Here is a 52,148-nt window from a genome sequence, read left to right as displayed (position 1 = left end):
GGCCACACCGAACGAGGCGCCGATCGAGCGGAAGAAGGTGGCCCCGGAGGTCGCGACGCCCAGCTCCTCGTACGCGACCGAGTTCTGCACGATCAGCACCAGCACCTGCATGACCAGACCGAGGCCCAGACCGAAGACGAAGAAGTACGCGCTCATCTCCCAGGTGCCGCTGAACTCGTCGAGCTGGTGGAGCAGCAGCAGACCCAGCGCCATGACCCCCGTACCGGCGATGGGGAACACCTTCCAGCGGCCGGTGCGGCTGACGATCTGCCCGGCGCCGGTGGAGGCGATGAGCAGGCCGAACACCATCGGCAGCATGTGCACGCCGGACATCGTCGGCGTCACACCCTGGACGACCTGGAGGAACGTCGGCAGATAGGTCATCGCGCCGAACATCCCGAAGCCCACGATGAAGCTGATGACAGCGGCGAGGACGAAAGTGCGGATGCGGAAGAGCTTGAGCGGGAGGACCGGTTCGGCCGCCCGGCGTTCCACGGAGACGAAGACCACGGCCAGTACGACACCCAGCACCGCGAGGCCGATGATCTGCGGCGAGCCCCAGCCCCAGGTGCTGCCGCCGAGCGAGGCCACCATGATCAGGCAGGTGGCGACCGCGGCGATGAGCAAGGTGCCGAGGTAGTCGATGACGTGCTTCTTGGTGCGGACCGGGATGTGCAGGACGGTCGCGATCACGGTGAGCGCGATGATGCCGATGGGCAGGTTGATGTAGAAGACCCAGCGCCAGCTCAGATGTTCGGTGAAGAGCCCGCCGAGCAGCGGGCCGAGCACGCTCGACATACCGAAGACCGCGCCGAACAGGCCCTGGTACTTGCCGCGTTCGCGCGGCGAGACGATGTCCCCGACGATCGCCATCGACAGCACGATGAGTCCGCCGCCGCCCAGGCCCTGCACTGCCCGGAAGGCGATCAGCTGCGGCATGTTCTGCGCGAGGCCGCACAGCGCGGAGCCGAGCAGGAAGATCACGATCGCCGTCTGGAACAGCTTCTTGCGGCCGTACTGGTCACCGAGCTTGCCCCACAGAGGGGTCGCCGCGGTCGACGCGAGCAGGTACGCGGTGACGACCCACGACAGGTGCTCCATGCCGCCCAGGTCGCTGACGATGGTCGGCAGCGCGGTCGACACGATCGTCTGGTCGAGGGAGGCGATCAGCATGCCGAGCAGCAGTGCGCCGATCGAGACGATGACGCTGCCGTGCGCGATCTCGCCGGCGTCGGTGTTGGCCGCGTCGCGCCGCCTGTCGGCACTCTCGTTCACGCCCCGCGGGGCGTGGCTCCCACCCTGTCCCAGCGGTGCGGGGTTTCCTCCCTGTCCCAGCGGTGCGTGGCTCTCCCCCTGTCCCAGCGGTGCGGAGTTGCCACCCTGCGGCCCGGACTTCCCGCCGTCCGTGCCGTGCCCGTCCTCGGTCATGCGGACCTCCCGCCGGCCCCCGCGTCTCCGTCATCCCCCATCCTGATCGGTGTGACCGATTATGGCCTGTTGAATCCCGTACGCCCCCTGCGGAAGGCGGGATTCCGGGGGCTCCGGGGAGATTGCGGGGGACTTGCGGATAATCTCTGGAGTTCCTCAGGGGGAGGAGAGTGCCTCAGGAGGAGGAGAGGGGAGGGGAACCCAGGCGTGACTGAACCGAACAAGCATGTATGCCCCGAGTGCACGGCACCCCGCACGCAGCAGGGCACCCCGACGTGCGGCTGCACCCAGCGGGCGTCGGACGCGCTGCGGGATGCGCGTACGGCAGAGGCCGCTGCGGCGGAGGACTTCGACCCGCTCCGGATTCGGCCCTACGTGGAGTTGGAGACGGAGGAGGCGGGCGACGGCACGGGTACGAGCGCGGGCGACGGCACCGGTACGAGCACGAGTAACGGCACGAGCGCGGGCACGGGCGACAGCACCGGTACGAGCACAAGTAACGGCACGAGCGCGGGCACGGGCGACAGCACCGGTACGAGCGCAGGTACCGGCACGAGCGCGGGCACGCGTACCGCCGGTTTGGTGCCGATGTACGCGCCGGTGCCTGTCGCCGCGACGAAGCTGCCCGAGGAGGCCTCGGCGGCGACGGTACGGCTGGCCGCCGTGCCGGGCGAGGTCGGGGTCCACGTCGGCGGACAGCCGGATGAGCAGCCCCGGCGTCGGCGGCGGTTGGTGTTCCTGGGCGTCAGCGGGGCCGCGGTCACGGCGGTGGCCGCTGCGGGGTTCGCGAGCGGGCTCTTCACGTACGAGTCTCCCTCGCGGGACGAGGCCGCGCCGGACCCGGTACGGGCAAGCGTGCCGGATGCCTCGCCCTCGTCCGCCTCCGCGTCGCCGTCCGCGAGCGAGTCGTCGGCGCCGGTGCCGGCCGCACCGGCCCCGTCGCCCAGCACGAGCCGGTCACCTTCCGCGCCACCGCGGTCGAGCCCCGCCGCAACCCCGTCCTCACCGGCCACCCCGACGCGCACGCCCACGACCGAGAATGCCGACGACGCGGTGGAGGCCAGCGGCGTGGCCCCGGGCGACGAAACCGACACCGAGAGCCTGCGCCGCGGCGACAGCGGCACCGAGGTCACCGAACTCCAGCTGCGCCTGACCCAGTTGGCCCTGTACATCGGCGAAGCCGACGGCGACTACGACAGTCAGGTCGAGGACGCCGTAACCCGCTACCAGTGGGCCCGGGGACTCACGGCCGACGAGCTGGGCGTGTACGGCCGAACGACCCGCACGAGTCTGGAGGCGGAGACGGCGGAGCCGTGACGAGGCCGCGCCACCCGATCCCCCGTCCACCCGATCCCCACCCACCCGGGGGCGGTCTTTCCAGCCCGTCCGGCGTTTGAGGACGAGGCCGTTCAGGCCGAAGCGGGGGTCTGGGGGCGGCAGCCCCCAGGAACAAGGGACGGGCAGGGGCGGAGGGGGCGAAAAAACTCACGCCCCGCCCCGGCGCAGCCCCGCTCACCCAAGGTGCAGCCGAATCCCCCCACCCCACATGGCCTCCACCCGCACCTGGGCCAGGTCATGGACCAGGGCGTCGGGACGGTGGACGCCCGCCCGAGGGCCGACCCCGACGACGCGCATCCCGGCGGCACGCCCCGCCGCGATCCCGGCCCCGGAGTCCTCGAAGACGACACAGTCCTCAGGCGCGACGCCGAGTTCGGCGGCGCCCTTCAGAAACCCCTCGGGATCCGGCTTGCTCGCGCCGACGGACTCGGCGGTGACCCGCACGTCGGGCAGCGCAAGCCCGGCGGCAGCCATCCGCGCGGTGGACAGCCCCACGTCCGCGGAGGTGACGAGCGCGTGCGACAGCCCCCCGTCGACCAGGGAGGCCAGAAACTCCGAAGCGCCGGGTATCGCGAAGACGCCGTCCATGTCGGCGGTCTCCTCCGCGAGCATCCGCGCGTTGTCCACGTGGTTCTGCTCCATCGGCCGCTCCGGCAGCAGCACCGCCATGGAGGCGTACCCCTGCCTGCCGTGGACGACCTTCATGACCTCGGCCCCGTCCAGCCCGTGCCGGTCGGCCCAGCGGAGCCAGCAGCGCTCGACGACGGCGTCCGAGTTGACGAGGGTGCCGTCCATGTCGAGCAGGAGGGCGCGGGCGGTCAGAACGGTGGGAGCCGTCATCGGCATGCTCCAGAGCGCAAGAGACGTGGAAACGGAACGTGGAACGGACCGTGCAAAACGGGGAAACGAACCGTGGAGAACCGAACGTGGAGAACGGATCGTGGAAACCCGGAAAACCCAGTAAAGGGGACCGGCTACGGCCCCCAGGAACAAGAGGAACAAGGTGACCCCGCCCGCCGGTCAGGGAGTACGGGCGGGAATCACTTTGTTTCTCAACCATACAAAATGGAGGACTCCGGCGCCACCGCCCCCGACCAGGCACTCAGTCGACCTGCCCGCATACGGCCACCTCCCTGACAGCAGCCCGACACCAGCAGAACGTCACAGGGACACCTGGGAAGCCGGAAGCCGCAAGCCGCAAGCCGCAAGCCGGAAGTCGCAAGCCGCAAGCCCGGCGCCAGAAGGCGGGCCGCCCGCCTCACCCCGTCACCGCCTCGAACAGGCTCCACACCCCCAGCCCCAGCATCAGCACCGCCGCGACCTTGGTCACCAGACTCAGCGGCACCCGCTTCATCAGGGCCTTGCCCCCGACGATGCCGAGCCCGGCGACCGCCCACAGCGCGAGGACCGCACCGAGGCCGACGGAGAGCGGGTCGTCGTAGCGGGCCGCGAGGTTCGCCGTCATGATCTGGGTGAGGTCACCGAACTCGGCGACCAGGATGAGCATGAAACCCGCCCCGGAGACCTTCCAGAAGCCCTGGTTCTCGGGCTTGCGGATCTCCCCCTCGTCCTCGTCCTTTTTCAGCAGGAGCACCGCGGCACCCCCCAGGAAGAGCACGCCCGTGAGCGCGTGCAGGATCTGCTGCGGCAGCAGGGTCAGGACACTGCCCGCCGCCACGGCGAGCGCGACATGGAGGGCGAAGGCGGCGGCGACACCGGCGAAGACGTACGAGGCGCGGTAACGCGTGCCGAGGACGAGTCCGGCGAGGGCCGTCTTGTCGGGGAGTTCGGCAAGGAAGACGACGCCGAAGACGAGCGCCATCACGCTGAAGCTGATCAAAATTCCTCAATCGGTCGGGCTGCCCCACCGAGAGTGCTGTGCTGCACTGCGACACCTCGGCATGGCAGCACACAAGGAGCCCGGGCCGAAAGGCACAGGCGGTGCACTGCTTGCCGAAGGTCTCGCTGGCCGGCCCCGTGTGACGAGGTCTGCCTCCGGGCGCCGGCTCAGACGAGCTGAGCAGTATGTCGACGGTCCGGCGAAGAGCTACTCCCCTTCTGCGTCATCCATCGTACGGGATGGCCGCGCGGGCTCCGTAGGGCCCTTGGTCCCGCCGCAGGCGTAGGAGTTCTGGTGCGTCAGAAGTGTTGATGTGTCATGCGCACGTCATTAGCTTCTCACCTGGCACACACCTCGTGGAAACACGCCGCCGCAAGCATGTGCTCGCTCGCCCCCAACGTCCCCCGACTCCCATGGAGTTCGCATGCCCAAGGTCTACGCGCGTCGACGACTGAGCATACTCGCAGCCGTCACCGGTCTGATAGCCATGGTCGGGATTTTCAACGGCCCGACCGCCTCCGCCGCGCTGCCCACCCCGGTCAGTGCCGCCACCGCCCGCACCTACCTGGCCTCCCTCACCGTCGCCACCGAGGACCGCACCGGCTACGACCGCGACCTGTTCAACCACTGGATCACCATCTCCGGCACCTGCAACACCCGCGAGACCGTCCTCAAGCGGGACGGCTCGGGCGTCGTCACCGACTCCGCGTGTGCGTCCACCAGCGGCAGCTGGTACTCCGTCTACGACGGCGCCACCTGGACCGCCGCCGCCGACCTCGACATCGACCACCTCGTGCCGCTGGCCGAGGCCTGGGACTCCGGCGCCGACAGCTGGACCAGCACCCAGCGCCAGAACTTCGCCAACGACCTGACCCGCCCGCAGCTCATCGCGGTCACGGACAACGTGAACCAGGCCAAGGGCGACCAGGACCCGGCCACCTGGATGCCGTCGCGCACCGCCTACGCCTGCACGTACGTCCGCGCCTGGGTCCAGGTGAAGTACTACTACGACCTCTCGGTCGACACCGCGGAGAAGACCAAGCTGACCTCGGTCCTCAGCGGCTGCTGATCCGGCGCGATTGTCATCAACTCGGTTCCCGGAACCTCCCCGCCGACCCCCTTCGTTCCGTACCGTACGGGGCGACGGAGGAGGCTGATCAACTTGGCGGAACTGCGCCTGGGACCCCTGCTGAGGTACGTCGACGGCTCGTCCGCGACCTTCTGGGTCGAGACGAGCCGTCCGTGCACCGCCGAGGTGCGCTGCGCCGACGGGAGCAGCGGCGAGGCCCGGACCTTCCAGATCGCCGGACACCACTACGCGTTGGTGCCGGTGAGCGGACTGACCCCGGGCACGAGGACCGCGTACGAGGTGCGGCTGGACGACGTACCCGTCTGGCCACTGCCCGACTCCGCCTTCCCGCCCTCGGTCGTCAGAACCCCCGACGGGGAGGCCGTCCGGGTCACCTTCGGCTCCTGCCGCTGGGCCGCGCCGCCCGAGCACGAGCACGACCCGGTGGGCCCGGACGCGCTGGACACCCTGGCGGATCGCATCGCCGGCGCACCGGACGGCGAGCGTCCGGACGTTCTGCTGCTGCTGGGCGACCAGGTGTACGCGGACGAGCTCTCCAAGGCCACGCTCGCCTGGATCGCCGCCCGCCGCGGCCTCGACGACCCGCCGGGCCACCAGATCGCGGACTACGAGGAGTACACCCGCCTCTACTACGAGTCCTGGCTCGACCCCGAGATCCGCTGGCTGCTGTCCACCGTGCCCAGCTGCATGATCTTCGACGACCACGACGTCATAGACGACTGGAACACCAGCGCCGCCTGGGTCGCCGACATGCGCGAAACACCGTGGTGGCGTGAGCGGATCCTGAGCGGCCTGACCTCGTACTGGGTATACCAGCACCTCGGCAACCTCTCCCCGCACGAACTGTCCGAGGACCCCGTGTACGCCGCCGTCCGCGAGAGCCCCGACGGCACCGACGTCCTGCGCGCCTTCGCCGCACAGGCCGACGCCGACCCGGCCTCCGTCCGCTGGAGCTACCGCCGCGACTTCGGCCGGGTCCGCGTCGTCATGCTCGACACCCGCGCGGCCCGCGTCCTGGACGAACAGAACCGCCGGATGATCGACCCCGGCGAGGCGCAGTGGCTGCGCGAACAGGCACTGGAAGACCCCGGCTCGTACGACCATCTCCTCATCGGCACCTCTCTGCCCTGGCTGCTTCCGCCGCTCGTACACGACGCGGAGTCCTGGAACGCGGCGCTGTGCGTGGGTGAACGGGGCGATCGGTGGGCGCGGTTCGGGGAGAAGGTGCGCAGGGCGGCCGATCTGGAGCACTGGGCGGCGTTCCCGTCGTCGTTCACGGCGCTCACCGAGTTCATCGCGCAGGTGGGGTCGGGGGACGACGCCCCGGCCACCGTATGTGTGCTGTCCGGGGACGTGCACCATGCGTACGTCGCCGAGCCGTCCTGGGTCGACGGCGCGCAACCCGACGCCCGGGTCTTGCAGTTGACCTGTTCCCCCGTGCACAACTCCGTCCCCTTCTACATCAAGTTCGGCTTCCGTTTCGGCTGGAGCCGGCTGGGGCGCAGGATCGGACACCGGCTCCGCCGGCACGGCCGCTGCCCGCACCCGCCCGTCGACTGGGGCAGGAGCGGCGGACCCTGGTTCGGCAACCAGCTGATGACCCTGACCCTGCGCGGGCGTTCCGCCACCCTGCGCCTGGACCAGGCACGGGAGGTACGCGGCGGGGACGACGTCCGCCTGGAGACGGTGGACGAGTCGGTGCTCACACCCCGATAAGCGCCTTGTGTACGGTTGTTGTGCTCGTTGTCCCTGATGCTCGTGAGGCATCCCACATGCGGCGCCGAGGGTCTGCCCCGGGTCTCGGCTCCCGCACCGTACGACGGCATGATGAGGCGGACCGTCCGCTTCCGGTGGACGGTCCGCCGCCTTGCACCCCCACATGCCGGGAGTCACCTCTTTGTCCGCACCACCCGCCGCGCCCACCGGAACCCGCCATGTCTCCGTCGCCCTCGTCGGTGCCGGGCCGCGTGGCACCAGCGTCCTGGAGCGCCTCTGCGCCTCCGCGCCGGAACTCCTCGCACCCGGTGTACGGCTGACGGTTCACATCGTCGATCCCGCCCCACCGGGACCCGGCCGCGTCTGGCGCACCACGCAGTCGCCGCACCTGCTCATGAACACCGTGGCCTCGCAGGTGACCCTCTTCACCGACGAGAGCGTGGACTGCTCGGGGCCGATACGCCCGGGCCCGAGCCTGCACGCATGGGCGGACGGCGGGCTCGGCCCCGACGACTATCCGACCCGCGCCCAGTACGGCCACTATCTGGAGTGGGTCTTCGGCGAGGTGGTGCGGGAGGCGCCGCCCGAGGTACGGGTCGAGGTGCACACCGCCCGTGCGACCCGGCTCGACGACGCGCGCGACGGCCGTCAGACACTCACCCTCTCCACCGGCCGCACGCTGTCGGGACTCGCCGCCGTGATCCTCACCCAGGGCCATCTTCCGGTCCTCGCCGACCCCGCGGAGCAGCACCTCACCGCGTACGCCGAACGGCACGGCCTGCGCCGTGTCCCGCCCGCCAATCCGGCCGACGTCGACCTCTCCTCACTGGCCCCCGGCGAGCCGGTCCTGCTGCGCGGCCTCGGCCTCAACTTCTTCGACCACATGGCCCTGTTGAGCACGGGCCGCGGCGGCCGCTTCACCCGCACCCACCAGGGCCACCTGCGTTACCTCCCCTCGGGCGACGAGCCCCGTCTGTACGCCGGCTCCCGGCGCGGCATCCCGCACCAGGCCCGCGGCGACAACGCGAAGGGCCCGTACGGCCGGCATCTGCCCGTCGTCCTCACCGACGACGTGATCGCCTCCTTCCGCAAACGCGCGGACAACGGTGACGCACCGGACTTTCTGCGCGAGATATGGCCGTTGGTGGCGAAGGAGGTGGAAACGGTCTATTACGAGGGGCTGTTGGGGGGTCCTGGGGCCGGGGAGTTCAGGGACCGCTTCCGCTCCGCCCCGCACCGCAGCACCCAAGAGGGTCTGATTCTGGCCGAGTTCGGCATTCCAGCCGACAACCACTGGTCCTGGGACCGCATTTCGCGCCCCTATGCCGGACAGGTCTTCACCGGTCCCTGCGCCTGGCGGAACTGGCTGCTCGGACATCTCCGCACGGACGCCGAGGAGGCGGCGCTCGGCAATGTCGAGGGCCCGCTCAAGGCCGCCCTGGACGTGCTGCGCGACCTGCGCAACGAACTGCGCCGGATAGTGGACCACGGAGGGCTCTCGGGCGCTTCACGCCGGGAACACCTGGACCGTTGGTATACGCCGCTCAACGCGTTCCTCTCCATCGGGCCGCCGCGCCGGCGCGTCGAGGAGATGGCGGCACTGATCGAGGCGGGTGCGCTGACCGTTCTCGGGCCCCGGCTCGGGGTGCGGGCCGAGGGCGGGGCCTGGGTCGCGCACTCCCCCGACGTGCCGGGTTCGGCCGTACGCACGACGACGCTCATCGAGGCGCGGCTGCCGGAAGCGGACGTGCGGCGGACCGCCGACGAGTTGCTCGGGCGGCTGATGAAGACGGGGCGGTGCCGTCCGCACACCGTCGACGGTTACGAAACCGGAGGCTTGGACGTAACACCGCGCCCTTACCGTCTGATCGATCGTCAGGGCCGGTCGCACCCACGGCGGTTCGCGTTCGGCGTGCCCACGGAAGGGGTGCACTGGGTAACCGCGGCCGGGGCCAGGCCGGGCGTGGATTCGGTCATGCTCGCCGACGCCGACGCGGTGGCGCGGGAGGCACTACGAGTCGCACTGCGTGCGGCGACGACCGACACGGAAACGCGAACGGAAGCGAAGGCGGAAGCAGAGGCGGAAGCAGATCCGTGGCCGAATGTTGAACTTGCAAGCATAGATTAGGTACACCTACCGTAAAGGGCTCACTCGGTTCCGTCCCCACGACCGGTCCGTCCCACCGGACCGGCTCCGACCGAAGGAGACACCCCATGAGACCCGGCCTGTCCGGACGCCTCAACAGCGCCCAGCCCTATGCCATCGCCCTGTTCCGCATCGTCGTCGGCCTCCTCTTCGCCTGCCACGGCGCCGCCTCACTCTTCGGAGTCCTCGGTGGCGCGAGGGGCGGCGGCACCATCGACGCCGGCACCTGGCCCGGCTGGTACGCGGCCGTCATCCAGTTCGTCGGCGGCGTCCTGGTACTGCTCGGCCTCGGCACCCGCGCCGCCGCGTTCATCGCCTCGGGCTCGATGGCGTACGCGTACTTCGACGTGCACCAGTCGGGTGCCCTGTGGCCGATCCAGAACGGCGGCGAGGCCGCGGCGATGTTCAGCTGGGCCTTCTTGCTGCTGGTCTTCACCGGCTCCGGCGCTTTCGGCCTCGACCGCTTCCTCGCCTCCCGCACGTCCGCGTCCACGGGCTCGGAGTCGGCGGAGTCGGCGGAGTCGGCGGACAAGCAGACCTCGGAGCCCGTCACGGCCTGACGGCTCGCGCGACGGCGCCCGTCCCCTCGTACGCGAGGAAGGGCGCCGGCGTCCGCCCACGCGTACGAGCCGGACGTCGTACCCGCTCAGCCCGTCCCGGCCGCCCACCCGAACGGGACCGTGAAGCAGGCCACCCTGGAGCCGGCCATGCCCGGGGCGCTGTGCAGCACCACGGAGGACGCCTCGCCGCGTCTGAAGTTCCAGTCGTGCCGGGCGCTTGCCCCGCCGTCGCCGCGGCCGTCGGCCGTGAAGTCCAGCCAGACCTCGTTGTCGGCGTTGGCGTAGGCCGGATCGGTCGGCGGCTGCACGGGGTCCTTGCGGTGCTGGTAGTGCCCGCCCGCGGCGGCCGGATCGGCGCCGCACGGCTTCTGGTGCACATGCACGCCGTACGCGTGCCCCGGCGTCAGGCCCTCCACCTTCAGCCGTACGGTCGTGGCGCCACGCGCCTCCGTGCGCTGGCTCACCTCGATCCGGGCGGCCGCGGGCACGAGCTCGGTGTCGTACGTCAGTGCCGCCGACGGGACGAAGGCGGTGGGCGGCGCGAACCGCGCGTCCGTCTTCATCCAGTAGCCGTCGGGCGCGGCCGTACCGCTGCCGCCCGTCGCCAGTACGGCCGACGCCAGAGCGCCGACGAATATCCCTGCCACCATCGCTGTCCAACTCCTCTTGGGCTTGTGCGCACCCCCGCCGAATCGATCCCCCTTTCGTTGGTACGGGAAGTCGGCCCGGTACGCCGTGCGGAGGCGGCAGCCGGGTGAACGTGGCGTGAGAGACCCACGAGCCCCCCGTGGAACTCCTGTCACACCCGCCGCGTACGCTGTATGGCTGTCACAGGCCGCCCTGCCGCTCCCCGCTACGCCGCGGCGTGGTTGTGCCTACGGGGGGAGTACAGGGGAGTGTTTCGGGTGCTGGAGAGTGTGGGGTTGCTGACGGGCAGCCCATGGATCTACGTGGCGGTGGCCACCTCGGTCCTGCTCGACGTCTTCCTGCCGGTGCTGCCGAGCGGCGTGCTGGTGATCATGGCCGCGACCGCCGCGGCGGCGGGCTCCGCGACCGGCGAGGTCCCGCAGGCGGTGCCCGACATCCTGTTCCTCACCCTGTCCGCGGCCACCGCCTCCGTCCTGGGCGACCTGGTGGCGTACCGACTGGCCTGGCGCGGTGGCGAACGTCTGGACCGTGCCATCGCCCGCTCCCGCCGCCTGACCAGCGCGCAGGAACGTCTCGGCGCCGCCCTCGCACGAGGCGGCGGCCCGCTGGTCGTGGTCGCCCGCTTCGCCCCGGCCGGCCGCTCGGTCGTCTCACTCGGCGCCGGCGCCGCCCACCGCCGCGTCCGCGAGTTCCTGCCCTGGTCGATCCTCGCGGGCCTGTCCTGGGCCGTGTACAGCGTCGCCCTCGGCTATTTCGGCGGCCAGTGGCTGGGCGCGACGTGGCTCGCCACCGGGGTTTCGCTCGTGGCGCTGTTCGGCGCGGGCGCGGGCGCGGCGTTCCTGATGCGGCGGCCCGCGCGCGCGGAGCCGGTCCGCGCCTAGAGGGCGGCGTTCGGATCGCCCCGGGGGATCCGAACGACGCCCCCTGGCTAGGCGCGTTGGGCTGCTGCCCCGCGTACTTCCAGGCCGTCCAGGAGTTCGGCCGTGGCCGCCGCGATCGCCTCGACCGCCTGGTCGAAGACCTCACGGTTGTGTGCGGCGGGGGCCCGGAAGCCGGACACCTTGCGGACGTACTGGAGGGCGGCGGCGCGGATCTCCTCCTCGGTGGCCTCTTCGGGGATCACGGGCGGACGGAGTGTCTTGATGCTGCGGCACATACGTCCAGTGTCGCGCGTACGCCGCCGTCCGGTGTCGCGTACCCCGACGTCCGGTCTCGCGTACCCCGACGTCCGGTCTCGCGTACCCCGACGTCCGGTCTCGCGTACCCCGACGTCCGGTCTTGCGTACGCCGCCGTCTGGTGTTGCGTACCCCGACGTCCGGTCTCGCGCCTGCGCCGGGCCGCGGCTGTCGTCCCCGGGGTATCGACCCGTCCGTACCGGCTGCGATGATCCGCTCCGAGGCGGCCACCCTTCCCGGGGGCCGACCGGCGAGAGGAACGAAGGACCATGAAGACAGCGCAAGTCACGCGTATGACCGTCGCGGTACTGGGCCCCGGCGGCGTGGGGGGCCTGCTCGCCGCGCTGCTGGCCCGCGCCGGGCACCGGGTGATCTGCCTGGCGGGCGCCGAGACCGCGCGGACGCTGGGCGCGGACGGCATCCGCGTACGCAGCGGGCACTTCGGCGACTTCACGGCGCGGGTCGAGGCGGACACCGAGCTGCGTGAGCCCGTCGACGCGTGTCTGATCGCGGTCAAGGCCACGGCGCTGGACGCGGCCCTGGAGCGCGTCCCGGCGAAGGCGCCGGGCGACGGCCTCCTCGTACCGTTCCTGAACGGCGTCGAGCACCCGGCGGTCCTGCGCGAGCTCTACGGCCGCGACCGGGTTGCCCCCGCGGTGATCCGCGTGGAGTCGGCTCGCGTCGCCCCGGGGCTGATCGAACACGGCAGCCCGTTCGCGGAGGCCGACCTGACCGGCGAGACAGTGGACCGCGAACGGCTGGACGCTCTCGCCGAAGCCCTGGCGGGGGCCGGGGTGGGCACCCGCGTCCAGGAGGGCGAGGTTGCGACGCTGTGGGCGAAGATGTCCTTCCTCGCACCGTTCGCCCTGCTGACCACCCAGTACAGGCTTCCCCTGGGCGACGTGCGCACCCTCCACCGCGAGGAGTTGGCGGCGCTGGTCGCGGAGACGGCGGCCGTCAGCTCGGCGTGCGGCGCTCCGGCCGACCCGGCGGCCGCTCTCGCCCGCTACGACTCCTTCCCGCCCGCCACCAAGTCCTCCATGCAGCGCGACGCCGAGGCAGGCCGCCCGCTCGAACTGGACGCGATCGGCGGGGCGTTGCTGCGGGCGGCCGACCGGTACGGAGTGCCTGTGCCGGTGGCGAGCGGGCTGGTGCGGGAGTTGGCGGCGCCGGGTCACTGACCCGCGGGCCTCCGGGGACGCCGGTCGCCGACCCGCGTCCCCGGAAGTGCAGGCCGACCCTTCGGCGACGTATCGTCACCGATGTCTCAGACATGGAGCCCAATATGACCACACCGCGGGACCTGTTGATCATCACCATGGACGTCTCGTCCAGCCGTCCCGTCGAGCAGGGCGATCTGTCACTGGCCCTCGCGGGAGCCGAACTGGTCGACCTCCTCGGCTCCCAGGCCCTCACCCTGGACGACGACCGCATCGTGCCCGGCCCGCAGGGGGCCGTGGGCGATCGTCTGCTGCACGAGGCCGCGTCCTCGCTCGTCCGGGAGCAGCCGTACGAGTCGGTCGAGGACCTGCTGTGGCGCCGGGGCCGTGACCTGTCCGCGGCCTATCTGACCGACCTGGGAGCGGGGGCCCAGCTCAACCCGCGACGCCACCGGTGGATTCCCGGCCGGACCGACCGGGCCGAACCGGCCGACTCCCCGGCCCGACGCCGGGCGACCGACCGCCTCGCCTCCGGCGAACCCGTCCTCGCCGCCCTCGCGGCCGCCGTGGGCGTCCAGGACGAGCGGCCCGAAGAGGCCACGAGCATCACCGACGACGCAGTCGCGACCGTACTGGCCGCCGTGAACGACGCCATCACGGAATTGGAAACCGTACGGCAACGCAAACGGGTCGAGGACGCGGCCTTCGACAACATCTGGCGAGGCATGTAAAGCGGCGGGACTGCTCGACGACGACTGTCTCCTCGTAAACCTTTCCGACAACCTTTCCGACGACCTTTCTCGACGACCTTTCTCGACGACCTGCCCGCTGCTCCCCCGGCGAAGGCGTCTCCCGATCGCGTGGCGTGGCAGCACCCGAGCCCCCGGCATAGCCTGAGGAGAAGTGCCGGGGAGCGCCTCACGCCCGGCCGGTGAGAGGGTGAAGTCTTGGCTGCCTCCCATGCCTCGCGTGACGACCAGGCGGGACCGAAGTCCCAGGACGCGCTGGGACCCCGAGTGGGACCCGACGCCGAGGGCGATCCGTCCTCCCACCCCTACCATCACCCTGCCGCGGGCTGGGGTGCGGCCAAGAGCGTGGCCAAGGTTCTGGCGCACGAGCGTGCCCTCGTGGACGGGCCGCGGGCGATCATGCGCATGAACCACGAGAACCGGGGCTTCGACTGTCCCGGCTGCGCCTGGCCCGACGACACCAAGGGCCTGCACCTGGACATCTGCGAGAACGGCATCAAGCACGTCACCTGGGAGATGACCCACAAACGGGTCGGCCGGGAGTTCTTCACCGCCCATTCCGTCACGGAGCTGTCCGGCTGGAGCGACTTCGCCCTGGAGGACGCGGGCCGGCTGACCGAGCCGATGGTCTACGACCCGGAGTCGGACCACTACGTCCCGATCGGCTGGGCCGACGCGTTCGAGCTGGTCGGCGGCGCCCTGCGCGCACTCGACAGCCCTGATCAGGCGTCGTTCTACACCTCCGGCCGCCTCGGCAACGAAGCCACCTTCCTCTACCAGTTGATGGCCCGCGAACTGGGCACGAACAACCTCCCGGACTGTTCCAACATGTGCCACGAGGCGAGCGGCCGCGCACTGCGGGCGTCCCTGGGGACCGGCAAGGGGACCGTCGACCTGAAGGACTGGGAGGCCACCGACGCCCTGTTCATCATGGGCGTCAACGCGGCCTCCAACGCGCCCAGGATGCTGACGGCCCTGGCCGAGGCATACCGCCGCGGCGCCCAGATCGTGCACATCAATCCCCTGGTCGAGGCAGCCGCCACGCGAACGATCGTGCCGCACGACTTCACGGCCATGGCGCTGAACAAGTCGACACGGACCAGCACCCTGAACCTGCAACCGCGGATCGGCGGCGACATGGCGCTCATGCGCGGTATCGCCAAGGCGGTCCTGGAGCAGGCCAAGACCGATCCCAAGGCGCTGGACCGGGAGTTCATCGAGCGCCACACCACGGGCTTCGACGAGTACCGGGCGCTGTGCGAGGAGACCTCCTGGGAGGAGATCGAGCGCCAGTCCGGGGTCGGGCGTGACGACATCCTGAAGACGGCGCGCGTCTACCGTGACGCCGACCGGAGCATCTTCAGCTGGTGCCTGGGGATCAGCCAGCACGAACACGGCGTCGACACCGTGCGGGAGATCGTCAACGTCCTTCTACTGCGCGGCAATCTGGGCCGCGAGGGAGCGGGACCCTCCCCCGTACGCGGGCACAGCAACGTCCAGGGCAACCGCACCTGCGGCATCGACCACCGGCCCACCGGGGAGTTCCTGGCGCGACTCGCCGAGGTCTGCGACATCGACCCGCCGGCCGCGCACGGTCTGGACACCGTAGGCACCATCCAGGCGATGCACCGCGGGGACGTGAAGGTGTTCGTCGGCATGGGCGGCAACTTCGCCCTCGCCGCGCCGGACACCCCGTACACCCACGAGGCACTGCGCAAGTGCGAGCTCACCGTCCAGGTGAGCACCAAGCTCAACCGCAGCCATCTCGTCCACGGCACCCGGGCGCTCATCCTGCCGTGCCTGGGCCGTACCGAGAAGGACCAGCAGCGCCAAGGCATCCAGAGCACCTCGGTCGAGGACTCGATGAGCATGGTCCACCTGTCCGTCGGCATGAGGCGTCCGGCCTCGCGGCAACTCCTGTCCGAACCCGCCATCATCGCCGGGATGGCCCGCGCCGCCCTGCCGGACGGCAACACCCCGTGGCAGTGGTACGTCGAGGACTACGACCGGATCCGCGACACCATGGCCCAAGTCCTGGACGGATTCGAGGACTTCAACCGCCGGGTACGCCTGCCGCTCGGCTTCCGGATCAAGCAGCCCGCCCGCGAACTGGTCTTCCTCACCCCGTCGGGCCGCGCCGAGTTCTCCACCGCGCCGCTGCCCGACGTGATCCCGGCCTCCGGCACCCTGGCACTGGCCACCGTGCGCTCCCACGACCAGTGGAACACGACGATCTACTCCGACAACGACCGCTACCGCGGCATCAAGAACCTGCGCACGCTCGTCTTCATGAACAAGGACGACATGCGCGAGCGCGGCCTCTCCGAGCTCGACCCGGTCGACATCACCAGCACCGCCAAGGACGGCACCCACCGCCACCTCGACGGCTACCTCGCCATCCCGTACGACATCCCCCGCGGCTGCGCGGCCGGCTACATGCCGGAGATGAACGCCCTGTGCGCGATCGGCGACTACAGCACCCAGAGCGCCCAGCCCCTCATGAAACATGTCAAGGTCACCATCACCCCGGCGGGCTGAGCGGCGGGGTGGGCCGCGAAGCCGCACTCGTCATCGCTTCGGCGCGAGCGATGGGCTTCGCGTCTTACGTGTTATGGCGTCTTACGCGTCCTCCGCCGAGGCGCTGTAGCGGTCACGCATGGCGCTGCTGCCGGGCGGGCCCGCCGTAAGGACGAAGGCGTCACTGTCGTCGAGCCGACCAAATTTGATCCGATCATTCGAGACCGGGACCAGATCGGCCATCGAAGCGTTGCCGATTGCTGAGCCTCGGTCAGCGACTGTGGTTCAACCGATGACGAAGGCCGGTAGACGCAGTGTCTCCACTTCGTCGCGAGGAAGGGAGAGACCGAATCGCGCCTCGATGAGCGACAAGGTGTGGCGGTCCCGGTCGCGGTAGGGCTCGTTCTCCGATCGTGCGTACTCGCCGTCGGGGTGCAGCACGCCGGCCGCGATCAACTCCGGCAGCAGCAGGTCTGGCTGGTCCCCCCAACGCCATACTTCTTCGCCGATTCCGAACCCGCAGAGGTCCTCCCCGTCCCTCGCGTAGGAGAACATCGCCGGCGGGTGGTCCAGGGCGGGTTCCAGATGGATCGCCTCCACACCGCTTCGGGAGATCTCGGCCAGCCTGCGACCCCCGTCACCCAGACCGTACTCAACGGCGAACGACCAACCACCGCACGCACCGACCCGCACAACGTCATCGTCATCCGTCGCCAGGTCCAGGATCATGTGCCATGCCTCTGTGTCAGTGATCGGTGCCACGACAGATCCCGGCACGCCGCCCATCCGCACGCCCAGTTCCTCCGGCGCGAGGCCGCGCGCGAACACCACGCCGTACCGCCAGTCGTCCTGGTCCACAAGCCACTGAATGCCGCCACCCATCACGCCTCCTCACAGGCACAGGTGGTCCCTCCGTCCGTGCCCGCCCAAGCGATCACCCTAACCACGGGAACCGACAACCCCAGGACAGTCAGTCGAGCCACAGCTTCCAGCGGGCGCGGGGCGGATCGCAGTGGCCTGAGTCAACGGCCTGTTGGTAGGCACGATCGGCGAGTTCCTTGTCCGACCACACTCGGCCGTTCACGTGCGGGAGATCGCTCCCGTGGCCGTAGGTGAGTTCGGAGAACGCGACGACGCAGTCGGGGCGCCCGGTTCGTCATCAGGGGCGTCGTGCGAGGAAAACGAACTCCTTGCCTGGTCGGTCAGGCGCGTCGCGCACGTCCTCTATCACGTAGCCGTGCGTGACCAGGTCCCTCTCGACCTCCTCCCGCTCGCGGAAGCGCAACGTCGAATCCGACGTCAGCACTTGTCCGTCTGTATCGAACACATAGGTCCACCGGAATGTCACCAGCGGCCAGTTCACCTCGATCAGCCGGACCCAGCTCTCGACGGCGCCGACGCCTGGAATCTCCGTCACGCTTTAGGAGCTCCCACGGCTCCACTCCTCCCAAGCGCGCCTCGCCGGATCCCGGGTCTCGAACACCAGGTGCCCGCCGGGCCGCAGTGCTTTGTAGGCTCCCCGTAGCGTCCCCTGCCATGTCTGGGGCTCGACGATGGCCTGGGCGACGTTCGCTGTCATCGTCGTAAGGTCAACCCGCAGATGCGGTAGGGCTGCTGCGTCACCGCAGATCCAGCGCACTCGCTCACTGCCCGGCTTGCTCCGGGCCACTTCGACGGACGCCTGGGCGGGATCGACGCCGACGACCTCGATCCCGCGATCAGCCAGGAGGAGAGCGAACACCCCTGTCCCGCAGCCGATGTCCAGCACTCGATGCGCCCTGAGCTCCTCGGCGATCTGGAGGTATGCATCGAGATCGCTGCGATCAGGGTCGAGCGGGTCGTATATCGCGGCGAGCCGTGGATGCCCGAAGCACTCGTCAGCCATGCTGCCGAACGTATGCAGAGCGGCCCCGGATCACCACTGAGTTCCGTCGGCTGTCAGCGACGGTCAGTAGCCCCGCCGCTGACGTCACAGGGACAACAGCCACACCCGTTCGCGTGAAGTGCCCCAAGGAACTCGCATCCCAAAATCGAACAGGCGTACCATTGCCGCGTGGCTGCGACCTATGACTTTCCGAGTGACCTCCTGGCTGGTCAGGAGGAGCTGCATCAGGTCCGGGCCGAGCTACTGGCCCTGCTGAAGCGGCTCCCCTGGTCGGTCGAACCGCTGGACGGCTTCAGCGACGCCAACGGCTGGCGCAGGGTGGAACGCCCCGCCTCCCCCGGCTGGACCGCAGACGAACAGGCCGAAGTCGAGAAGCTCCGCCGACGAGAGCGCGAGCTCGCCGTGTTCGTGACCTGCCACCGCTTCTGGTCGGAGGTCATCCCCGCGGAAACGGTCGACGCCCGCGCGCGCCTGAAGCACGCCCACGAGGACCCAGCCTGAACGCGCCGGCTCAGTCCGCCTGCGGCAAGGTCCGAAGAGCAAGAGCCTGAGGCGTACGAAGTGTCCGCCGGAGCGTCTCGAAGGCGGTGGGGCGCGGGCGGTCCGCCAGGAAGTCCCGCACGCGAAGAGCGCACTCCCGCGGGCTGAGGAGACTGGTGTCAACGTCGAGATCGTGCAGTTCGTGGGAGTGCACCTCGCCGTACTGCATGGCGGCCAGCCCCCGCTGCCGGTCCCCGCGCTCGCTCTCCCGGCGCTCCAGCTCGGGCAGCGGGCACCTGACCCCCACCAGCACCGTGTCCTGCGGCACGAGCAGACCGAGAAGGTCGAGCAGCCGCCAACGACGGCTCAGCGGATGATCGACGACGAGGTTGTTGCCACCGGCCGCCATGCCCGCGACAGCACGGTGGAATCCCTTGGCCGTACGGTCGATCTCCGCCTGAAGATCCTCGTCGGCTATCTCGCTACCGCCGCGCATCGAGTGAAAGGCGTCCACCGGCATGTGGAACCACGTCCCGTCGAGGACTTCGAGGAGTTCCCGGGCGATGCTGCTCTTCCCCGAACTGGACGTGCCGTTGAGCAGAATGACGGTGCCCCCGGCCACGGTCTCGGGGATACGGGCGGGGTCCGGGTCGAGGTCCGCCATCCCCGGAGCCGCCTCGGTGGCCCGGGTGGACTTGGTCGCCTCGGTCGCCTCGGTCGCCATGATGGTGCCCTTCTCTCCGCCGTACAGCCATGATCCCGAACCGGGCGGGCCGGAGAACACCGGTTTTCAACGGGGCCGCCCGACCGGGTAGGCCGCCTGGAAGGCCAGCCGCCGATCCGCTCCCTCACCGACAGCCCCGAGGAGATCATCGAGGGCCAGGAACTCCTCCCAGCGCGTCCTTCCACTCGCCTCGCTCAGCCGCCCGACCACGAGATCTTCCAGCTCAGGAACCCGCTTGTTCTTCCAGACCTTGTCAGCCACGCTCACCAGCAGATCGTCGATCCCGATGTCCGGTCCGGTCCACGCCGCGTGCGTCCCCGCGAACCGGGCCAGTTCCACACCGAAGCCGTGGGTCAGCAGCAGTTCACGCCCGGTCTCTTCGTGCGCGGAGCCGGGCCCTGACAGTTCACCGACGTGCACCGTCTTCCCTATGTCATGCGTGGCCGCCCCGAAGAGCACGGCCTCACGGTCGAACCGCAGCGCCGGCTGCCGCTCCTCCGCCCAGTCGACGAGTTGGTGCGCGACATCGTGAACGGCTCGCAGGTGGGCCGCGAGGCGCGGAGGGACGTCGAGACTCCGCAGGAGCTCCGCCACTTTGTCCGGCAGCGGGCGCAAGGACGGGTCGCCACTGTCGTGGAGAGCTCGCAGCAGAAGATGTCCGGAAGTCGTCACCGCGCCAGGCTAGCTAGGCGGGAAAAGACCCAAGGCCCAGATCTACGGGTCCGTACCCAGCCGACCTGGGCCTCGCATGCCCCGAACCTGGTGGGCGCGGACGGTTTCGAACCGCCGACATCCGCATTGCAGGGCGGGCGTGGTCTGCAGCGCAGTGAGGACATCGAGCCCGATCGCGGTGAGCAGAACACTGAGGTCGGCGGAGTCTTAATAGAGGAGTCAAGGGGTCTGGTGCCGGCCTGTTGAAGTCTCCGTGTCGTATTGGCGCTGGTAGGCGGCGACGGTGTCGCCGAACTGGGGGCCTCCGAGTTGGTGCAGGCTGCCGTCGCGCCGGTCCACAACGATGGGGCCGGTGCCCACCCACAGGTCGCAGGTCTGGCGGGTCCTGGCCCAAGTGGAGCTCTGGTAGTGGAACTCCCAGCCGAAGCGGTGCTCGGTGATGCTGATGATGACGGCGGCGATGCCGTCTTCGGCGGGCATCCTCGCGAGATGTATCTCGACGATTCTGCGTGCTTGCTCGGCTGTGATCACGGGGTGAGGTTACTGGCGGCGGCTGTAGCGCTTGGGCCGGTGGAGATTGCCGGTGCAGCGGCCGGAGTCTTTCGCGACAGGAGGCCGCGCCGCCGAGGCGGCGCGCGCCCGCGCCGTGCGCGGGCTTGATGAATGTCGGGAAAGTTTGGCCGCTTGGCGCCCTTGATCACCTGCTGATCGGTCCCGGCGGGGTGTTCGGCTCCTTCAACACAGAGATGTTCGGCTTCTTCAACCCGAAGTGGCAACGTGGTGCTTCGGTCTGGGTCGGTGACGAACGTCTACGCCCACGCGGTCCAGGACAGCCAGCACGAGGCGGTCAGGCACATGGACCGACTGCTCCCGCGTCGCCTACCGCACTATCAACGCCATCACTGATGGCAGATCGGGATGTCAAAGACCCCCAGCCATGATCAGCTGGGGGCCTCTGGCCTGGTGGGCGCGGACGGTTTCGAACCGCCGACATCCGCCTTGTAAGGGCGGCGCTAATTCTCTTCTGACCTGCCGTGACGCCTGCCGTGTAGATCATTTAGGAGATATTCGGGAGATCAACTCTGCCAGACGGTTTCCCATCCGAGGTTGGTCATGGCCCGCTCGTAGATCTCCTGTAGCCCGTCCAGCCTATCGCGCCGCATGTCCGGTGTGGGGTGCTGGTAAACGGCCTTGATGCCGGGCCGCTTGTGCCCGGCCTGCTCGAAGGCGAGCGCCGGCTTCACCCCGATCTGGTCCTGGTAGGTGTCGTGCGTGTGCCGCAGCGCGCGCATCGTCAGCCCCGGCATGAGCGGCTCCCAGGTCGCCCGCGGCGCATACCCCTTGCTCTTCAGCCGCGCGTCCCGCCCGTCCGCGCACCGCCGCATCACCTGGTGCCCGAAGTTGCTGCGCCGCCAGTGCTTGCCGCCCACCGTGCAGAACAGGAACTCGCGCACGTGCGCGGATGCGTGCTCTGCGAGGAGCACCGCGAGGAACGGCGGCAGGTCGATTTCCCGCTTCGACTCCGCGGTCTTCACCGGCTCAAGCCCGAGGACGAGCGGGAGCTTCTTCCCGTCGGCATCGCGCGGCTGATACTCCGCCACCTCCTCGACGACGGACAGCGTCGGACACACGAACTCCCCGCCATCGAAGGCCTGCCGCCGCTCGGTCAGCGACGTCTTCCGCAGGGCGAGGCCCTCACCCCAGCGGATTCCCGCGAAGGCCGTGACAAGCATGTGCAGCCCGTCCCGGGGACCTGCCCGCCGCGCCACCTGCAACACGATCTCGGGCGGCGCCCAGAGTTCGGTGTGGTCCTTCTTCTGGATCTCTGCCTTCGCCGCGGCGGTGCGGCTGCGGCGCCGGCCGAAGAGCGGATTCACCAGGAGGTGCTTGGCGTCCACGGCACCCGTGAGGATCGAGGACATGACGCTGAGACACTGCGTCGCCGTCGAGTCGTCGCAGTCGAGCCCGTTCGCCCAGTTCTCCGCGTCGAACCACGAGATGCCGATCAGCGGCGTGTGCTCCCACCGCGGAAGGATGTGCCGCTCAAGGCGCTCCCACCGGGTGGTGGTCGTCCGGCCGCGCGGCGCCTTCTCCTTCATCCACTCCCTCGCCCACACACCGAAGTGCTTGTGCTTCAGCTCCGGGTCGATCCAGCGGCCGGCCCGGATGTCCGACTCCTGCTCCTCGCCCCACGCCTCGGCGAGCTTCTTCGTCTCGAAACCGGGCTCGCTCCCCCACGTGCCGTCGGGCTTCTTGTACCGCGCGCGCCAGGTGAACTGCTTCGTCTGGCGGCCGTTCCTGACCTTGTAGACCTTCTCCGCGTAGGCCATGCCCTTCCCCCTGTCTGCGACCGGTCCGCTACACGGTCTGCCCGTGGATCACGTAGCAGGCCGGTTGCCGCTCCCACCACGGAGACCGCTCCGACTGGTGGCGCGTGAGGTGGCCTGCGGCGCGCTCGCTGATGAGATCGGCGCGAACCGTGTAGGCGATGTATTCCGGGTGGTCGTCGACCGCGACGGCGGCGTCGTTGTCCATGATGGCCCGCCGCTCCATCGTGATGGGAATGCGCGGGCCGAGAGGCGCCCCAGCGGGGCGCGGGTGCCAGCGGCGCGCCTGCTGCGTGAACAGCTCGGCGAACACCACGGTGCCTTCGTCGCTGATGTCGTCGTAGTGAAAGTGGAACAGACAGCCGGAGCCGTCCTTGTAGTCCTCGATCCAGGGCTCGAAGTAGTCCTCGCCCTGGGCGTGTCGCTTCACCTCAATCGTGAGCATTGCTGCCCCCGTTCCGCCGAGCGGTGCCCCCCTCTCGTGACGGTCCGTGCATGCAACCACACCGAATGGCGTAATGCACGTACCTGGTGCGGATCAATCAGGACTCTGCAACCTCATCAGGCTCAGTGGCGAGCCCTTGGAGGAGTCTGCGCGGCTTGCGGTAACGCGCCGCGATCCGCTCCAGTTCCTCCGGTGACGCGCCCTTGCGGCCTTGCAAGACCACGATGATGTGCCCGTCGTCTTCGTGCGGACCGAGCGGGATCACCCCGGCCTCGAGCGTCTCGCCTGTCCGCAGCTCGTACTCCACCGCCGGCGGAAGCGGCAGCCTGCTCGACTCGGCAGCCTGCTCACTGCCTGCCGCTGGCTCACCCCGGGCGATGCGCTCGGCCTCCCCGTCCGGGAATCCGAGTAGCTCGGCGTATCTGCGCACGGTCTTGCCGACCCTGACGAAGTCTCCGCTCTCGATGTTCTGGATGGTCGTGCGGCTCACCCCGAGGGTCTCCGCTGCGGCTGGCTGGGTGAGCCGAGGGCGCAGCGCTTCGCGTGCCACTTGAAGCCGGGTGCCCAGCTCCTTGGTTCCGTCATCCATGGGCAACCATCTTGGCACATCTCGTTGCACGCCAACAGCTCAGTTTCGGCGCTTTGACCTGGGCAGTATTCGGCATTTTGCGCCCCGGCGGTTGCACTGAATCCCGTGCGCTCCCGGCGCACCACCAGTACGGCGGCTCACCACCTCGATGGAAAAAGTAGGCAGCCTGCTTGCTTTGCGTAGGCAGAGTGTGGTGAGAATGTGGGCGTGAAGCCCAATGGATCGATGATCAGAGGCGTGCGAGTGGGTCGAGGGCTCAGTCTTCCTGAGCTTGAAGCCAAGACCGGCCTGAACCGCGGCTACCTCTCCCGGATGGAGCGGGGCCACATCCAGGAGGTCGGCTCTGAGCAGGTCCGCCGGGTTGCCAAGGCCCTCCGCGTGTCGGAGGACCTGCTGACTGAAACAGAGGAGTCGACGCCGTGACCGCTCAGGCCACGAGGACGCGCCGGGCCCCCGCAAAGGCCCCCAAGGCGCCCAAGTCCCTTATCCCGCAGGACAGTTCGGCCGAGGCTGAATTCCGCCGGTGGACACCGGACGAGGTCGCCGCCCTGAGGCTGCTGCCGTACACCGCCCGGGTGATCCGCGAGAAGTGCTACCGGCGAGAGCTGCACTTCCACAACGACGGCGGCCGCATCACCTTCACCGCCGAGGACCTGCGCCTCAACAACCAGCTCGGCGCGCAGGCGCCGGCCGCCTGACCTACCCCTGAACGCGCCGAAGGGCCGCCCGCTTTGACCGGCCTGGCGACCCCCGACCGGCGACCCCACCACACAGAAAGCAGAGGTCACCGTGACCACTGAGAATAGCTCCCAACTCACCGTGCAACGCTCCGCGATCCAGGTGCTCGCCGACCTGACCGTCGAGCATCCCGAACTGCCCGCCGCGTACATCACCATCCGCGCGCCGTGGCAGGGGGAACCGTCCAGGCTCGACCTTCAGCTGGACACGCCCACCGAATTCGAGCAGTGGCGCACCGCCCTCGGCATCCCGTCCGCCGACGTGGTTCTGGAGCCCTACGGCCGTGGGTCGTGGGTCACCGTCCACACGGTCCACGAGGGCATCAGCGTGACCCTCTCCGCGCACGGCATCCTCATCACCCAAGACATGCTCACCGCCCCGCGCACCGTCGACGCCGTCGAGGTGTCGGCATGAAGTGCGGTGAGCCGAAGCCCGGCGGCAGTTACGAAGACTGTGACCTGGAGCTGAAGCACCAGGGCGACCACGGCTATTTGGGTCGGCGCTGGCCCCGTGTCGAGCCGAACGAGCCCGACTGGAACGTGCAGGAACTGCTGGATGACCAGACGCCCCGCAACGCCTACGGCGTGATGGAGCGCAGCTTCCCGATCATCGTCACGGAGACCGTCACCCGGGTCCTGTGGGTGGACGCCGAGTCCGAGGACCAGGCCCTCGCCTACTGGGGCGCCGGCGGCGACTACCCGTCGCTGGACGGAACCGAAGTACTGGACGGCTGCCTGGACTTCGAGCGGCCGGACCAGTGGCAGCGACAGGCCGCGTTCGAGGCACAGGGCTACGGGGCGAAGATCGGCCCGAAGGTGCAGTGCCCCGGCTGCAACGCGGAAGCCTTCCGCCGCGAGTGGATGCACGACCCGATGCGGAAGTGCCACGGACCCATCGAGTGGCGCGAGAACCCGTCGGCGAAGCCCAAGTATCGGTGGCGCCGTGAGTACAGGACGACGCCCGTGTACTCCGCCACTTCCGAGGCGGTGGCGGCATGACGCTCTCCCCGTTGGCCCGTACCGCGGCGGGTGTGATCCGTGCGCAGTGGAGTCAGGGTCGTATCGCGGCGCTCGCTGACCAGGCTGCGGAGGCTCTGGAGTCGGCGCAGTTGCTGATGTCGCCGGACGTTGCGGCCGAGCTGGAGCAACTGCGGGCTCAGGTTGCGGAGTTGGAGGCGCAGCGTGACCGGCGCCGTGGCCGTCTTGTGGCACTCCAGAACGACGCGCTGAACATGCGCGGCGCGCTCTCTCCGAACGGGGAGGACCGGAAGGTCCCGATGCCGCTCGGAGAATCGCTGACCCCAGCTGTGGAGTGGCTCATCAGCCGGGTTGCCGAGTTGGAGGAGGCGGCCGTCGAGGGGCGGGCCGCTCTCGCTTCCCTCTGCTACGACCACGACGACCCCGGTAGCGCTGCGCTCGGTGCGCTCTACCTGCTCCAGCAGGCGACCTTCGGGACACCTATGGAACCGGGCGAGGCCGTCCCGAAGGTCTACCGGGCGTCGCACGACTCGATCGTGATGGGCCTCTACACCACGGCCGCTGCCGCCCGCGAGCACTGCGAGGCGGAGGAGCGCCGCTCGTGGCTGACGGGGACCAACCTCGCCTTCGACTGGATCGAGGACGAGGAAGACGGCATCGCCGAACTGGTGGTCGTCGCGGGGCAGAACGAGGAGTCCATCACCGGCTACGTGGTGGACGCCCTGGACATCGCCTTCGAGTACGACGAGGAGGCGGACGAATGACGGCCCTCGCGCCCAAGCCGAATCCGCTCGCAGACCTTCCGGCGATGCCCGACACCGCAGCGCCGGTGCTCATGCCCGGCCTGCTGCGTGCCCTTGGCCTCGCCCCGCGCCCGGTCCCTGCGTGGATCACCGACCCGGACCTCATCGCCTCCATCGAGGCGGGCCTCATCGACATTCCCGACGACCTGTACCCGATCACGTCCAAGGGGGATCGATGAGGAACCCGCTCGCCGGTACCGGCCTCCGCCGCTACACCCGCTCCCGCCTCATCCACGACCGCGACGCAGCCCGCGCCGAAGTCCTCCGCCTCGAAGGCGTCATCCGCGGACTCGACGCCACCGCCATCGAGCAGGGCGAGCGCATCGTCCAGCTGGCGGCGGACGCCGTAGACGTCAGCGTCGAGCGGCAGCTGCGCGCGGCAGCCGAGGAGAAGGCCGGCGCTCTTGAGGGCCAGCTCCTCGCTCTCAGGTCGCAGCGCGACAACGAGTACGCCGTCACCGTGCCGCCCATGCACCGCGACATCGACGACGACGAGGCATCCACCCACCCTCACGGGTTCGACGTCCGCACCCTGCGCGAGGCCCTCGACCCGCGCGCTGCCTGACCACCTGACGGGCCGCGAGCCTCCCCATCCAAGGCTCGGCGGCCAGCCGTGGCCCGCCCGCAACTTCCCCCCGGCGGGTGGGCCACGGCAACCACACCTCTTGGAGCACCCATGAAGACCCGTCGCCCCTATCGGTACGTGACCGTCACCACCGACGTCGAGGTGGACATCGGCGACTACCTCGCTGAGTCCGACGACAACGAGCTGAGCGACCTCGGCCTGCACCGCGAAGACAGCTGCGCGGGGGACCCGCACGGCGCCGCCGGTGAACTCCACAGCGCCCTCAACGCGCTGCACCAGCAGGCCCATCCGGACCAGCCGCTCTTCGTCGACATGTGCCTGCGCGAACCGTGCCGCTCGCTCTCCGTCCAGAAGTTCCCCCAGCTCGGCAGCCGCTGACCGACCTCGAAAGCGAGCATCATGCGCACCACCAAGAAGCCTGAGCTGACGGCATTTGTCGACGTCGAGACGATCGGCCTGGATCCGTTCCTGCACGACGCGTGGGAGATCGCTGTCATCCTGCGCTGCGACGGCCAGGACGAAGAGCACGTGTTCCGGATCAAGCCGGACCTGTTGAACGCAGACCCGGAAGCCCTGAAGATCAACCGCTACTACGAGCGGACCAACGCCCCGGACTGGGTGTGGGACGACCCGCACATCGCGGCCACGCAGGTGCGCGCGCTGCTGGATGGAGCCGTCCTGGTCGGCTCGAACGTGCCGTTCGACGCGGAGATGCTGACGCACCTGCTCGGGCGCTACTTCGACCAGCCGCGGCCCTGGCACTACCGCACCGTCGACGTGGTCACCCTCGCCGTCGGCTCCCTGTACGGACGGGCCAGCGAGTGGACGGTCCGGGACTGCGACGCCACTTGGTACGGCAAGGTCGCCAAGGCGATCGGCTGGCCGTGGAAGACGCACGACGTCTCCCGCCACGTCGAGATCGAGCCGCCCACCGCCGACGTCGCGCACACCGCGCTCGGTGACGCCCGCTGGGCGCGCGACGTGTACGACGCGGTCACCGTCCCGGACGCCATCTTCGCCGCCTCCGACGAGCAGCTGGCACAGATGGCCGGCGACGCCCTGGCCCGGCTGCGCGGGGGGCAGTGATGACGATCGCCCTCTTGCCACCCACCACGTACAGCTCCGTCAGCCTGGACATCGAGGCACTGACCGACGGACCGCGCTTCGTCCGCACGCGCGGCATGAGCCGCTGGCACCGGCCCCGTTCCGGCACCCGCTACCCCAACGACCGCGTCGTCTACGGGGCGTGGTGCGGGTATGGCATCGGCGGCAGCGAGCACGCGGGCGCGTTCCTCGCCGCCGACGAACCGCCCGCCGGTGAACCGGTGTGCGGCACCTGCGAGGGCCGCGCCGCCGGAGCCGGGCAGGACGACAGCCCAACCGGCCGGCTCCTGCTCTTCTCCCCGCGCGACATCGACCCGCCGAAGACCTGCCCCGCTTCCCGTACCTCCGTGTACGAAGAGCTGCCTGGCGGTCGCGTCGGACGCTGCCTCGCCTGCGGCGACATGCAGCCGCTGCGCGCCATGGGCGGCCCGTACAACCCCCGCTACGCCATCGTCCAGCACCCCACTGGCCAGGCCCTCGTGGAGCCCTGCCCGTTCCACCGCTGGCGCCAACTCACCGCGCGCGACGGCCGCGTCCTGTGCGACTGCGGAAGGGAGATCACCCAGTGACCGAGCAACTCCAGTTCTCCGAGCCCGTGGAGGGTACCGTCAGCCCGGCCGCCGGGGAGACGGCGAAGGCCGACGGCATGGCGCTCGCGGCGGCCAACACGTCGGTCGAGTGGGCCGACGCCTGCGCCGCAGCAATCGAGCTGATGGCCCGTCGAGGCGTCGAGTTCCAGGCCGCGGACCTCATCGCCGAGGGCCTGGTCGACGAGCCCGACAGCCCCAACCGGTGGGGGCCCGCGTTCCTGCGCGCCGCCGCGGCCGGGGTCATCGAGGCGCGGGGCTACGCCAAGTCGAAGCGGGCCACCGTCCACAGCAGCATCTGCCGCACCTGGCAGGGCACTGCGGCCTACCGCAACGGGGCCGCAGCGTGAGCGCCGCGACCGTCATCAACCTCGGAATCGCTGTCTTCCTGCTGGTCTGCACTCTCGTTCTCTTCCGCCTGTGCCGCACACCCCGCCCGCGAACGCAATGGCGGTACGAGGGCCCGGACTCGCTGCGCCTCATGGAAGACCTCGACGCGCACCTTGACCGGCACTTCGCCGAACTCTCGGGCCTCTACGAGCGGCTCGGACCTCCCGACCTCGACCCGGAGGTGCAGGCAGGCCTCGCCCGCCTGCATGACGCCGTCCGCCCCGAGCAGCAGGACGGGGGCACGTCATGACGGAGCGTCCGCACGGATACGCCCGCTACCAGCTCGACGGCTGCCGCTGCTACGTGTGCGCCTACGCCCGCTCCCGGTATGACGAGAACCGCACGAAGGCGATCACGGCTGGCACCTGGCAGCCGTGGGTCGACGCCGAGCCCGTCCGCATCCACATCGAATCCCTGCAGACCTGCCTCATGGGCCTGCGCTCCATCGCGGCCGTAGCGAACGTCGACCGCAAGCGGCTGCAGGCCATCATCACCGGCCGTCCCGAGCGGGGCACCGGACCGCAGGAGAAGGTCCGGCCTGCTCTCGCCGCCGCCGTCCTGGCCGTCGAGCCCACCCTCGGCAATCTCGGGCCGAACACCGTCATCAACGCCACCGGCACCACGCGCCGGCTGCGGGCGCTGGTAGCGGGCGGATGGCCGCAACAGCACCTGGCCGACGAGATGGGCTGGACGCCGGGCAACTTCAGCACGCTCATCGCCGCCTCGTCGGTGACCGTGAGGACGGCCCGCCTGGTCCGCGTCGTCTACGACCGGCTGTGGAACGTCGACCCTGCCACCCGCGGTGCCACAGACCGCGGCATCCGCGACGCCAAGGCCCGTGCGGCGGACGCCCGGTGGGCTCCGGTCGGCGCGTGGGACGACGACACCATCGACGTCCCCGCCACCTTCCCCGACTGGACCGGACGCTGCGGCACGCCATTCGGCGACGGGGAACACCGCAGGCACGACACCCCCGTGTGCGACCCGTGCCGCGAGGCCAGGTCCCTGTACCGCCACGAACTCCGTCAGCGCCGCACCCAGACCACTGCCGCCTGAGAGAGGCCCGCGGATCCAGCCGGATCGGTTCCGCAAGATCACGAAGAGAGACCCGAGTTGAGCACTGACGACCGCGTGCAGAGCGCCCGCAACGCGTGGACCAACGCCCTCCGGGCCGAGGTCCTGCGCGTGGGCCGCCGCATCCCCGAGGTGGCGCGCGTCGCGACCGTGGGCATGTGGATCGCCACCTACGCGGACGCTGACGGCTCGAACGCATTCCCCGGCAGGGACACCCTCGCCACCCTGGCCGGCTGCTCGGAGGAGACCGTCACCAACGCCGTGAAGGTGCTCATGGGCGTCGGTCTCCTCACGCGGAAGCGCCGGCCGAACGCGTCCTCGATGTACCAGCTGCTGCTGCCGCTCGGTGGCGGCCTCGACTGGGCGCCGCACATGCACCACATGACCGACACCCGGCAGCGCAGGGCCTACGCGAAGAAGAAGGCCGCGGACATCGCGAAGGCTGTGGATAACTCCCGGACAGCGTCCATGGACGCTGTGGAAAACCCTTCGGACAGCGTCCGTGGACGCGGTCCGGACAGCGTCCGTAGCGGGGGTTCCGAACCCTCCGGAACGGATCCGGACAGCGTCCATGGACGCCCCCGGACAGCGTCCGTGGACGCGTTCCGGACAGCGTCCGTAGCGGGGGTCGACCAGTACCTCTCTACCTCCGGTAGAGACCCCTTCCCCGACCACAACTTGGCTGGCCTTTCACCTCAGCCACAGCTGCGCGCGGGCGAGGCCGCGAAAGACGAGTCATCGACGGGTCAGGCAGGCAGGGCGAGCGCGCCCCGGGACACGGCACTTGCCGCCGTCCGCGCCCGCCCTGCGCTCGCCCGCTGTACCGAACCCGACTGCGGCATCCCGCTGCCCTACGGCTCCGCCGGCCTCTGCTCCGGCTGCGCCGACTACCACCACGCGACCGAAAGGCACAGCGCATGACCACCACACCCGAACCCACCGACCTGCTGCGCCGTAGCGAGTCCTACCTGTCCGCCATGCACGGCAGCGTGGCCCGGCACGACAACCTCGCCGCGAACCTGGCGTGTGCCGGCTGCGAGCTGCGGGACCAGATCCGTGCCGCACTCGCCGAGCCCGCCGCCGAGCAGCCCGCGCCTGCCGACCGGGCCGCGCTGCGCGAGCAGATCGCCGAGGCGCTCGAACAGGCCGACTACCGGATGGACATGCGCCGTGGCGACCTCGCCGACGCGGTGCTGGCTGTCCTCCCCGCGGCCACCGACCGCAGCGCCGTGCTGCGGGAAGCCGCAGAGGAGTTGGAGGTGTACGTCGGCCGCCAGTCCAGCGATGCCGCCCCGGAAGTCGAGGGTGCGCGCCTCGCCATCCGGGAACTGCGACGGATCGCTGGCCAGCCCAAGCCCGTCGACGCGGGCAAGTGTGGCTGCTACAGCCCGAGCGGCGCCTACCGCTGCACCCAACCCGAGGGTCACCTCGGGTATCACCGACACGTCCGACCGGACAGCGACGAGTGGTCATCGTGGGTCACCGGCACGGCCGCGCCCGTCCCGAGCCGTGTGGCCGACGAGGCGCAGCAGGACCAGACACAGGCCACGCCCTGCGACCAACCGAACCCCTGCGAGGACGGCGAACTCTGCGCCACCCACGAAGAGGCACAGGCCCACGCGGAAGGCGAGCACTCGTTCTGCGGCGTCACCTGCGAGGTGGCCATGCCGACCGAGCCGATGCGCAACTTCATCGTCGCCAAGGGCTACCCCGGCACGGCCGGAGCGCTCGCCGAGCTGCTGCGCCGGGCCGCTGCCGGACTACTACCCGCCAGCCCCGCGCCCGCTGTTGTGTCCCAGCCCGACGAGGAGGTGTGAGCCGTGGGCCGTCATCAAGGGGCGCCGATGCCCGCGAATCTGCGCCACGCCTTCCGCGCCCGCGCACACCCCGCCCGCTCCGTGCCCTGCCCGCACGAGCACTGCCACGCCCGCGCCCACCAGTCGTGCATCGTCCGCGTCAACGGACGCGTGCTCCCGCGCCTCCACCCCTCGCGCATCACCCTCTGGGCGGTCACCTTCGCCTGCTGCCCCGAGTGCCAGGTCTTGCAGGGCACCCCGTGCCACGACAACGGCCAGCAGCTGGCCGACGCCCACCCCCGCCGCATCCAGGAAGCAAAGGAGACCCTCGCGTGACACCCCTTGAGCGCCTCCTCCTCGAGGAGATCCCGGTCCGCCCCGAATCCGCCTCCGGTGGCCACGGCCTGTGGACGAAGCAGGAGCAGGACCGGCACTGGGACGACCTGGCCGCCGCCATCGGCGCGGCCGGCACCAAGCGGCCCGCCCCGCCAAGCGAGGCAGCAGCGTGACGGGCGGGGACGGAGCGACCGGAGAGGCAGTGCCGTGCATGGCGTGCGGGCGCCTCCTGCGCGACGAGGAGTCCAAGCGGCTCCGCCTCGGACCGCACTGCCTCAAGCGCCTACAGGGCCTCCTGGCGCCTCGCCCCCGCCGACGGCTCCGCTACACGCCCAACCACCCCAAGGCCACGCCCGCGCCCACGACCACCGCTCCCATCGCCCTCGAACTCTGGGGAGACGAGGACGAAGACGACGACCAGGCCGACGGCCACCCGATCAACGACGTACCCCTCACCGGGAGTTACCTGTGACCCTCTGCGGACTCTGCGGCAGCGAGGCCGGCGACCGCTACCTGTGCGACCGCGACACCACCAATCTCGCCGAGCGCCTGGCCGACCTGCCCACGCTCCACGACGAACTGGTCCAATGCCTCGTGCCGCGCCGCGGCGGCTGGGGCGAGATCGTCTCGACGAAGAACGCGGCCGGCCCCCGGTCGCCGCTCGACGAGAACGTGCTGGACGAGATGAACAGCGGGAACATGGCGAAGGTCGTGCACTCCTGGCGCGTCGACGTACAGCGCGTCCGCTGGCCGCAGCACTCGGCACCGCCCCCGTCCGGCCTGGCCGCCGACTGCCGGTGGCTGGCCATGGAACTCGACTGGATCGGCGCGCACTACCCGGCCGCCGGCGACCTTGCCCGCGAGGTCCGCACGCTGGAGGCTCAGGCCCGGTCGGTCGTGGGCGACCCGGTGCCCCGGCGCAAGGTGGTGGGCCAGTGCATCGCCGTCGTCGACGCCCAAGGCGCCGTGTGCGGAGCCGACATCACACACCAGGCGAGCGAGTCCCGGCTGACATGCCGGACCTGCCACTGCGTGTACGAGGGCCAGCAGGACCTGCTGCTGCTCCTGCACTATCAGCCGGACGGAGTAGTGTGATCCTCTTGCGTCTAACCCCCGGGTTGGATACGGTCATGGGGATGGAACCGAAGCCCTGGCGGGACCGGATCCGCGACGAGGACGAGCTGTTGACGCAGCTCAACCGACTCGCCTCCAAAGCCGCCGACCGACGCGCCGAAGCGCTACTCGAAGGAGTGGCCGACCTCGGCACAGTCGCCGACGTCGCTCGCGACCTCGGAGTCAGCTGGAACGCCGTCGACAAGGCGATCAAGAAGTACCAGCGCAAGAAGGCCACCGACACCGGGGCCACAACCGAATAGACAGCGAGGGCCGGACAGCAGCTCCCGGATGTTGACGCACCCGAGGCGATCGCACCGTCCGACCCTCCACCGAACTACCTGACCTAACCAGGAGTCGGCATGACCGATCTTTCCATGCCTGCAACCGCAGGCACCACCAACGCGACCAGGCGCCCCGTCGCCGCCAGCGGGATCCCCAAGAGCGAGCGCCTCGCCGAGCTGCACCGCCTCTGCGCCACGGACTACGCCAGCAACGCGTTCCGCCGCACCGACGCCAGCCAGCTGCTCGCCGCCGAGCCGTCCGGCCAGCACTGCCCCGCCGCGTACCCCACGGACCCCACCCCGTGCCGTGGCCCGGTCGCTGTCACCGTCCTCGACCAGAACAACCACGGCGCCGACGGCTGCGAGTACCACGCCACCCGCCTCCTCGCCGCCCTCGACGGCGCCCGCGTCTACGCCCTGCCCGACGCCCCGGCCGGCGCCGCCCTGCGCGTCTTCCGCGCCACCGCGGGCGGTGCGCGATGAAGCACAATCCCAAGACCTGCCAGCTCTGCGCCAGCCTCCGGCACCCCGGCGTGGCCCGCGACGGACGCGCCCTCACCAAGCACCTCGCCGCCAACCCGTTCCCCAAGCAGCACCTCAACGTCCAGCGAGGTGAGGGCCAGTGAAGTGGCTCGGTCTCATCTGCATCGTGGCGCAGGTCGCCGTGATCGCCTACGCGATCGGGAGGGCAATCGGATGACCGCCCGCCGCCTCACCACCGGGCAGGGCGTCGTCCTCGGCGCCGCCGCCATCGTCATGACCGCCGTCGGCGCCCTCGGCGCCTGGGGCACCTACAGCAACGTCGTCGCCGAGTTCGGCCGTGCCGCCACCGCAGCCGGCGTGGTCGCTGCGGGCGAAGGCCTCACCCTCATCCTCGCCCTGACCATGCTCGGCCTGACGATGCTCAACCAGTCGGCGCCCTCAGTCATCCGCGCCGGCTTGTGGCTCGCCCCGGTCTCCGCATGCCTCACCGGCCTCTCCCTCGCCGACACCGTCACCGAGGCCGTCGTGTACGCAGTGACCCCACTCGCCATGAGCGGCTCCGCCGAAGGCCTCGGCCTCATCGCCCGCCGTATCGTCGTCCACACCACCGGCGTCGACGCGGAAGCCCAGCGCCGCAACGCGGACGCCGTGCAGCAGCTCGCCTACCACCAGGCCGTAGCCGACCGGCACCCCGACAAGGAGGACCGCGAGTCCTCGCTGCGGAAGTCGTGGAAGCTGGCCAAGAAGGTCGGCGTCGGCGACCAGGTCCTCGGCGCCGCCCTCGTCGAAGTGCAGCGCGAGCGCATCACCGGTGGGGCCGATGCAGCCCTCGGCAGCATGTACGGCGCGGCCCCCGCCATCGAGGCGCCCGCACGGCCCCGCGGCGCGAGCGCGACCGAGGTACTGCGCGAGCGGTTCGCCACCATGGACCCCGCGGATGCGATCCGCCTCGCACACGATGCGCGACCTGATGCGCGCCCCGCCGAACTCGCCTCCCTGCTCGGCACCTACGGGGTCCCCATCGACGCCGTCGCCGTCGCCCTGGTCCTCGGCCAGAAGGCCCCCGAGTACGAGGTGCATCGACCTGATGCGGCTGATGCGCCCCAGGTCAACGCGCTGGAGGCACTGAACGTCGAGGGCGTCGTCATCGAGGCCGCATCCCTCCTCGGCCCGGACGCATCCGCCCGCGCGATCGCCGAGCACATCGCCGCTCGCCGCCGTCTCATCGTCGGCGAGCCGTACATCCGCACCGCCCTCTCACGGGCCGCAAGGAAGCCCCAGCCCGAGACCCCGGCCAAGCCGATGGAAGGTGGATACGCGTGATGCGCCTCGCCTTCGGAGCCGTCCTCGGCCTCCTCATCGCCTACCCGGCCCTCCTCGCCATCGTCCTGGCCGTCGTCACCGCGGCCCTCTCGCAGCCCGCCGTCATCGCGGTCGCCGCCGGCATCTGGCTGTGGCCGCGCATCACCCGCACCGCCCGAAGGTGGTGGACGGCGTGAGCAACCTGCCGGAGAACTACCAGCGCTACGCCGCACCCGACCAGGTGGCCGCCCACCACCGCCCACCGAACGTCCTCTACGACCAGCAGGGCCGCCCCGTCCACTTCACGATCGGGCAGCCCCCGCCACCGGTCATCGTGCAGGCGCCCGTCCAGCAGGGCATGGACCCGGCCCTACAACGGCTGATCATCATCACGTTCCTGATCCTCGCCGTGGTCGTCGTCTGCACCGCGGCGGTGTGCGCGGTCGTCGTCCTGGTCGGCGGAACGCTGATCGGAATCATCGGCACCGTCTCCGCGAACCTCCCGATGATCGGCCTATCCCTGGTGGGCGTGATCCTCGCCGCCGGATGGGCCGCCTCGAAGATCCGGCCCGCCGGTAAGCGCAAGGGCCGCTGACGACCCCTCCGTCCTGCACGGTCGTAACGGCCGTGCAGGTGCGGTGGGACCGGACAGCTCGGCCCACGACCAGGGAGAACACCCATGCGCAAACCCCGCATCATCCTCGCCACCGTTGTAGCCGCCACGGCCACCGCCGTACTCGCCCTGACCGCCTGCGGGCCGACGCTCCCCGCCGGCCCCGCAGGCCGGGTCATCGACAAGGACCGGGACTACAGGGCGTCGACGAAGACGTACTGGAACTACCTGACCGTGCGGACGGCCGGCGGCAGCGAGCAGGAGTTCCGAGTCAGCAAGAGCAACTACGACTCCTGCAAGCGCGGTTCCTCGTACCCGAAGTGCACGGAGGGAAGCTGACCATGGCCAAGGAACCGAAGCTCACTGCCTGGGAGAAGGCCCGCATCGTCGCCATCGAGGCGCACGGCATCAAGCGCGCCATCGCTGGCATCACCGACCAGCCGGACATCGACCGCCGCATCAAGCGCGTCAAGGACAGGGCCCGGCGCAGGGCCAACGGCAGCAAATAGCTACACCCTGGGGACGGCGTCCTGCCGCCAAGTAGTCCGCCGTCCCCGGGCGTCCGTACCCCAGCAAGAGGCAGGAAGCCCCAGCATGACGAACAACGTCGTCCAACTCCACAAGGACGCACCCCCGCCCGTCCAGGACGCCCCGCAGGACGCCCAGGACGCCGACCTCACCCAGACCGTCATCGACGTCATCCAGAACGCCGAGCCGCGTCCCGTCGACCGTCCCGACCCAACCCCCGACGGCACATGGATCGCCGAACGACAGGCCTACCTCGCCGACGCCCCGCCCGTCGTCCCCCCTGCCTTCCGCCGCTGGGACGCCTTCAAGGACACCGTCCGCTGGACCGCGTCCTACTACGGACACGTCACCGCCTTCCACACCCTCCGTACCCCCGTCTACCTCGCCCGCCTCCTGCTCCGCTCCCCGCGCGGTACCGGCCGCCTCGTCATCCGCTGGGGCAAGTGGGTCGCCGACACCGAAGCCCGCCCGGTCGAGGCCAAAGCCGCCGCCAACGCCGACATCGAGGCGTGGCTGTCGCTGTCGCGCGAGAAGTCCCGCCGCGTCCGGCCCCGCCGTATCGCGTCCCTCGCCGTCGCCACCGTCACCGGGATCACCACCCTCGTCAGCACCTTCCTGGTGCCCGGCTGGACGCTCACCGCGGTCGTCGCGGGCGCCGCACTCGCCGGCCTCAACGGCAAGAAGGGCGACAAGCCCCTCATCACCCGCTACGTCGCCACCAACATCCTGCGGAGGCTGGACAGCACCGAGGTGTTCGAAGCCCTCGCCGCGATCGGCATCGAAGGACGCAAGGGCCGCAAGGGTGTCGAGTTCGCTGCCGAGGTCATGCGCGACGGGCCCGGATGGCGTGCCGAAGTCGACCTCCCGCCCGGTATCGAGGCCACCGCCGTCCTGGAGAAGCGGTCCGCGCTCGCCGCCGCCATGCGCCGCCCCATCAGCACCGTGTGGCCCGAGGGCGACCGCACAGCCCACCCCGGCCGCCTCGTCCTGTGGGTCGCCCAGCGCGACCCCGCGAAGGCCGCCCGCAAGCTGTGGCCTCTCATGAAGGACGGCCAGGCCGACGTGTACGAGCCGCTGCCCTACGGCTTCGACCCGCGCGGCAACCTCGTCGAGATCACCCTCATGTACTCCAACCTGCTGGTCGGAGGCATCCCCGGCTCCGGCAAGACGTCCTGCGCGCTCGCGATCGTCCTCGGCGTCGCCCTCGACCCCACCGCCGAACTGTGGATCTTCGAGCTCAAGGGGTCCGGCGACCTCGACGCGGTCAAACCCGTCTGCCACCGGTACGTCAGTGGTGACGAAGACGAGGACCTGGAGGCCGCCCTCGGCGGCATGCGCTCCGGAATCGCCGAGTACCAGCGCCGCGCCAAGTTCATCAAATCCCTGCCCGCCTCAGAGGTGCCCGAAGGCCGCAAGGTCACCCGCGCGATCGCCGAGAAGTACCCCGAGCAGCAGCTCGGCCCCCGCGTCATCGTCATCGACGAGGTCCAAGAGCTGTTCACCCACGCCGAATACAAAGAAGAGGCCGCCGCCCTCGCCACCCGCCTCATCAAAAAGGGCCGCGCCTACGGCATCATCCTCATCCTCCTCACCCAGAACCCCGACGCCCCGTCCCTGCCCACCGGCGTCTCCTCGTCCGTCGGCACCCGCCTCTGCCTCGCCGTCATGGACTGGCGCGCCAACAACAACGTGCTCGGCACCGGCGCCTACGACCGCGGCATGCGCGCCACCGACATCAGCGTCGACGAGCAGGGAACCGGCATCCTCGCCCGCGGCCGCGAAGGCATCACCGTGCGCGCCGCGTTCATCAAGCAGACCGAAGCCGAGACCATCGGCAAGCGCGCCCTCGCGCTCCGCACCGCCGCCGGCACCCTCACCGGACAGGCCGTCGGCGCCCAGGTGGCCGAGCAGGACGTAGAGACGATCCTCGACCACCTGCGCGCCATCTGGCCCGACGGCATCGAGACCGTCCACTCCCACCGGCTCGTGGAAGCCCTCGCCGCCTACCGGGCGGACCTCTACCGGCCATGGACCGACATGGACGCCGCCGGAGCGTCCACCGCACTCAGCGCCGCCCTGAAGCCGTTCAAGGTCGCCACCCGGCAGCTCACCATCCGCGAGTGCTGCGGCGGCGCCAAGGGCCTCCGATACGTCGATCTGCCCGCCGCCGAGGACGGCGAATAGACCCCCGGGAGCCGGTTTCGGATCAAGCAGTGGTTTCACCTTGATCCGAAACCGGTTTCGACCCCGATATCGGGCCCCACCTGCAAAGTTTCGAGTTTCGGGCCCTCGCTCCAGACCCCCGAATCTGCCCCGCCCGAACTTCCCGGAACCCGCCCGGAGCCGACACCGCCACGAGAGAGTGGACCTTATGGCCGAGACCGAACGAACAGCCGTCCTGCTGGTCGACAGCTACACCACGAAGTGCAGCCGCTGCCGCCTGGGTGCGTTCACCGCAGACACCAGCCACGACCGCATCGCAACTGGCTGGGACACCCCCGACCCGCGCGACCGACCGTGCGGCGCCCGCTTCGTCGCCATCTCCACCGTGCGCCTGGAGTACAAGGTGGACCGGCTGAACGAGATCCGCCCCGATCTCCCCGCCTACGAGGCGGGCAAGACTCCGCGCGGCCTCACCACCTGATCCCCCTCCAGTCGGGCCCCGCCGCACTACGCGGTGGGGCCGGCTGCCGCATCATGGGCGCCATGGAGCCGCAGATCATCCGGCCCGGCCACCTCACCGCCGAGCAGACCCGCGAGGCCCTCGGCATCAGCGCCGGCGCCCTCCGCAACCTCGTCTACCGAGGCCACATCAAGCGCTCATGCGGCACCGAACGGCACCCCTACTTCGCCGTCGACGACGTCACCGCCCTCGTCCTCACCCGCCGCGCCCGCGCCGCCGCTTGACCGCAGGTCAGGCAGCGTGTGACGATCTGCGCGTAGAACCATGCCCGCACACGGGCACCACAGGCGCACACGAAGCCCCGGAGAGGCCCCGAGCCCCCGGGGCTTCGTCGTGTCACGGGACAGTCACAGCAGCCACAAGGCGTTGCAAGGCGGTGCATGATGCCCACTCAGTGACAGAACGTCCTTGGGGGGACCATGCGCACCCGCGTCGCCATCGCCGCCTGTACCACCGCACTCGCCATCACCCTCGTCGCCTGTAGCAGCGAAAACAGCGAGTCAGCGGCCACCGCACCCAGCTACAAAATCACCAAGCAGGACAACAGCGGGAACAGCCGCAACGTCGAAGTCAGCGTCAACAGCGCCCATGACCTGAAAGCCGTCTTCGACGACGTCACGAAGAACCTCACGGACGAGGCCGGCTACCACGTCTACATCAACTGCTCGACCGGCGGCACCGCCGCGGTCGACAACCGCCTCGCCAACGGCAGGCTGGCCAGAGGCAACATGGGCCAGGCCGCCACCGGACTCAACGACGGCGAAACCGAGTTCGAGACCGTCGAGGGGCATACCTGCCCCTGACCCACAGAGGTCCCGCACGGAGCTGCCGCTCTCCCGCCGCAACACAGGTGCATCCGGCGCAGACCCCGGGATGCGGTATCCGAGAGGACCGTGCCGGCGCCCAGTCCTAGGCAACTGGGCGCCGATCAGCTGCCGGAGGGAAATGCCAGAGCGGCCTAACGGTGATACCGGATAGATGTGTCGGGTGTGGCTCCGGACAGCCCGCGCGCCAGACGGCGCGCACCCCGGCTCACCGTGGGTTCGAATCCCACTTCCCCACCGGGCTGGAGGCAGGCGTGGCCACTGACCGCAGCGAGCTCACCTCCTACGAATTCCGGCAGATGCGCGCCCGCCTGCTCGCCGAATCCGACGTCTGCATCGTCTGCGGCCACGGCGCATCCGACACCGCCGACCACGTCATCCCCGTCAGCAAGGGCGGCGCACGCCTCGACCCCGACAACCTCGCGCCCATCCACGGCGTCGACGGCTGCCCCATCTGCCTCCGTAAGTGCAACAGCGAGAAGGGCGACCGGCCCCTCGCCGACGTCACCCAACTGGTCACCTCGGTCGACTGGTTCGCCGGACCGTAGAGAGGACGACCATGATCTCGTTCCTGCTCCGACGCCTACGCGTCCACCACCGGTCCGACCGGACCAGGCGTAGGCGCCCTGTGTGTCGGTGCGGCCGGTTCCACCCTGGCCCGCGCTGACCGCATGCCCAGGAGCGGACGACCACATAGGAGGGACGCCATGCCCGCGACCACCGTGCACGCTGGACCACCAGTAGGAAGTGGGCTCACTCCCTGCTGTGGACGGACTCCCTTCGAGCTCCCGCGCACCGACCAGATGACGAACGACCTTGAGACCGTCACGTGCCCGAGTGCCGCCCCGGGCAACTGGACCCTCGATCACCAAGTGCACGCCTTCGCCCAAACCGAGTCACGGCCTGGCCCGCTCACCGACGAGGGCGAGCAGTGGATGGAGCGGCAGCAGACCGGCAAGGTCATGGTCGTCTGCACCTGCGGCTACAGCAGCGGGCTCATCGACCACACCGAGATGGAGGCCACCGTGGCAGGGCTGGCCCCCGAGCACGCACCCACCCCCGTGGGCGGCTGACCCATGGCTTGGTGGGAGGGCGAGACAGCCTACGGTCCGATCGCAGCCGTAGCCGAGTGGCTGCGCGCCAACGACATCGACCCGAGCGACGTGCCGATCGACGGGTCCATCTCGATCGAGCCCGGGGCCTACAGCGGCGAGCGCCGCATCAGGTACAGCGCCGTGCTCCGCAATGCGCAGGGCTACTGCTACCGCGATCCGGCGACGGATCAGGCTGCGCGCGAGGAACGGACCGCGTCACTCAAGGCTGAGCCACCTGCAAACGTGCAGGTCGCAGGCTCGAAGTGACCGTGCATAACCGCAGGTCAGAGGCCTGATCCGGCTGAGACCGTCCGGGTTTTTTAGGAAAGATCATCTTCTCAACCCCGCGCCCAGCTTTTATTTTTCTCCCCCCGGGCCGATGAGCCGGGGATGATCTTGGAGGGGGGCGGCATGGGCCCCGTCGAGGAAGCCGTGCGGAGCGACGTCGAGCAGCTCGGCGACCTGGTCGGCGTCGAGCCGTCGCTGTCCGAGATGGCCTACGCCCTGGCGCGGTCGATCGACACCGCAGCGACCGGCGAGTGCCAGACCTGTGGGGAGGCCGTGACCAGCGCCGAAGACGGCCGGACGCTGCCCCAGTTGAACCGCGAGCTCCGGCAGACGCTCGCCCAGTTGCTGGAGGGGCGGGCGCCGGACGATGACGACGACCTCGGAGACCTGGCGTCCCCCGACTGACTTCGCCGAGGACCTCCGGGAGCGGTACGGGCTGGAGTGCCCGCCGCTGTGGGGTACGCCCCGTCATCCGAACCGGCCGTCGCTCGGGCCGAAGCTGTGGAAGGTCATGGCCAAGCTCGGCGCCCCGCCGATGCCGTGGCAGAAGTACGTGTCCGACGTCGCCCTGGAGATCGACCCCGAGACCGGGCTGTTCGCCCACCGCGAGGTCGGCATCTCCGTCTCCCGGCAGCAGGGCAAGACGGAGCTGTGCCTTGGCGCCCAGGTCCACCGGGCCATGGCCTGGCAGCGGCAGAACATCGTGTACGCGGCGCAGACCCGCGGCATGGCGCGGCAGCGGTGGGAAGACGAGTTCTGGGAGAAGATCTCAGGCTCGGATCTCCGCAAGCGGGCGCGCATCCGGAAGTCGAACGGCAACGAGGCGATCCTGTGGCCGGCGACGCGCTCGAAGATGGGCATCACCGCGAACACCGAGAAAGCCGGCCACGGTCCGCCTCTCGACATGGGGTTCATCGACGAGGCGTTCGCGCACGAAGACGACCGCCTTGAGCAGGCGTTCAGCCCGGCCATGCTGACCCGGGCCATGGCGCAGCTGTGGTGGGCATCGGCCGGCGGCACGACCAAGAGCGTGTGGCTGAACAAGAAGCGCAAAGTGGGGCGCGAGCTGATCGAGGCTCTGTTCGCCGCGCTCGCCGAGGACTTGGGCGCGGTGCGTCCGGCGACCGCGTACTTCGAGTGGTACGCGCCGGAGGACATGCCGCGCGATGATCCGGCGACGTGGCGGGCGACGCTGCCCGCGCTCGGCTACACGGTGACCGAGGCGGTCATCAGGGCCGAGCTGGAGAAGATGGCCGATGACCCCAGCGCGTTCGACCGGGCCTACCTGAACCGCACCCGCAAGCCAGTGCCGCCGTCCGATCCGAACGTGCCGAAGGCGGCATGGCCCGGCCTGGTCGACGCGAGCAGCAAGGCGAACACGGACGTGGCGTTCGCCATCGATGTGTCGCAGGACAGGAAGCGGGCGGCGATCGCCGCGGCCTGCCGCCGCCCGGACGGCAGGGTGCACCTGGAGGTCGTGGCGTACCGGCCCGGTACGGACTGGGTGGTGCCCGCCATGGTGAAGCTGCACGCCCTGTGGAAACCGGTGGCCGTGGCGGTCGCCGCATCGGGCGCCCCGGCTAGTTCGCTCATCGACGACCTGGTGGCCGCGGGCATCGACGTGCCCAAGGACAAGGACGAGCCGGAGCGTGGGGACCTGGCCATCATGCGCAGCGGCGACATCATCGAGGCGTGCGGGCAGATGGCCGACGCCATGAACCAGGGCACTGCCCGGCACATCGACCAGGTGCCGTTGACCGCTGCGGTGAACGGCGCCCGGACGCGCCGCAACGGTGACGCCTGGACGCTTGACCGGACCACGTCGCTGACCGAGGTCTCTCCCTTCGCTGCGGCGACCTTCGCCCGGTGGGCGCTCGTCATCCGGGGGCCGCACGTGCTGGACGACTACGACCCGCTTGATTCGATCTACTGAAGGAGGGGCGTAGTGCGCGAGCGGATGACAACCGCGCTCGACGCCGCTGGCCTGCTGCTCGTCGCGGCCGGCGCGGGCGCCGGGGCATATCAGGCCATCGGGTGGGCGGCGCTCGCTGTGACCGGCGTCGTGATCCTTGGTGGCTCCTGGCTTGCCGATGGCGGCAGGAGGGGCGGTAAGACGTGAGTCTCTTCCGACGCCGTGACGCCCCGGGACAGACCGCAGGCGAGATGATCCCTGCCCGGCCCGGCACGGGCGGCGGGGCGGCGGTCGTGACCAACGAGACGGCGCTGCGGCACAGCGCCGTGTGGGCGTGCCTGCGGCTGCGCGCGAACCTCGTCTCGACCATGCCGGTGGATCTGTACCGCAAGGTGAACGGCATCCAGGTCGAGGTGCCCAAGCCCGCCGTCCTCGTCACCCCAGGGGGCGATGAGGTCGAGATGCCGGAGTGGATGTACTCCAGTCAGTTCGACCTCGACCGGGCCGGGAATACCGTCGGCCTGATCACCGCTCGGGACGGCCTCGGGCTTCCGGCCCGCATCGAGCTCGCGCCGATCGGTGACGTCACCCTGCGGATGCGTAAGGGCAAGAAGCAGTACCGCATCGCGGGCACCACCTACGAGCCGAGCGAGGTCTGGCACGAGAAGCAGTACACCGTGGCCGGGCTGCCCGTCGGCCTGTCCCCGGTGGCGTATGCCGCATGGTCGATCAGCGAGTACCTGTCCATCCAGCAGTTCGCCATGGACTGGTTCCGCAACGGGGCCATCCCTTCGGCGCATCTGAAGAACACCTCGAAGACGCTCACACCGGAGCAGGCCGACGGGGCGAAGCAGCGTTTCAAGGCGGCGGTCATGAGCCGGGATTTGTTCGTCACCGGCAACGACTGGGACTACGAGATGATCCAGGCCGAGCAGGCGGGCGCCGACTGGATCGCCGCGAAGCAGTTCGGCATCGGGGACATCGCCCGGTTCTTCGACTGCCCCTCCGACCTGATCGATGCTTCCGTGTCGGGCAGCTCGGTCACCTACGCCAACATGACGCAGCGGAACTTGCAGTTCCTCGTCATGAGTCTGGGGCCTGCTGTGACCCGTCGCGAGAACGCGCTCAGCCGCCTGTCCTCGCGGCCGCGGTTCGTGAAGCTGAACCGCAACGCGCTGCTGGCGATGGACCCGCAGACGCAGGCCGCTGTCCTCAAGACGCGCATCGATTCCCGGACGCTGGCGCCGTCCGAGGCCCGCGCCATCTATGACCTGCCGCCCTTCACCGAGCAGCAGTTGGCGGAGTTCGACCGGGTGTTCGGCAAGGGCGCCCAGGCACAGCCCACGACCGCGACCCCGCAAGCAGGAGGAGTTCCCTCATGACCATGGCGATCCTGCGGCAGCAGGCTGCCCAGGCCCGCGCAGGTGCGGCGGGCTCTACTTCGATGTCCGTACCCCGGGACCGTCCCGAGTCCCCAGAGATCCGGTTCACCTCGCAGTTGCGCGCCAAGAAGGTGGAACGCGCGGACGGCATGGAGTGGTACCAGGTCGAGGGATACGCCAGCGCGTTCGAGCAGGGCTACGAGATGTGGGACATGTTCGGGCCCTACACCGAGGTCGTCTCCAAGGGCGCCGCGGACAAGACGCTCGGTGCGGACCCCGAGGTCGTGTTCCGCTTCAACCACGCGGGCACGCCGATGGCGAGCACACGGAACCAGCGACTGGAACTGTGGGCGGACGATCAGGGCCTGGGGCAGCGCGCCTGGCTGAACCCCAAGCGGTCGGACGTGCAGCTGCTCGTCCAGGCCATCGAGGACGCGGACGTGCGTGAGCAGTCGTTCATGTTCCGCATCACCTCGGGCCAGTGGTCCCCGGACTACACCGAGTACCGCATCCAGGAGTTCGACCTGGAGCGCGGCGACGTCGGCCCCGTCACCTACGGCGCGAACCCGCATACCTCCGTCGCCGCGAGGAGCGGGGAGTTCCTCGACCTCATCCCGAACCTTCCCGCGCTGGTCGCACGCGAGGCCTACGCACGCCTCGCCCTGCGCTCCGATCTGACCACCGCCCCCGTGCCCGCGCCGCAGATGCCGGCGCCCGCACGCGCGGCGGCCCCGACCGCTCAAGGGCGGTCGATTTCCATGCTCCGCACTCAGCTGCTCGTCGAGGCCGACGAGCACTGAGCACCAGACACAGCGCGCTGTCCGGCAGATGCCCGGGCGCGCAGCCCTGTGCCGCCCGGCAGATGACCCGGGTTGGGCCGTGGCCCCGCTGTTGCTGCAACCCAACGACCCATCTGTACGGAGGGATCACACTCATGCCCGGAACCATCGACGACCTCATCGCAAGCATCGAGGTCGAGCTGGAGGCCGCACAGAAGCGGCTCAAGAAGTCCGGCGCCGAGGTCCAGCTCATCCTGGACAAGGCGCAGCAGGACGGCCGCTCGAACCTGAGTGCCGAGGAAGACCAGCGCGTAGCCGAGCTGTTCGCTGCGCGCGACCAGGCGCGCTCCGACATCACCGGCATCGAGAACAAGCTGGCCACCACGAACAAGCTCAAGACGGAAGAGATGGAGCGGGAGGCGAAGCAGAAGGAGTTCCGCGAGACCCATACCCGCCCCCCGCAGCCTCGCGACCGGATGGTCACCGTCGGGAACGAGGAGCGGACCTACCGCAAGGACCAGGACCCGCTGGGCAAGGGCTTCCTGATGGACATCGCCCGCCAGTACTCGTACCAGGACGTCGAGTCCGCCTCGCGCCTGGCACGGCACATGCAGGAGGAGCGCGTCGAGCGCGCCGAGTACCTCCAGCGCGCTGTCGGCACCGGGGCGTTCTCGGGCCTGACGGTGCCGCAGTATCTGACCGACATGTACGCCCCGGCCACGGCGGCGCTGCGTCCATTCGCCGACGTCTGCAACCGGCACCCCCTGCCCGACAGCGGTATGTCGATCGAGATCTCCCGCATCACCACTGCGACCGACGCCGGGATCCAGGCCACGCAGAACACCGCCGTGACCAACCAGGACATGGACGACACGCAGCTCAGCGTGCCGGTCCAGACCGCGGCCGGGCAGCAGACGATCTCCCGGCAGGCGATCGACCGCGGCACGGGCATCGAGGACGTGGCCTTCCAGGACCTGTTCAACCGGGTCGCCACCCGCCTGGACTCGACACTCCTCAACCAGGCCACCAACGGCCTGAGCGCGGTGGCTCAGGCGAACGCCTACACCGACGGCACCCCGACCGGCGCCGAGCTGTACCCGAAGATCCTCGGTGCGGCGGCCGGTGTCGAAACCAACCTCCTGGCCATGGGCGCGCCGACCCATGCGGTCATGCACTCGCGCCGCTGGTACTGGCTGTCCAGCCAGATGTCCAATACCTGGCCGATGATCAACTCAGTGAACCTGCCAGTGCAGGCGTCGGGCACCCTCGACCCGAACAGCTCCTACGCCTCGGGGCCTCGGGGTGTGCTGCCCAACGGCATGCAGGTGGTCGTCGACAACAACATCGTCACCAACCTGGGTGTGGGCACCAACGAGGACGAGCTGTACGTCGTGCCCGCCTCGGAGTGCCACCTGTGGGAGGACCCGAACGCGCCGCTGTTCATCCGTGCCGAGCAGCCGGCCGCCGCATCGCTGGGCGTGCTGCTGGTGGCGTACTCGTACTTCGCGTACACCTTCGGCCGCTACGCCAACGGCATGCAGAAGGTCGGCGGCACGGGCATGGTCACCCCGGCGTTCTAGCCGTCCCCCGCGCGGCCCGGCCGGTTGGCCGGGCCGCGCGCCCCACCAAGGCACCAGGGACGGGAGGTCCACATGCCCACGCTTCAGGCCCTCGGCGGCGACCGGCAGCCGAACTCTGCACGTCTGTCGCAGGCGCAGGCCGGCAACGGCGCCTCGACGAACATCGTCGACCGCGGGGCCGCTGTCGAGCGGCCGGCGCTGTTGGCCATCACCACAGCCGTCGGCGCGACGCCGACATGCACCTACGCGATCGAAGGATCCGCCGACGGAACCAACTGGTTCGCCGTCTCCTACGCGGACCCGTCCACCCCGGACACCGGGGCGGTCGCCACGTTCGCGCTCACCACCGCGGGCACCGCGCTGAAGATCCTCCGGCCCGGGCAGCCGTGGCGATTCCTGCGGCTGATGTACTCCGCCAACACCAACGTCACGAACACCGCCGACGTGACCGTCTTCTGAGGAGGCCTCATGGCCAGCAACGACAACATGGTCGCGGCCCTGCTGCGCGAGCGTGCCGTGTACGAATCCCGGGGCAAGACCGATCGTGTACAGCAGGTCGACGAGCAGCTGGAGCACTACGGCTACACCCCCGAGCCGGACGAAACGGACGGCCCTCAAGGACGCACGGCGACCCCGCAACAGACTGCCGACCAGGGCAAGCCACCGGCCAAGAAGACCGCCGCGAAGAAGACGGCGGCAGCTCCGCCCGCGCCGTCGACGGAGTGATGGGCGGTGGCCCACGAGTACGGCAGTGTGGTCGCGCTGAAGGAGAAGCTCAGCATCGAGGCGGACGACGACAGCCGCGACACCCTGCTGACCTCCGCGCTGGGGGCGGCGTCCCGCGGCATCGACAATGCGTGTGGTCGCCGCTTCTGGCTGGACGGCACGGCCACCCCTCGCGTGTTCCGCCTCGCTGGCCGGGTCGTGTGCGAGGACGACGGGGACCTGCTCCTGGTCGACGACATCGGCGATGTCACGGGCCTCGTCGTCGAGGCGGGCGGCGGCCTGTCATGGGCGGCCCTCACCGGATACGAGACGCAGCCCGACAACGCCCTGGCCGATGGCAAGCCCGTCACAGGCCTGCTGCGGTCGGGAAGTTGGGGCACGTACACCACGCGCGTCCGCATCACCGCCAAGTTCGGCTGGCCCGCCGTGCCGGACGAGATCACCGAGGCCGCGCTGATCCAGGCCGCGCGGCTCTACAAGCGCAAGGACTCCCCCGAGGGCATCATCGGCTCAGCCGAGTGGGGCGTGCGCAACCTGTCCCGCCGGGACCCGGACGTGTGGGCGCTGATCGAGCCGTACATCCTTCCCGGCTTCGGATAGGGGGGCGGCCGTGCAGATCTCCCTCATCCGTGACGCGATCGCGGATGCGGCCCGTGTGGTCGTCCTGCCCGCCGGTATCGGGAAGCTGACGTGTCTCGGGTACGTACCGGACTCGATCGTCGCCCCCTGCTTCTTCGTCGGCGAGGTGGACGTCAACTTCGACAAGACGATGGGCCGCGGCACTGACGAGCTGCTGTTCACCTGCCGCGTGCTGGCCGGCCGCGCCGATGACCGGTCCGCCCAACGGATCCTTGACGCCCTGCTGTCCGGTGCTGGCGAGGCCTCGCTGAAGCAGGCCATCGAGGCGGCCCGCGGCGCCCCCGGTGAGCTCGCCCTCGGCGGCCTGGCCGACGACCTGCACCTGCAGCGCGTGCAGGGCTACCGCTGGTACGAGCACCAAGGGTCCAGCTTCGTGGGCGCCGAGCTCGCCATCAAGGTCATCGGAGACGGGAACACCTGATGAAGATCCGCATCACTCAGCAGATGCCCGAGGGCGCCCAGCTGAACGGCGAGCCGTGGCCCGCCGAGGGCGACGAGACCGAGGTGCCGACGGCGCAGGGCGCACACCTGGTGGCCTCCGGGGTCGCCGAGGAAGTCGTCGACGAGCCCCGCCCGAGCCGCCGCAAGACCCAGCCGAAGGGGGAGGCAGATGCCTAAGACGATCCTGACGAACGTCCGCCTCTTCGCGGTGGGCGCGGACCTGACGGGCGTCTCCAACAAGGTCGAGCTGTCCGCCGAGGTCGAGGCCAAGGACACCACGAACTACGCCTCGGACGGCTGGAAGGAGAACCTCGGCGGCCTCGGCAAGGCGGAGATCTCCGGCGAGGGTCAGTGGGAGGCGGGCGACACGACCAAGGTGGACGATGCGTCGTGGGCGCAGCTCGGGGGCGTCGGTCCCTGGTCGATCAGCGCCAACAATGCGGCGGCCGTCGGCGGCCTGGCGTATTTCACCAACGCGCTGCGCTCGGACTACAAGCTGTTCGACGAGGTCGGCGAGGTGGCCCCGTGGACCGGCACAGCCAAGTCGTCCTGGCCCCTGGTTCGCGGCCAGTTCGCCCACCCGCCCGGCACCGCGCGTACCGCCACCGGCGTGGGCACCGGGCTACAGGTGGGCGCCGTGCCCCTGGGGAAGCGCATGTTCGCGGCCCTGCACGTGCTGTCGGTGGCCGGCACTACGCCGAGCATCACCGCGCGCGTGGAGTCGAGCGTGGACAACGCCTTCGGCGCGCCCACCACGCGGCTCACCTTCGCCGCGGCCAACGCGGTGGGCGGGCAGATCCTGCGCACCGACGGCACTGCCATCACCGACACGTGGTGGCGTATCGCCTGGACGATCTCCGGCACGACGCCGTCCTTCCTGTTCGCCGCCTCGCTCGGCATCCAGTAGCCCGTTCCTCACCCCGTCCGAAAGGGGGCCCGTCATGCCCAAGATGGTCCTGCTCGCCCAGTACGTGAGCATCAACGCCAACGTCCTGAACACCTACACCAAGAAGGCCGAGCTCACGGTCGAGGTCGAGGAGAAGGACGTCACCAACTACGCCTCGCTCGGCTGGAAGGAAGTCCTCGGTGGGCTCAAGTCCGCTGAGCTGGGCTGCGAGTTCCTCCAGTCGTTCACTGCCGCCGAGCTCGACGCGATCATGTGGCCGCTGCTCGGGACGGTCGTGCCCTTCGAGGTGCGCGCCGACCAGGCCGCGGTAGGCGCCTCGAACCCGAAGTACACCGGATCCATCCTGATCAACGGGTGGAACCCGATCACCGGGTCGGTCGGTGACGAGGCCACCGTGTCGCTCGGCTTCCCCACCTCGGGGGCCGTTGTCCGGGCGACCGCCTGATGGCTGGCGGCCCGCCGTTCTCGCTCGGCGTGGAGACGCACGACGGGCTCGCCGCCCTGACGCGGGCGATCCGCGCGGAGGAGGACGGCAAGCAGCTGCGCAAGGAGCTCGCGGCCGGCATGCGCGACGCGCTGCGGCCCGGCGCCCAGCAGGCCAAGGACTCGATCATGGGAATGGTGTCGCTCAACGGCGGCACCACACCTGCCCTGCGCACGTCGATCGCCCGGAAGATCCGGCCCGAGGTCAAGCTCGGCGGACGCTGGTCCGGTGCCCGCGTGAAGGCCTTCAAGACCAAGAACATCCGAGGCTTCCCCAACGCACCCAAGCGCACCAACCGGGCGTCCGGCTGGCGTCACCCCGTGTGGGGTGACCGCGAGAACTGGGTGCAGCAGCGCGGCAAGTTGGAGTGGTTCGACCGCTCCTTCACCGGGCGCACGAACACCTACAGGGCGGCCGTCGAGCAGGCCATGGAAGACATGGCCCGGCGCATCGCGTCCCGGGCCCGATAGAGAGCGAGCAGCCGTGTACCTCGTCTACAAGCCCGAGGGCAGCGACGAACCGCAGCGCTTCAAGTACGAGCCGCGCCGCAGCATCATGTCCGCCGAGCGGGAGATGCTCGAGCGGCGCACCGCCCGCAACTACACCGAGTTCACCAAGGACGTGGTGGCCGGCAGCAGCGTGTGCCGCCGCGCGCTGCTGTTCCTGTTCCAGAAGCGGGAACACCCCGGGATCAAGTACGAGGACGTCGACTTCGCATGGGATGAGCTCACGCTGGAGTACTCCAGGGGCGAGCTGCTCACGATGCGCGAGGAAGTCGTCGACAAGGCTCCGCCGGACCAGCTCGCCGCCGTCCTGGAGAAGCTCGACGAGCAGATCGCCGAGGCGTTCGAGGACCCGGAGGAAGAGGGAAAAGCACAGCTGCCGCTCGCCGAGTAAAGCGGTTCGGCGACGCGGCCCACCTGCTGCACATCCGGCCCTGGGAATGGGCCCTGATGACCGTGGAGCAGGAAGAGCACGTACTCGCGTGGCTCGACTCCTTCGAGGAAGAGCAGCAGAAGGCAGCCGACCGGATCAAGCAGGGGCGCTGAAGCCGCCCTCTCTCCATCAGGAAGGGGGGCGGCTTCGCCATGAGCGATACCTCACTGGTGTTCAACCTCGTTGCCCGTGACGAGACCGGCCGCACGCTGGAAGGCGTCCGCGAGAAGTTCGACACGGCGGCGGCCGGCATCGGTGTCGGGGTGGCGGCGGCGCTCGGTGTCGGGGTCGTCCAGGCGCTGGACGTGTCGGCGGCGAATGCAAAGCTGGCCGCGCAGCTGGGTCTCGGTCCGGCCGAGGCTGCGGACGTCGCGAAGGTTTCGGCCAGCGTCTACGAGAACGCGTGGGGCGACTCCGCGGCCACCGTCAACGAGGCGATCCGCGGCGTCTACAACAACATCGGTGACGTCTCGCAGGCCGAAGGCGGCCTGGAGGGTGTCACCTCCAAGGCCCTCGCACTGTCGGAGACGTTCGACCAGGAGGTCGGGCCGACCACCGCGGCGGTGGGCCAGCTCATCCGTACCGGGCTGGCGGACAACGCCGACGAGGCGTTCGACATCATCACCAAGGGGTTCCAGTCCTCGGCGAACAAAGCCGACGACTTCCTCGACACGATCAACGAGTACTCGACGCAGTTCCGCCGTGTCGGCCTGGACGGGCAGACCGCTACCGGCCTGCTCGCCCAGGGCCTGGAGGCGGGCGCCCGGGACGCCGACCAGGTCGCCGACGCCATCGGCCAGTTCGGCGAGCGAGCCCTCGCCGGGGGCACGGCCGTCGATGCCGCGTTCGAGTCGATCGGCCTCAACGCCGGCGACATGGCATCGCAGATCGGCAAGGGCGGCAAGTCCGCAGAGGACGCCCTCCAGATGACGATGGACGCGCTCCGCGGCACGGGCAACGAGCAGACCAAGCTGAACGCCGCCGCGGCTCTGTTCGGTGACCCGGGCAACGTGCTGGGCGAGGCACTGTTCGCCCTCGACCCGGCGTCCGCGGCGGCCTCGTCCGGCATGGACAAGGCCACAGGGTCCACCGACAAGCTGATGAAGACGATGGGTGAAAGTCCGGCCGCAGTCCTGGAGACCTTCAAGCGGAAGGTCACCGGCCAGCTGGCCGAGGTCGCGGGCGGTTTCATCAAGTTCGCCACCGACAACCAGGCCGTGATGGAGCCACTCGCCTACACCCTGGGCGGGATCGCCCTCGCCGTCCTGG

At 69.9% G+C, this 52,148-nt stretch carries 74 protein-coding genes and 1 pseudogene (2 of these 75 running past the window's edge); 60 read left to right on the top strand and 15 right to left on the bottom strand.

The genetic code is table 11. From position 1 onward, the window contains the following. Together ACFYPC_RS09160 and ACFYPC_RS09155 are read right to left on the bottom strand one after the other, a co-directional pair. Window positions 1-1,428, bottom strand: partial view of a DHA2 family efflux MFS transporter permease subunit gene (locus ACFYPC_RS09160; RefSeq protein ID WP_388672935.1) — the 5' portion only. 774 nt of this gene lie to the left of the window's left edge; only the first 1,428 of its 2,202 coding nucleotides appear in the window; its start codon is at window positions 1,426-1,428; its stop codon lies off the left edge, out of view. 371 nt (window positions 1,429-1,799) lie between these two features. After that, window positions 1,800-2,453 (bottom strand): hypothetical protein, encoded by a 654-nt coding sequence (locus ACFYPC_RS09155; protein WP_388672933.1) that lies wholly within the window; start codon window positions 2,451-2,453, stop codon window positions 1,800-1,802. 43 nt (window positions 2,454-2,496) lie between these two features. Between ACFYPC_RS09155 and ACFYPC_RS09150 the strand changes: the two genes are divergently transcribed. After that, window positions 2,497-2,745 (top strand): peptidoglycan-binding protein, encoded by a 249-nt coding sequence (locus ACFYPC_RS09150; protein ID WP_388672931.1) that lies wholly within the window; start codon window positions 2,497-2,499, stop codon window positions 2,743-2,745. 195 nt (window positions 2,746-2,940) lie between these two features. Here the strand turns inward: ACFYPC_RS09150 and ACFYPC_RS09145 are convergent, their stop codons facing one another. Together ACFYPC_RS09145 and ACFYPC_RS09140 are read right to left on the bottom strand one after the other, a co-directional pair. Further along, entirely contained in the window at window positions 2,941-3,612 is a 672-nt protein-coding gene (locus tag ACFYPC_RS09145; RefSeq protein ID WP_388672929.1) for an HAD-IA family hydrolase, read from the bottom strand. Between the two features lie 412 nt (window positions 3,613-4,024). Then, complete coding sequence (locus ACFYPC_RS09140; protein ID WP_388672927.1) at window positions 4,025-4,606, bottom strand: TMEM165/GDT1 family protein; 582 nt, start codon at window positions 4,604-4,606, stop codon at window positions 4,025-4,027. A gap of 424 nt (window positions 4,607-5,030) precedes the next feature. Here ACFYPC_RS09140 and ACFYPC_RS09135 point away from each other — a divergent pair, with 424 nt between their 5' ends. The 4 genes from ACFYPC_RS09135 to ACFYPC_RS09120 all read left to right on the top strand — a co-directional run bounded on the left by ACFYPC_RS09135 (window position 5,031) and on the right by ACFYPC_RS09120 (window position 10,118). Beyond that, on the top strand, window positions 5,031-5,675 hold the full coding sequence (locus ACFYPC_RS09135) for an HNH endonuclease family protein (RefSeq protein WP_388672925.1): 645 nt from the start codon (window positions 5,031-5,033) through the stop codon (window positions 5,673-5,675). Window positions 5,676-5,768: 93 nt separating this feature from the next. Next, complete coding sequence (locus ACFYPC_RS09130; RefSeq protein ID WP_388672923.1) at window positions 5,769-7,412, top strand: alkaline phosphatase D family protein; 1,644 nt, start codon at window positions 5,769-5,771, stop codon at window positions 7,410-7,412. Window positions 7,413-7,575: 163 nt separating this feature from the next. After that, the gene (locus ACFYPC_RS09125; RefSeq protein WP_388672921.1) at window positions 7,576-9,540 is read left to right on the top strand and encodes an FAD/NAD(P)-binding protein; all 1,965 of its coding nucleotides are present in this window, start codon (window positions 7,576-7,578) and stop codon (window positions 9,538-9,540) included. Between the two features lie 98 nt (window positions 9,541-9,638). Further along, window positions 9,639-10,118 carry a DoxX family protein gene (locus tag ACFYPC_RS09120; RefSeq protein ID WP_388673404.1) on the top strand — a complete coding sequence of 160 codons (480 nt, stop codon included), beginning with the start codon at window positions 9,639-9,641 and terminating at the stop codon, window positions 10,116-10,118. Window positions 10,119-10,204: 86 nt separating this feature from the next. Here ACFYPC_RS09120 and ACFYPC_RS09115 read toward each other — a convergent pair whose 3' ends face one another. Further along, entirely contained in the window at window positions 10,205-10,768 is a 564-nt protein-coding gene (locus ACFYPC_RS09115) for a superoxide dismutase family protein (RefSeq protein ID WP_388672919.1), read from the bottom strand. 255 nt (window positions 10,769-11,023) lie between these two features. On the opposite strand from ACFYPC_RS09115, the gene ACFYPC_RS09110 reads away from it, so the two are divergent. Next, the gene (locus ACFYPC_RS09110) at window positions 11,024-11,647 is read left to right on the top strand and encodes a DedA family protein (protein WP_388672917.1); all 624 of its coding nucleotides are present in this window, start codon (window positions 11,024-11,026) and stop codon (window positions 11,645-11,647) included. A gap of 47 nt (window positions 11,648-11,694) precedes the next feature. On the opposite strand, the gene ACFYPC_RS09105 is transcribed toward ACFYPC_RS09110, so the two are convergent. Beyond that, window positions 11,695-11,922 carry a DUF2277 domain-containing protein gene (locus ACFYPC_RS09105; RefSeq protein WP_388672915.1) on the bottom strand — a complete coding sequence of 76 codons (228 nt, stop codon included), beginning with the start codon at window positions 11,920-11,922 and terminating at the stop codon, window positions 11,695-11,697. Window positions 11,923-12,211: 289 nt separating this feature from the next. Here ACFYPC_RS09105 and ACFYPC_RS09100 point away from each other — a divergent pair, with 289 nt between their 5' ends. The 3 genes from ACFYPC_RS09100 to ACFYPC_RS09090 all read left to right on the top strand — a co-directional run bounded on the left by ACFYPC_RS09100 (window position 12,212) and on the right by ACFYPC_RS09090 (window position 16,389). Further along, on the top strand, window positions 12,212-13,123 hold the full coding sequence (locus tag ACFYPC_RS09100; RefSeq protein WP_388672913.1) for a ketopantoate reductase family protein: 912 nt from the start codon (window positions 12,212-12,214) through the stop codon (window positions 13,121-13,123). A 104-nt stretch (window positions 13,124-13,227) separates the two neighbouring features. Then, a complete protein-coding gene (locus tag ACFYPC_RS09095) occupies window positions 13,228-13,833 on the top strand; it encodes a GPP34 family phosphoprotein (RefSeq protein ID WP_388672911.1) in 606 nt (201 codons plus the stop codon). A 273-nt stretch (window positions 13,834-14,106) separates the two neighbouring features. Next, complete coding sequence (locus tag ACFYPC_RS09090; protein WP_388673402.1) at window positions 14,107-16,389, top strand: FdhF/YdeP family oxidoreductase; 2,283 nt, start codon at window positions 14,107-14,109, stop codon at window positions 16,387-16,389. A gap of 81 nt (window positions 16,390-16,470) precedes the next feature. On the opposite strand, the gene ACFYPC_RS09085 is transcribed toward ACFYPC_RS09090, so the two are convergent. The 3 genes and pseudogenes from ACFYPC_RS09085 to ACFYPC_RS09075 form a co-directional block, all read right to left on the bottom strand. Further along, window positions 16,471-16,611, bottom strand: coding sequence for a hypothetical protein (locus ACFYPC_RS09085; RefSeq protein ID WP_388672909.1), 141 nt, complete (start codon window positions 16,609-16,611; stop codon window positions 16,471-16,473). 42 nt (window positions 16,612-16,653) lie between these two features. Next, window positions 16,654-17,250, bottom strand: coding sequence for a DUF6461 domain-containing protein (locus ACFYPC_RS09080; protein WP_388672907.1), 597 nt, complete (start codon window positions 17,248-17,250; stop codon window positions 16,654-16,656). A gap of 277 nt (window positions 17,251-17,527) precedes the next feature. Next, a pseudogene (locus ACFYPC_RS09075) lies at window positions 17,528-18,253 on the bottom strand (class I SAM-dependent methyltransferase). A gap of 168 nt (window positions 18,254-18,421) precedes the next feature. Between ACFYPC_RS09075 and ACFYPC_RS09070 the strand changes: the two are divergent. Continuing rightward, window positions 18,422-18,754 (top strand): hypothetical protein, encoded by a 333-nt coding sequence (locus ACFYPC_RS09070; protein ID WP_388672905.1) that lies wholly within the window; start codon window positions 18,422-18,424, stop codon window positions 18,752-18,754. 10 nt (window positions 18,755-18,764) lie between these two features. On the opposite strand, the gene ACFYPC_RS09065 is transcribed toward ACFYPC_RS09070, so the two are convergent. The 6 genes from ACFYPC_RS09065 to ACFYPC_RS09040 form a co-directional block, all read right to left on the bottom strand. Continuing rightward, window positions 18,765-19,457, bottom strand: a complete 693-nt coding sequence (locus ACFYPC_RS09065; RefSeq protein ID WP_388672903.1) for an AAA family ATPase — start codon at window positions 19,455-19,457, stop codon at window positions 18,765-18,767. 66 nt (window positions 19,458-19,523) lie between these two features. Continuing rightward, a complete protein-coding gene (locus ACFYPC_RS09060) occupies window positions 19,524-20,129 on the bottom strand; it encodes an HD domain-containing protein (RefSeq protein ID WP_388672901.1) in 606 nt (201 codons plus the stop codon). 219 nt (window positions 20,130-20,348) lie between these two features. After that, on the bottom strand, window positions 20,349-20,660 hold the full coding sequence (locus ACFYPC_RS09055) for a YrhB domain-containing protein (protein WP_388672899.1): 312 nt from the start codon (window positions 20,658-20,660) through the stop codon (window positions 20,349-20,351). Between the two features lie 545 nt (window positions 20,661-21,205). Next, window positions 21,206-22,459 carry a hypothetical protein gene (locus tag ACFYPC_RS09050; protein WP_388672897.1) on the bottom strand — a complete coding sequence of 418 codons (1,254 nt, stop codon included), beginning with the start codon at window positions 22,457-22,459 and terminating at the stop codon, window positions 21,206-21,208. Between the two features lie 28 nt (window positions 22,460-22,487). Continuing rightward, window positions 22,488-22,901: a hypothetical protein gene (locus tag ACFYPC_RS09045; RefSeq protein WP_388672895.1), complete on the bottom strand. Its 414-nt coding sequence runs from the start codon at window positions 22,899-22,901 to the stop codon at window positions 22,488-22,490. A gap of 97 nt (window positions 22,902-22,998) precedes the next feature. Further along, window positions 22,999-23,490: a helix-turn-helix transcriptional regulator gene (locus ACFYPC_RS09040; RefSeq protein WP_388672893.1), complete on the bottom strand. Its 492-nt coding sequence runs from the start codon at window positions 23,488-23,490 to the stop codon at window positions 22,999-23,001. Between the two features lie 207 nt (window positions 23,491-23,697). Between ACFYPC_RS09040 and ACFYPC_RS09035 the strand changes: the two genes are divergently transcribed. The 50 genes from ACFYPC_RS09035 to ACFYPC_RS08790 form a co-directional block, all read left to right on the top strand. Then, a complete protein-coding gene (locus ACFYPC_RS09035) occupies window positions 23,698-23,913 on the top strand; it encodes a helix-turn-helix domain-containing protein (RefSeq protein WP_388672891.1) in 216 nt (71 codons plus the stop codon). Then, window positions 23,910-24,188, top strand: a complete 279-nt coding sequence (locus ACFYPC_RS09030; RefSeq protein ID WP_388672889.1) for a hypothetical protein — start codon at window positions 23,910-23,912, stop codon at window positions 24,186-24,188. The genes ACFYPC_RS09035 and ACFYPC_RS09030 overlap by 4 nt, the downstream gene beginning before the upstream one ends. 91 nt (window positions 24,189-24,279) lie before the next feature. Next, the gene (locus ACFYPC_RS09025) at window positions 24,280-24,642 is read left to right on the top strand and encodes a hypothetical protein (RefSeq protein WP_388672887.1); all 363 of its coding nucleotides are present in this window, start codon (window positions 24,280-24,282) and stop codon (window positions 24,640-24,642) included. After that, the gene (locus ACFYPC_RS09020) at window positions 24,639-25,226 is read left to right on the top strand and encodes a hypothetical protein (protein WP_388672885.1); all 588 of its coding nucleotides are present in this window, start codon (window positions 24,639-24,641) and stop codon (window positions 25,224-25,226) included. The genes ACFYPC_RS09025 and ACFYPC_RS09020 overlap by 4 nt, the downstream gene beginning before the upstream one ends. Further along, complete coding sequence (locus tag ACFYPC_RS09015; RefSeq protein WP_388672883.1) at window positions 25,223-25,969, top strand: hypothetical protein; 747 nt, start codon at window positions 25,223-25,225, stop codon at window positions 25,967-25,969. The genes ACFYPC_RS09020 and ACFYPC_RS09015 overlap by 4 nt, the downstream gene beginning before the upstream one ends. Next, entirely contained in the window at window positions 25,966-26,187 is a 222-nt protein-coding gene (locus ACFYPC_RS09010; protein ID WP_388672881.1) for a hypothetical protein, read from the top strand. Before ACFYPC_RS09015 ends, ACFYPC_RS09010 begins: the two co-directional genes overlap by 4 nt. After that, window positions 26,184-26,573 carry a hypothetical protein gene (locus ACFYPC_RS09005; protein ID WP_388672879.1) on the top strand — a complete coding sequence of 130 codons (390 nt, stop codon included), beginning with the start codon at window positions 26,184-26,186 and terminating at the stop codon, window positions 26,571-26,573. The genes ACFYPC_RS09010 and ACFYPC_RS09005 overlap by 4 nt, the downstream gene beginning before the upstream one ends. A 111-nt stretch (window positions 26,574-26,684) precedes the next feature. Beyond that, the gene (locus tag ACFYPC_RS09000) at window positions 26,685-26,972 is read left to right on the top strand and encodes a hypothetical protein (protein ID WP_388672877.1); all 288 of its coding nucleotides are present in this window, start codon (window positions 26,685-26,687) and stop codon (window positions 26,970-26,972) included. 21 nt (window positions 26,973-26,993) lie between these two features. Continuing rightward, a complete protein-coding gene (locus tag ACFYPC_RS08995; RefSeq protein ID WP_388672875.1) occupies window positions 26,994-27,680 on the top strand; it encodes an exonuclease domain-containing protein in 687 nt (228 codons plus the stop codon). Further along, window positions 27,680-28,267, top strand: a complete 588-nt coding sequence (locus ACFYPC_RS08990; protein ID WP_388672873.1) for a hypothetical protein — start codon at window positions 27,680-27,682, stop codon at window positions 28,265-28,267. The genes ACFYPC_RS08995 and ACFYPC_RS08990 overlap by 1 nt, the downstream gene beginning before the upstream one ends. After that, window positions 28,264-28,635, top strand: a complete 372-nt coding sequence (locus ACFYPC_RS08985) for a hypothetical protein (RefSeq protein WP_388672871.1) — start codon at window positions 28,264-28,266, stop codon at window positions 28,633-28,635. The genes ACFYPC_RS08990 and ACFYPC_RS08985 overlap by 4 nt, the downstream gene beginning before the upstream one ends. Next, entirely contained in the window at window positions 28,632-28,925 is a 294-nt protein-coding gene (locus ACFYPC_RS08980) for a hypothetical protein (RefSeq protein WP_388672869.1), read from the top strand. Before ACFYPC_RS08985 ends, ACFYPC_RS08980 begins: the two co-directional genes overlap by 4 nt. After that, the gene (locus tag ACFYPC_RS08975) at window positions 28,922-29,731 is read left to right on the top strand and encodes a hypothetical protein (protein ID WP_388672867.1); all 810 of its coding nucleotides are present in this window, start codon (window positions 28,922-28,924) and stop codon (window positions 29,729-29,731) included. Before ACFYPC_RS08980 ends, ACFYPC_RS08975 begins: the two co-directional genes overlap by 4 nt. 57 nt (window positions 29,732-29,788) lie before the next feature. Further along, window positions 29,789-30,670 carry a helix-turn-helix domain-containing protein gene (locus ACFYPC_RS08970; protein ID WP_388672865.1) on the top strand — a complete coding sequence of 294 codons (882 nt, stop codon included), beginning with the start codon at window positions 29,789-29,791 and terminating at the stop codon, window positions 30,668-30,670. Then, a complete protein-coding gene (locus tag ACFYPC_RS08965; RefSeq protein WP_388672863.1) occupies window positions 30,667-31,566 on the top strand; it encodes a hypothetical protein in 900 nt (299 codons plus the stop codon). Before ACFYPC_RS08970 ends, ACFYPC_RS08965 begins: the two co-directional genes overlap by 4 nt. A 27-nt stretch (window positions 31,567-31,593) precedes the next feature. Further along, window positions 31,594-31,881, top strand: coding sequence for a hypothetical protein (locus ACFYPC_RS08960; RefSeq protein WP_388672861.1), 288 nt, complete (start codon window positions 31,594-31,596; stop codon window positions 31,879-31,881). Beyond that, complete coding sequence (locus ACFYPC_RS08955) at window positions 31,878-32,054, top strand: hypothetical protein (protein ID WP_388672859.1); 177 nt, start codon at window positions 31,878-31,880, stop codon at window positions 32,052-32,054. The genes ACFYPC_RS08960 and ACFYPC_RS08955 overlap by 4 nt, the downstream gene beginning before the upstream one ends. A 38-nt stretch (window positions 32,055-32,092) precedes the next feature. After that, entirely contained in the window at window positions 32,093-32,353 is a 261-nt protein-coding gene (locus ACFYPC_RS08950; RefSeq protein WP_388672857.1) for a DUF6011 domain-containing protein, read from the top strand. Continuing rightward, a complete protein-coding gene (locus tag ACFYPC_RS08945) occupies window positions 32,350-32,976 on the top strand; it encodes a hypothetical protein (protein ID WP_388672855.1) in 627 nt (208 codons plus the stop codon). The genes ACFYPC_RS08950 and ACFYPC_RS08945 overlap by 4 nt, the downstream gene beginning before the upstream one ends. Window positions 32,977-33,017: 41 nt before the next feature. Next, window positions 33,018-33,257, top strand: coding sequence for a hypothetical protein (locus tag ACFYPC_RS08940; RefSeq protein WP_388672853.1), 240 nt, complete (start codon window positions 33,018-33,020; stop codon window positions 33,255-33,257). A gap of 99 nt (window positions 33,258-33,356) precedes the next feature. Next, entirely contained in the window at window positions 33,357-33,761 is a 405-nt protein-coding gene (locus ACFYPC_RS08935; RefSeq protein WP_388672851.1) for a hypothetical protein, read from the top strand. Then, window positions 33,758-33,904, top strand: coding sequence for a hypothetical protein (locus ACFYPC_RS08930; protein WP_388672849.1), 147 nt, complete (start codon window positions 33,758-33,760; stop codon window positions 33,902-33,904). The genes ACFYPC_RS08935 and ACFYPC_RS08930 overlap by 4 nt, the downstream gene beginning before the upstream one ends. A 70-nt stretch (window positions 33,905-33,974) precedes the next feature. Continuing rightward, a complete protein-coding gene (locus tag ACFYPC_RS08925) occupies window positions 33,975-35,084 on the top strand; it encodes a hypothetical protein (protein WP_388672847.1) in 1,110 nt (369 codons plus the stop codon). After that, the gene (locus tag ACFYPC_RS08920; protein ID WP_388673422.1) at window positions 35,081-35,260 is read left to right on the top strand and encodes a hypothetical protein; all 180 of its coding nucleotides are present in this window, start codon (window positions 35,081-35,083) and stop codon (window positions 35,258-35,260) included. The genes ACFYPC_RS08925 and ACFYPC_RS08920 overlap by 4 nt, the downstream gene beginning before the upstream one ends. Next, a complete protein-coding gene (locus ACFYPC_RS08915; protein ID WP_388672845.1) occupies window positions 35,257-35,658 on the top strand; it encodes a hypothetical protein in 402 nt (133 codons plus the stop codon). Before ACFYPC_RS08920 ends, ACFYPC_RS08915 begins: the two co-directional genes overlap by 4 nt. An 84-nt stretch (window positions 35,659-35,742) precedes the next feature. Further along, the gene (locus ACFYPC_RS08910; protein ID WP_388672843.1) at window positions 35,743-36,015 is read left to right on the top strand and encodes a hypothetical protein; all 273 of its coding nucleotides are present in this window, start codon (window positions 35,743-35,745) and stop codon (window positions 36,013-36,015) included. Window positions 36,016-36,017: 2 nt separating this feature from the next. Beyond that, the gene (locus tag ACFYPC_RS08905; RefSeq protein WP_388672841.1) at window positions 36,018-36,185 is read left to right on the top strand and encodes a DUF6257 family protein; all 168 of its coding nucleotides are present in this window, start codon (window positions 36,018-36,020) and stop codon (window positions 36,183-36,185) included. An 85-nt stretch (window positions 36,186-36,270) separates the two neighbouring features. Then, complete coding sequence (locus ACFYPC_RS08900; RefSeq protein ID WP_388672839.1) at window positions 36,271-38,388, top strand: FtsK/SpoIIIE domain-containing protein; 2,118 nt, start codon at window positions 36,271-36,273, stop codon at window positions 38,386-38,388. A gap of 187 nt (window positions 38,389-38,575) precedes the next feature. Further along, window positions 38,576-38,848 carry a hypothetical protein gene (locus ACFYPC_RS08895; protein WP_388672837.1) on the top strand — a complete coding sequence of 91 codons (273 nt, stop codon included), beginning with the start codon at window positions 38,576-38,578 and terminating at the stop codon, window positions 38,846-38,848. A gap of 62 nt (window positions 38,849-38,910) precedes the next feature. Continuing rightward, window positions 38,911-39,111: a hypothetical protein gene (locus tag ACFYPC_RS08890; RefSeq protein WP_388672835.1), complete on the top strand. Its 201-nt coding sequence runs from the start codon at window positions 38,911-38,913 to the stop codon at window positions 39,109-39,111. Between the two features lie 195 nt (window positions 39,112-39,306). Continuing rightward, a complete protein-coding gene (locus ACFYPC_RS08885) occupies window positions 39,307-39,690 on the top strand; it encodes a hypothetical protein (protein ID WP_388672833.1) in 384 nt (127 codons plus the stop codon). A 275-nt stretch (window positions 39,691-39,965) separates the two neighbouring features. Continuing rightward, on the top strand, window positions 39,966-40,259 hold the full coding sequence (locus tag ACFYPC_RS08880) for an HNH endonuclease (protein WP_388672831.1): 294 nt from the start codon (window positions 39,966-39,968) through the stop codon (window positions 40,257-40,259). Window positions 40,260-40,514: 255 nt separating this feature from the next. Beyond that, complete coding sequence (locus ACFYPC_RS08875) at window positions 40,515-40,784, top strand: hypothetical protein (RefSeq protein WP_388672829.1); 270 nt, start codon at window positions 40,515-40,517, stop codon at window positions 40,782-40,784. Between the two features lie 3 nt (window positions 40,785-40,787). Then, on the top strand, window positions 40,788-41,072 hold the full coding sequence (locus ACFYPC_RS08870) for a hypothetical protein (protein WP_388672827.1): 285 nt from the start codon (window positions 40,788-40,790) through the stop codon (window positions 41,070-41,072). Between the two features lie 123 nt (window positions 41,073-41,195). Next, on the top strand, window positions 41,196-41,498 hold the full coding sequence (locus ACFYPC_RS08865; protein WP_388672825.1) for a hypothetical protein: 303 nt from the start codon (window positions 41,196-41,198) through the stop codon (window positions 41,496-41,498). Then, window positions 41,461-43,026, top strand: coding sequence for a terminase large subunit domain-containing protein (locus tag ACFYPC_RS08860; RefSeq protein ID WP_388672823.1), 1,566 nt, complete (start codon window positions 41,461-41,463; stop codon window positions 43,024-43,026). Before ACFYPC_RS08865 ends, ACFYPC_RS08860 begins: the two co-directional genes overlap by 38 nt. Before the next feature lie 12 nt (window positions 43,027-43,038). After that, window positions 43,039-43,212, top strand: a complete 174-nt coding sequence (locus ACFYPC_RS08855; RefSeq protein WP_388672821.1) for a hypothetical protein — start codon at window positions 43,039-43,041, stop codon at window positions 43,210-43,212. Beyond that, complete coding sequence (locus ACFYPC_RS08850) at window positions 43,209-44,387, top strand: phage portal protein (protein ID WP_388672819.1); 1,179 nt, start codon at window positions 43,209-43,211, stop codon at window positions 44,385-44,387. Before ACFYPC_RS08855 ends, ACFYPC_RS08850 begins: the two co-directional genes overlap by 4 nt. Continuing rightward, window positions 44,384-45,187: an HK97 family phage prohead protease gene (locus ACFYPC_RS08845; protein ID WP_388672817.1), complete on the top strand. Its 804-nt coding sequence runs from the start codon at window positions 44,384-44,386 to the stop codon at window positions 45,185-45,187. Before ACFYPC_RS08850 ends, ACFYPC_RS08845 begins: the two co-directional genes overlap by 4 nt. 134 nt (window positions 45,188-45,321) lie before the next feature. After that, complete coding sequence (locus ACFYPC_RS08840; RefSeq protein WP_388672815.1) at window positions 45,322-46,746, top strand: phage major capsid protein; 1,425 nt, start codon at window positions 45,322-45,324, stop codon at window positions 46,744-46,746. 72 nt (window positions 46,747-46,818) lie between these two features. Beyond that, a complete protein-coding gene (locus ACFYPC_RS08835; RefSeq protein ID WP_388672813.1) occupies window positions 46,819-47,205 on the top strand; it encodes a hypothetical protein in 387 nt (128 codons plus the stop codon). Window positions 47,206-47,214: 9 nt separating this feature from the next. After that, entirely contained in the window at window positions 47,215-47,472 is a 258-nt protein-coding gene (locus ACFYPC_RS08830; RefSeq protein ID WP_388672811.1) for a hypothetical protein, read from the top strand. Window positions 47,473-47,478: 6 nt separating this feature from the next. Then, complete coding sequence (locus ACFYPC_RS08825; RefSeq protein WP_388672809.1) at window positions 47,479-48,072, top strand: head-tail connector protein; 594 nt, start codon at window positions 47,479-47,481, stop codon at window positions 48,070-48,072. Window positions 48,073-48,082: 10 nt separating this feature from the next. Beyond that, a complete protein-coding gene (locus ACFYPC_RS08820) occupies window positions 48,083-48,532 on the top strand; it encodes a hypothetical protein (RefSeq protein ID WP_388672807.1) in 450 nt (149 codons plus the stop codon). Continuing rightward, the gene (locus ACFYPC_RS08815; protein ID WP_388672805.1) at window positions 48,532-48,729 is read left to right on the top strand and encodes a hypothetical protein; all 198 of its coding nucleotides are present in this window, start codon (window positions 48,532-48,534) and stop codon (window positions 48,727-48,729) included. The genes ACFYPC_RS08820 and ACFYPC_RS08815 overlap by 1 nt, the downstream gene beginning before the upstream one ends. Then, window positions 48,722-49,459 carry a hypothetical protein gene (locus ACFYPC_RS08810; protein WP_388672803.1) on the top strand — a complete coding sequence of 246 codons (738 nt, stop codon included), beginning with the start codon at window positions 48,722-48,724 and terminating at the stop codon, window positions 49,457-49,459. Before ACFYPC_RS08815 ends, ACFYPC_RS08810 begins: the two co-directional genes overlap by 8 nt. Before the next feature lie 34 nt (window positions 49,460-49,493). Continuing rightward, window positions 49,494-49,904 (top strand): phage tail tube protein, encoded by a 411-nt coding sequence (locus ACFYPC_RS08805; RefSeq protein ID WP_388672801.1) that lies wholly within the window; start codon window positions 49,494-49,496, stop codon window positions 49,902-49,904. Continuing rightward, window positions 49,904-50,413 carry a hypothetical protein gene (locus tag ACFYPC_RS08800; protein ID WP_388672799.1) on the top strand — a complete coding sequence of 170 codons (510 nt, stop codon included), beginning with the start codon at window positions 49,904-49,906 and terminating at the stop codon, window positions 50,411-50,413. Before ACFYPC_RS08805 ends, ACFYPC_RS08800 begins: the two co-directional genes overlap by 1 nt. A 13-nt stretch (window positions 50,414-50,426) precedes the next feature. Continuing rightward, window positions 50,427-50,840 (top strand): hypothetical protein, encoded by a 414-nt coding sequence (locus tag ACFYPC_RS08795; protein ID WP_388672797.1) that lies wholly within the window; start codon window positions 50,427-50,429, stop codon window positions 50,838-50,840. A 191-nt stretch (window positions 50,841-51,031) separates the two neighbouring features. Beyond that, window positions 51,032-52,148, top strand: partial view of a phage tail tape measure protein gene (locus ACFYPC_RS08790; RefSeq protein WP_388672795.1) — the 5' portion only. Its footprint extends 986 nt past the window's final position; the window shows 1,117 of its 2,103 coding nt (coding positions 1-1,117); the start codon lies at window positions 51,032-51,034; its stop codon lies beyond the right edge, outside the window.

Origin of the sequence: Streptomyces sp. NPDC005808, assembly GCF_042871385.1 — a bacterium.
In the GTDB taxonomy this organism is placed as follows: Bacteria; Actinomycetota; Actinomycetes; order Streptomycetales; family Streptomycetaceae; genus Streptomyces.
The sequence above is the reverse complement of the archived record's forward strand: the minus strand, read 5'-3'. Positions and strand labels throughout refer to the sequence as shown.

Coding starts and splice junctions, on each gene's coding strand:
- ACFYPC_RS09100 (WP_388672913.1), top strand. CDS start 12,212: ATGAAGACAGCGCAAGTCACGCGTATGACCGTCGCGGTACTGGGCCCC.
- ACFYPC_RS08835 (WP_388672813.1), top strand. CDS start 46,819: ATGCCCACGCTTCAGGCCCTCGGCGGCGACCGGCAGCCGAACTCTGCA.
- ACFYPC_RS09115 (WP_388672919.1), bottom strand. CDS start 10,768: ATGGTGGCAGGGATATTCGTCGGCGCTCTGGCGTCGGCCGTACTGGCG.
- ACFYPC_RS09040 (WP_388672893.1), bottom strand. CDS start 23,490: ATGGATGACGGAACCAAGGAGCTGGGCACCCGGCTTCAAGTGGCACGC.
- ACFYPC_RS09045 (WP_388672895.1), bottom strand. CDS start 22,901: ATGCTCACGATTGAGGTGAAGCGACACGCCCAGGGCGAGGACTACTTC.
- ACFYPC_RS09010 (WP_388672881.1), top strand. CDS start 25,966: ATGACGGCCCTCGCGCCCAAGCCGAATCCGCTCGCAGACCTTCCGGCG.
- ACFYPC_RS09105 (WP_388672915.1), bottom strand. CDS start 11,922: ATGTGCCGCAGCATCAAGACACTCCGTCCGCCCGTGATCCCCGAAGAG.
- ACFYPC_RS09015 (WP_388672883.1), top strand. CDS start 25,223: ATGACGCTCTCCCCGTTGGCCCGTACCGCGGCGGGTGTGATCCGTGCG.
- ACFYPC_RS08845 (WP_388672817.1), top strand. CDS start 44,384: ATGACCATGGCGATCCTGCGGCAGCAGGCTGCCCAGGCCCGCGCAGGT.
- ACFYPC_RS09085 (WP_388672909.1), bottom strand. CDS start 16,611: ATGGCCGATCTGGTCCCGGTCTCGAATGATCGGATCAAATTTGGTCGG.
- ACFYPC_RS09050 (WP_388672897.1), bottom strand. CDS start 22,459: ATGGCCTACGCGGAGAAGGTCTACAAGGTCAGGAACGGCCGCCAGACG.
- ACFYPC_RS08815 (WP_388672805.1), top strand. CDS start 48,532: ATGAAGATCCGCATCACTCAGCAGATGCCCGAGGGCGCCCAGCTGAAC.
- ACFYPC_RS08960 (WP_388672861.1), top strand. CDS start 31,594: ATGCCCGCGAATCTGCGCCACGCCTTCCGCGCCCGCGCACACCCCGCC.
- ACFYPC_RS08805 (WP_388672801.1), top strand. CDS start 49,494: ATGCCCAAGATGGTCCTGCTCGCCCAGTACGTGAGCATCAACGCCAAC.
- ACFYPC_RS08995 (WP_388672875.1), top strand. CDS start 26,994: ATGCGCACCACCAAGAAGCCTGAGCTGACGGCATTTGTCGACGTCGAG.
- ACFYPC_RS08930 (WP_388672849.1), top strand. CDS start 33,758: ATGAAGCACAATCCCAAGACCTGCCAGCTCTGCGCCAGCCTCCGGCAC.
- ACFYPC_RS08860 (WP_388672823.1), top strand. CDS start 41,461: ATGACGACGACCTCGGAGACCTGGCGTCCCCCGACTGACTTCGCCGAG.
- ACFYPC_RS08885 (WP_388672833.1), top strand. CDS start 39,307: ATGCGCACCCGCGTCGCCATCGCCGCCTGTACCACCGCACTCGCCATC.
- ACFYPC_RS08895 (WP_388672837.1), top strand. CDS start 38,576: ATGGCCGAGACCGAACGAACAGCCGTCCTGCTGGTCGACAGCTACACC.
- ACFYPC_RS08865 (WP_388672825.1), top strand. CDS start 41,196: ATGATCTTGGAGGGGGGCGGCATGGGCCCCGTCGAGGAAGCCGTGCGG.
- ACFYPC_RS09135 (WP_388672925.1), top strand. CDS start 5,031: ATGCCCAAGGTCTACGCGCGTCGACGACTGAGCATACTCGCAGCCGTC.
- ACFYPC_RS08905 (WP_388672841.1), top strand. CDS start 36,018: ATGGCCAAGGAACCGAAGCTCACTGCCTGGGAGAAGGCCCGCATCGTC.
- ACFYPC_RS09145 (WP_388672929.1), bottom strand. CDS start 3,612: ATGCCGATGACGGCTCCCACCGTTCTGACCGCCCGCGCCCTCCTGCTC.
- ACFYPC_RS08810 (WP_388672803.1), top strand. CDS start 48,722: ATGCCTAAGACGATCCTGACGAACGTCCGCCTCTTCGCGGTGGGCGCG.
- ACFYPC_RS09020 (WP_388672885.1), top strand. CDS start 24,639: ATGAAGTGCGGTGAGCCGAAGCCCGGCGGCAGTTACGAAGACTGTGAC.
- ACFYPC_RS09000 (WP_388672877.1), top strand. CDS start 26,685: ATGAAGACCCGTCGCCCCTATCGGTACGTGACCGTCACCACCGACGTC.
- ACFYPC_RS09065 (WP_388672903.1), bottom strand. CDS start 19,457: ATGGCGACCGAGGCGACCGAGGCGACCAAGTCCACCCGGGCCACCGAG.
- ACFYPC_RS08990 (WP_388672873.1), top strand. CDS start 27,680: ATGACGATCGCCCTCTTGCCACCCACCACGTACAGCTCCGTCAGCCTG.
- ACFYPC_RS09005 (WP_388672879.1), top strand. CDS start 26,184: ATGAGGAACCCGCTCGCCGGTACCGGCCTCCGCCGCTACACCCGCTCC.
- ACFYPC_RS08910 (WP_388672843.1), top strand. CDS start 35,743: ATGCGCAAACCCCGCATCATCCTCGCCACCGTTGTAGCCGCCACGGCC.
- ACFYPC_RS09080 (WP_388672907.1), bottom strand. CDS start 17,250: ATGGGTGGCGGCATTCAGTGGCTTGTGGACCAGGACGACTGGCGGTAC.
- ACFYPC_RS08925 (WP_388672847.1), top strand. CDS start 33,975: ATGACCGCCCGCCGCCTCACCACCGGGCAGGGCGTCGTCCTCGGCGCC.
- ACFYPC_RS09095 (WP_388672911.1), top strand. CDS start 13,228: ATGACCACACCGCGGGACCTGTTGATCATCACCATGGACGTCTCGTCC.
- ACFYPC_RS08950 (WP_388672857.1), top strand. CDS start 32,093: ATGGCGTGCGGGCGCCTCCTGCGCGACGAGGAGTCCAAGCGGCTCCGC.
- ACFYPC_RS08900 (WP_388672839.1), top strand. CDS start 36,271: ATGACGAACAACGTCGTCCAACTCCACAAGGACGCACCCCCGCCCGTC.
- ACFYPC_RS08840 (WP_388672815.1), top strand. CDS start 45,322: ATGCCCGGAACCATCGACGACCTCATCGCAAGCATCGAGGTCGAGCTG.
- ACFYPC_RS09125 (WP_388672921.1), top strand. CDS start 7,576: ATGCCGGGAGTCACCTCTTTGTCCGCACCACCCGCCGCGCCCACCGGA.
- ACFYPC_RS08875 (WP_388672829.1), top strand. CDS start 40,515: ATGACGAACGACCTTGAGACCGTCACGTGCCCGAGTGCCGCCCCGGGC.
- ACFYPC_RS08975 (WP_388672867.1), top strand. CDS start 28,922: ATGACGGAGCGTCCGCACGGATACGCCCGCTACCAGCTCGACGGCTGC.
- ACFYPC_RS08935 (WP_388672851.1), top strand. CDS start 33,357: ATGACCGATCTTTCCATGCCTGCAACCGCAGGCACCACCAACGCGACC.
- ACFYPC_RS08870 (WP_388672827.1), top strand. CDS start 40,788: ATGGCTTGGTGGGAGGGCGAGACAGCCTACGGTCCGATCGCAGCCGTA.
- ACFYPC_RS08890 (WP_388672835.1), top strand. CDS start 38,911: ATGGAGCCGCAGATCATCCGGCCCGGCCACCTCACCGCCGAGCAGACC.
- ACFYPC_RS08830 (WP_388672811.1), top strand. CDS start 47,215: ATGGCCAGCAACGACAACATGGTCGCGGCCCTGCTGCGCGAGCGTGCC.
- ACFYPC_RS08800 (WP_388672799.1), top strand. CDS start 49,904: ATGGCTGGCGGCCCGCCGTTCTCGCTCGGCGTGGAGACGCACGACGGG.
- ACFYPC_RS08965 (WP_388672863.1), top strand. CDS start 30,667: ATGACCACCACACCCGAACCCACCGACCTGCTGCGCCGTAGCGAGTCC.
- ACFYPC_RS08940 (WP_388672853.1), top strand. CDS start 33,018: ATGGAACCGAAGCCCTGGCGGGACCGGATCCGCGACGAGGACGAGCTG.